Source organism: Streptomyces formicae, from assembly GCF_002556545.1.
GTDB classification, from domain to species: Bacteria; Actinomycetota; Actinomycetes; order Streptomycetales; family Streptomycetaceae; genus Streptomyces; species Streptomyces formicae_A.
The window spans coordinates 3,334,107-3,390,208 of sequence record NZ_CP022685.1 but is presented as its reverse complement, the minus strand read 5'-3'; the positions used below and the strand labels follow the sequence as shown (position 1 = coordinate 3,390,208).

General features: G+C 72.5%; 54 protein-coding genes and 1 tRNA gene (2 of these 55 cut by a window edge). 23 read left to right on the top strand and 32 right to left on the bottom strand.

The window, feature by feature from the left end:
* A protein-coding gene (locus KY5_RS14505; RefSeq protein ID WP_098242642.1) for a vWA domain-containing protein crosses the window boundary here: on the top strand, positions 1-1,406 show its 3' portion. It extends 169 nt beyond the left edge of the window; only the last 1,406 of its 1,575 coding nucleotides appear in the window; its start codon lies off the left edge, out of view; its stop codon occupies positions 1,404-1,406.
* Here KY5_RS14505 and KY5_RS14500 read toward each other — a convergent pair.
* Positions 1,403-1,732 carry a hypothetical protein gene (locus tag KY5_RS14500; RefSeq protein ID WP_159072526.1) on the bottom strand — a complete coding sequence of 110 codons (330 nt, stop codon included), beginning with the start codon at positions 1,730-1,732 and terminating at the stop codon, positions 1,403-1,405. The two genes, KY5_RS14505 and KY5_RS14500, sit on opposite strands and share 4 nt — an antisense overlap.
* A gap of 241 nt (positions 1,733-1,973) precedes the next feature.
* Between KY5_RS14500 and KY5_RS14495 the strand changes: the two genes are divergently transcribed.
* A complete protein-coding gene (locus KY5_RS14495) occupies positions 1,974-2,225 on the top strand; it encodes a hypothetical protein (RefSeq protein ID WP_098242640.1) in 252 nt (83 codons plus the stop codon).
* Positions 2,226-2,301: 76 nt separating this feature from the next.
* Here KY5_RS14495 and KY5_RS14490 read toward each other — a convergent pair whose 3' ends face one another.
* Entirely contained in the window at positions 2,302-2,724 is a 423-nt protein-coding gene (locus tag KY5_RS14490; protein ID WP_098242639.1) for a hypothetical protein, read from the bottom strand.
* A 337-nt stretch (positions 2,725-3,061) separates the two neighbouring features.
* On the opposite strand from KY5_RS14490, the gene KY5_RS14485 reads away from it, so the two are divergent.
* Positions 3,062-3,316: a hypothetical protein gene (locus KY5_RS14485; RefSeq protein WP_098242638.1), complete on the top strand. Its 255-nt coding sequence runs from the start codon at positions 3,062-3,064 to the stop codon at positions 3,314-3,316.
* A 115-nt stretch (positions 3,317-3,431) separates the two neighbouring features.
* On the opposite strand, the gene KY5_RS14480 is transcribed toward KY5_RS14485, so the two are convergent.
* The 5 genes from KY5_RS14480 to KY5_RS14455 all read right to left on the bottom strand — a co-directional run bounded on the left by KY5_RS14480 (position 3,432) and on the right by KY5_RS14455 (position 7,141).
* Positions 3,432-3,761 carry a hypothetical protein gene (locus KY5_RS14480; protein ID WP_098242637.1) on the bottom strand — a complete coding sequence of 110 codons (330 nt, stop codon included), beginning with the start codon at positions 3,759-3,761 and terminating at the stop codon, positions 3,432-3,434.
* A 67-nt stretch (positions 3,762-3,828) separates the two neighbouring features.
* Positions 3,829-4,452, bottom strand: a complete 624-nt coding sequence (locus KY5_RS41780) for a hypothetical protein (RefSeq protein ID WP_159072525.1) — start codon at positions 4,450-4,452, stop codon at positions 3,829-3,831.
* Between the two features lie 235 nt (positions 4,453-4,687).
* Positions 4,688-5,095 carry a rodlin gene (locus KY5_RS14470; protein ID WP_098242635.1) on the bottom strand — a complete coding sequence of 136 codons (408 nt, stop codon included), beginning with the start codon at positions 5,093-5,095 and terminating at the stop codon, positions 4,688-4,690.
* 108 nt (positions 5,096-5,203) lie between these two features.
* A complete protein-coding gene (locus KY5_RS14465) occupies positions 5,204-6,304 on the bottom strand; it encodes an LCP family protein (protein WP_098242634.1) in 1,101 nt (366 codons plus the stop codon).
* 426 nt (positions 6,305-6,730) lie between these two features.
* Positions 6,731-7,141, bottom strand: coding sequence for a rodlin (locus tag KY5_RS14455; protein ID WP_098242632.1), 411 nt, complete (start codon positions 7,139-7,141; stop codon positions 6,731-6,733).
* Positions 7,142-7,377: 236 nt separating this feature from the next.
* Between KY5_RS14455 and KY5_RS14450 the strand changes: the two genes are divergently transcribed.
* On the top strand, positions 7,378-7,791 hold the full coding sequence (locus KY5_RS14450; protein WP_098242631.1) for a rodlin: 414 nt from the start codon (positions 7,378-7,380) through the stop codon (positions 7,789-7,791).
* A 334-nt stretch (positions 7,792-8,125) separates the two neighbouring features.
* On the top strand, positions 8,126-8,317 hold the full coding sequence (locus tag KY5_RS14445) for a chaplin (RefSeq protein ID WP_098247253.1): 192 nt from the start codon (positions 8,126-8,128) through the stop codon (positions 8,315-8,317).
* Positions 8,318-8,684: 367 nt separating this feature from the next.
* Here KY5_RS14445 and KY5_RS14440 read toward each other — a convergent pair whose 3' ends face one another.
* Both KY5_RS14440 and KY5_RS14435 read right to left on the bottom strand, forming a co-directional pair.
* A complete protein-coding gene (locus KY5_RS14440) occupies positions 8,685-9,947 on the bottom strand; it encodes an NAD(P)-binding domain-containing protein (RefSeq protein ID WP_098242630.1) in 1,263 nt (420 codons plus the stop codon).
* Positions 9,940-11,238, bottom strand: a complete 1,299-nt coding sequence (locus tag KY5_RS14435; RefSeq protein WP_098242629.1) for an ATP-grasp domain-containing protein — start codon at positions 11,236-11,238, stop codon at positions 9,940-9,942. Before KY5_RS14435 ends, KY5_RS14440 begins: the two co-directional genes overlap by 8 nt.
* 130 nt (positions 11,239-11,368) lie before the next feature.
* Between KY5_RS14435 and KY5_RS14430 the strand changes: the two genes are divergently transcribed.
* On the top strand, positions 11,369-12,703 hold the full coding sequence (locus KY5_RS14430) for a glycoside hydrolase family 26 protein (RefSeq protein WP_098242628.1): 1,335 nt from the start codon (positions 11,369-11,371) through the stop codon (positions 12,701-12,703).
* A gap of 30 nt (positions 12,704-12,733) precedes the next feature.
* On the opposite strand, the gene KY5_RS14425 is transcribed toward KY5_RS14430, so the two are convergent.
* From KY5_RS14425 to KY5_RS14385, 9 genes are all read right to left on the bottom strand, one after another.
* Entirely contained in the window at positions 12,734-13,879 is a 1,146-nt protein-coding gene (locus KY5_RS14425) for a GNAT family N-acetyltransferase (protein WP_234362730.1), read from the bottom strand.
* A complete protein-coding gene (locus tag KY5_RS14420) occupies positions 13,876-14,529 on the bottom strand; it encodes a lipopolysaccharide biosynthesis protein (protein WP_098242627.1) in 654 nt (217 codons plus the stop codon). The genes KY5_RS14425 and KY5_RS14420 overlap by 4 nt, the downstream gene beginning before the upstream one ends.
* Positions 14,529-15,674 (bottom strand): glycosyltransferase, encoded by a 1,146-nt coding sequence (locus KY5_RS14415; protein WP_098242626.1) that lies wholly within the window; start codon positions 15,672-15,674, stop codon positions 14,529-14,531. The genes KY5_RS14420 and KY5_RS14415 overlap by 1 nt, the downstream gene beginning before the upstream one ends.
* A complete protein-coding gene (locus KY5_RS14410; RefSeq protein WP_418952776.1) occupies positions 15,671-16,459 on the bottom strand; it encodes a polysaccharide deacetylase family protein in 789 nt (262 codons plus the stop codon). The genes KY5_RS14415 and KY5_RS14410 overlap by 4 nt, the downstream gene beginning before the upstream one ends.
* Positions 16,449-18,074, bottom strand: coding sequence for a murein biosynthesis integral membrane protein MurJ (gene murJ / locus KY5_RS14405; RefSeq protein WP_098242625.1), 1,626 nt, complete (start codon positions 18,072-18,074; stop codon positions 16,449-16,451). Before murJ ends, KY5_RS14410 begins: the two co-directional genes overlap by 11 nt.
* Positions 18,071-19,384: an O-antigen ligase family protein gene (locus KY5_RS14400; protein WP_098247250.1), complete on the bottom strand. Its 1,314-nt coding sequence runs from the start codon at positions 19,382-19,384 to the stop codon at positions 18,071-18,073. Before KY5_RS14400 ends, murJ begins: the two co-directional genes overlap by 4 nt.
* An 86-nt stretch (positions 19,385-19,470) precedes the next feature.
* A complete protein-coding gene (locus KY5_RS14395) occupies positions 19,471-20,967 on the bottom strand; it encodes an exopolysaccharide biosynthesis polyprenyl glycosylphosphotransferase (RefSeq protein ID WP_098247249.1) in 1,497 nt (498 codons plus the stop codon).
* Entirely contained in the window at positions 20,964-22,139 is a 1,176-nt protein-coding gene (locus KY5_RS14390; protein ID WP_098242624.1) for a glycosyltransferase family 4 protein, read from the bottom strand. Before KY5_RS14390 ends, KY5_RS14395 begins: the two co-directional genes overlap by 4 nt.
* A 37-nt stretch (positions 22,140-22,176) precedes the next feature.
* Entirely contained in the window at positions 22,177-23,271 is a 1,095-nt protein-coding gene (locus KY5_RS14385; RefSeq protein WP_098242623.1) for a DUF3344 domain-containing protein, read from the bottom strand.
* Between the two features lie 392 nt (positions 23,272-23,663).
* Here KY5_RS14385 and KY5_RS14380 point away from each other — a divergent pair, with 392 nt between their 5' ends.
* The 9 genes from KY5_RS14380 (at position 23,664) to KY5_RS14340 (ending at position 29,313) form a co-directional block, all read left to right on the top strand.
* The gene (locus KY5_RS14380; protein ID WP_098242622.1) at positions 23,664-23,903 is read left to right on the top strand and encodes a chaplin; all 240 of its coding nucleotides are present in this window, start codon (positions 23,664-23,666) and stop codon (positions 23,901-23,903) included.
* A gap of 275 nt (positions 23,904-24,178) precedes the next feature.
* Entirely contained in the window at positions 24,179-24,907 is a 729-nt protein-coding gene (locus tag KY5_RS14375) for a hypothetical protein (RefSeq protein ID WP_098242621.1), read from the top strand.
* 288 nt (positions 24,908-25,195) lie between these two features.
* Positions 25,196-25,474, top strand: coding sequence for a hypothetical protein (locus KY5_RS14370; protein WP_098247248.1), 279 nt, complete (start codon positions 25,196-25,198; stop codon positions 25,472-25,474).
* Positions 25,475-25,606: 132 nt separating this feature from the next.
* Positions 25,607-25,858 carry a chaplin gene (locus tag KY5_RS14365; protein WP_098242620.1) on the top strand — a complete coding sequence of 84 codons (252 nt, stop codon included), beginning with the start codon at positions 25,607-25,609 and terminating at the stop codon, positions 25,856-25,858.
* A 245-nt stretch (positions 25,859-26,103) separates the two neighbouring features.
* Positions 26,104-26,607, top strand: a complete 504-nt coding sequence (locus tag KY5_RS14360; RefSeq protein WP_098242619.1) for a DUF5949 family protein — start codon at positions 26,104-26,106, stop codon at positions 26,605-26,607.
* Positions 26,607-27,293 carry a vitamin K epoxide reductase family protein gene (locus KY5_RS14355; RefSeq protein ID WP_098242618.1) on the top strand — a complete coding sequence of 229 codons (687 nt, stop codon included), beginning with the start codon at positions 26,607-26,609 and terminating at the stop codon, positions 27,291-27,293. The genes KY5_RS14360 and KY5_RS14355 overlap by 1 nt, the downstream gene beginning before the upstream one ends.
* A 136-nt stretch (positions 27,294-27,429) precedes the next feature.
* A complete protein-coding gene (locus KY5_RS14350) occupies positions 27,430-27,942 on the top strand; it encodes a hypothetical protein (RefSeq protein WP_098242617.1) in 513 nt (170 codons plus the stop codon).
* Positions 27,943-27,977: 35 nt separating this feature from the next.
* Positions 27,978-28,409, top strand: coding sequence for a tyrosinase cofactor (locus KY5_RS14345; protein ID WP_234362729.1), 432 nt, complete (start codon positions 27,978-27,980; stop codon positions 28,407-28,409).
* Between the two features lie 31 nt (positions 28,410-28,440).
* Positions 28,441-29,313 carry a tyrosinase family protein gene (locus KY5_RS14340; protein ID WP_098247247.1) on the top strand — a complete coding sequence of 291 codons (873 nt, stop codon included), beginning with the start codon at positions 28,441-28,443 and terminating at the stop codon, positions 29,311-29,313.
* 93 nt (positions 29,314-29,406) lie between these two features.
* Here the strand turns inward: KY5_RS14340 and KY5_RS14335 are convergent, their stop codons facing one another.
* Positions 29,407-29,673, bottom strand: a complete 267-nt coding sequence (locus KY5_RS14335) for a chaplin (RefSeq protein WP_098242615.1) — start codon at positions 29,671-29,673, stop codon at positions 29,407-29,409.
* Positions 29,674-29,892: 219 nt separating this feature from the next.
* Between KY5_RS14335 and KY5_RS14330 the strand changes: the two genes are divergently transcribed.
* Positions 29,893-30,174: a hypothetical protein gene (locus KY5_RS14330; protein ID WP_098242614.1), complete on the top strand. Its 282-nt coding sequence runs from the start codon at positions 29,893-29,895 to the stop codon at positions 30,172-30,174.
* A gap of 69 nt (positions 30,175-30,243) precedes the next feature.
* On the opposite strand, the gene KY5_RS41775 is transcribed toward KY5_RS14330, so the two are convergent.
* The 3 genes from KY5_RS41775 to KY5_RS14315 form a co-directional block, all read right to left on the bottom strand.
* Complete coding sequence (locus KY5_RS41775) at positions 30,244-30,462, bottom strand: hypothetical protein (RefSeq protein ID WP_098242613.1); 219 nt, start codon at positions 30,460-30,462, stop codon at positions 30,244-30,246.
* A 134-nt stretch (positions 30,463-30,596) separates the two neighbouring features.
* Positions 30,597-32,312 (bottom strand): hypothetical protein, encoded by a 1,716-nt coding sequence (locus KY5_RS14320; RefSeq protein ID WP_098242612.1) that lies wholly within the window; start codon positions 32,310-32,312, stop codon positions 30,597-30,599.
* Positions 32,313-32,358: 46 nt separating this feature from the next.
* Positions 32,359-32,856: an SCP2 sterol-binding domain-containing protein gene (locus KY5_RS14315; RefSeq protein WP_098242611.1), complete on the bottom strand. Its 498-nt coding sequence runs from the start codon at positions 32,854-32,856 to the stop codon at positions 32,359-32,361.
* 69 nt (positions 32,857-32,925) lie between these two features.
* Here KY5_RS14315 and KY5_RS14310 point away from each other — a divergent pair, with 69 nt between their 5' ends.
* Together KY5_RS14310 and KY5_RS14305 are read left to right on the top strand one after the other, a co-directional pair.
* Positions 32,926-33,561, top strand: a complete 636-nt coding sequence (locus tag KY5_RS14310; protein WP_098242610.1) for a TetR/AcrR family transcriptional regulator — start codon at positions 32,926-32,928, stop codon at positions 33,559-33,561.
* 131 nt (positions 33,562-33,692) lie between these two features.
* Positions 33,693-35,615, top strand: a complete 1,923-nt coding sequence (locus tag KY5_RS14305; RefSeq protein ID WP_098242609.1) for an AMP-dependent synthetase/ligase — start codon at positions 33,693-33,695, stop codon at positions 35,613-35,615.
* A gap of 112 nt (positions 35,616-35,727) precedes the next feature.
* On the opposite strand, the gene KY5_RS14300 is transcribed toward KY5_RS14305, so the two are convergent.
* Positions 35,728-37,155 (bottom strand): hypothetical protein, encoded by a 1,428-nt coding sequence (locus KY5_RS14300; RefSeq protein ID WP_199843073.1) that lies wholly within the window; start codon positions 37,153-37,155, stop codon positions 35,728-35,730.
* A 114-nt stretch (positions 37,156-37,269) separates the two neighbouring features.
* On the opposite strand from KY5_RS14300, the gene KY5_RS14295 reads away from it, so the two are divergent.
* Positions 37,270-38,538: a molybdopterin-dependent oxidoreductase gene (locus KY5_RS14295; RefSeq protein ID WP_098242608.1), complete on the top strand. Its 1,269-nt coding sequence runs from the start codon at positions 37,270-37,272 to the stop codon at positions 38,536-38,538.
* Positions 38,539-38,857: 319 nt separating this feature from the next.
* On the opposite strand, the gene KY5_RS14285 is transcribed toward KY5_RS14295, so the two are convergent.
* The 3 genes from KY5_RS14285 to KY5_RS14275 are packed head-to-tail and all read right to left on the bottom strand — an operon-like array spanning position 38,858 to position 41,156.
* Positions 38,858-39,739, bottom strand: coding sequence for a class I SAM-dependent methyltransferase (locus KY5_RS14285; protein ID WP_098242607.1), 882 nt, complete (start codon positions 39,737-39,739; stop codon positions 38,858-38,860).
* Positions 39,736-40,374, bottom strand: coding sequence for a TIGR04282 family arsenosugar biosynthesis glycosyltransferase (locus KY5_RS14280; protein WP_098242606.1), 639 nt, complete (start codon positions 40,372-40,374; stop codon positions 39,736-39,738). The genes KY5_RS14285 and KY5_RS14280 overlap by 4 nt, the downstream gene beginning before the upstream one ends.
* Positions 40,371-41,156, bottom strand: a complete 786-nt coding sequence (locus KY5_RS14275; protein ID WP_418952775.1) for a glycosyltransferase family 2 protein — start codon at positions 41,154-41,156, stop codon at positions 40,371-40,373. The genes KY5_RS14280 and KY5_RS14275 overlap by 4 nt, the downstream gene beginning before the upstream one ends.
* A gap of 114 nt (positions 41,157-41,270) precedes the next feature.
* Between KY5_RS14275 and KY5_RS14270 the strand changes: the two genes are divergently transcribed.
* Both KY5_RS14270 and KY5_RS14265 read left to right on the top strand, forming a co-directional pair.
* A complete protein-coding gene (locus KY5_RS14270) occupies positions 41,271-42,107 on the top strand; it encodes a response regulator transcription factor (RefSeq protein WP_098242604.1) in 837 nt (278 codons plus the stop codon).
* 4 nt (positions 42,108-42,111) lie between these two features.
* Positions 42,112-43,233 (top strand): sensor histidine kinase, encoded by a 1,122-nt coding sequence (locus KY5_RS14265; RefSeq protein WP_098242603.1) that lies wholly within the window; start codon positions 42,112-42,114, stop codon positions 43,231-43,233.
* Between the two features lie 320 nt (positions 43,234-43,553).
* Here KY5_RS14265 and KY5_RS14255 read toward each other — a convergent pair whose 3' ends face one another.
* The 6 genes from KY5_RS14255 to KY5_RS14230 all read right to left on the bottom strand — a co-directional run bounded on the left by KY5_RS14255 (position 43,554) and on the right by KY5_RS14230 (position 52,494).
* Positions 43,554-44,561 (bottom strand): NAD-dependent epimerase/dehydratase family protein, encoded by a 1,008-nt coding sequence (locus KY5_RS14255; RefSeq protein ID WP_098242602.1) that lies wholly within the window; start codon positions 44,559-44,561, stop codon positions 43,554-43,556.
* 87 nt (positions 44,562-44,648) lie between these two features.
* A complete protein-coding gene (locus tag KY5_RS14250; protein WP_098242601.1) occupies positions 44,649-47,084 on the bottom strand; it encodes a tetratricopeptide repeat protein in 2,436 nt (811 codons plus the stop codon).
* A gap of 122 nt (positions 47,085-47,206) precedes the next feature.
* Positions 47,207-48,979, bottom strand: a complete 1,773-nt coding sequence (locus KY5_RS14245; RefSeq protein ID WP_234362728.1) for a hypothetical protein — start codon at positions 48,977-48,979, stop codon at positions 47,207-47,209.
* A gap of 183 nt (positions 48,980-49,162) precedes the next feature.
* Complete coding sequence (locus tag KY5_RS14240) at positions 49,163-49,966, bottom strand: DUF4239 domain-containing protein (protein WP_098242600.1); 804 nt, start codon at positions 49,964-49,966, stop codon at positions 49,163-49,165.
* Positions 49,967-50,220: 254 nt separating this feature from the next.
* Positions 50,221-52,173, bottom strand: a complete 1,953-nt coding sequence (locus tag KY5_RS14235) for a TerD family protein (RefSeq protein ID WP_098242599.1) — start codon at positions 52,171-52,173, stop codon at positions 50,221-50,223.
* A 248-nt stretch (positions 52,174-52,421) separates the two neighbouring features.
* A tRNA-Arg gene (locus KY5_RS14230) sits at positions 52,422-52,494 on the bottom strand.
* A 271-nt stretch (positions 52,495-52,765) separates the two neighbouring features.
* On the opposite strand from KY5_RS14230, the gene KY5_RS14225 reads away from it, so the two are divergent.
* Both KY5_RS14225 and KY5_RS14220 read left to right on the top strand, forming a co-directional pair.
* Positions 52,766-54,481, top strand: a complete 1,716-nt coding sequence (locus KY5_RS14225) for a dynamin family protein (protein WP_098242598.1) — start codon at positions 52,766-52,768, stop codon at positions 54,479-54,481.
* Positions 54,482-54,485: 4 nt separating this feature from the next.
* A protein-coding gene (locus KY5_RS14220; RefSeq protein ID WP_098242597.1) for a YfjP family GTPase crosses the window boundary here: on the top strand, positions 54,486-56,102 show its 5' portion. Its footprint extends 252 nt past the window's final position; 1,617 of the gene's 1,869 nt are visible here — the first part of the coding sequence; the start codon lies at positions 54,486-54,488; its stop codon lies off the right edge, out of view.

Here is a 56,102-nt window from a genome sequence, read left to right as displayed (position 1 = left end):
GCGGCACACCAGGCGAGGGCGAGCAACAGGACCGCGACAACGGGGAGTTCGCCCCCGACTACCTCTCCACCTTCGCCCTGGACGTCGACACCGCCTCGTACGGCTTCGCGCGGCGCACGCTCGGCGAGGGGCGGCTGCCCGACCCCGCGACGGTCCGCCCCGAGGAGTTCGTCAACAGCTTCCGGCAGGACTACCGCAGGCCGGAAGGCGACGGCTTCTCGGTGAGCGTGGACGGTGCCCGCACCGGCGAGGACGGCTGGTCCCTGGTCCGCGTCGGCCTCGCCACCCGCGGCGCGGACGAGGAGTCCGAACGGCCGCCCGCCGCGCTCACGTTCGTCATCGACGTGTCCGGTTCCATGGCGGAACCGGGCCGGCTCGACCTGGTCAAGAAGTCGCTCGGCATCATGACCGACCAACTGCGCCCCGACGACTCGATCGCGCTCGTCTCCTTCAGCGACACCGCCGAAACGGTCCTGCCGATGACCCGCCTCGGCGACACGGGCGACGGCCGCGCCCGGGCGCACTCGGCGATCGCCCGCCTCGAACCCACCCGGTCCACCAACCTGGAGGCGGGCGTGGAGACCGGCTACGACACCGCCGTGCGCGGCAGGAAGGAGGGCGCGACCAACCGGGTCGTCCTGCTCTCCGACGCCCTCGCCAACACGGGCGAGACCAGCGCCGACGGCATCCTGGAGCGGATCTCCGACGCCCGCCGCGCGTACGGCATCACCCTCTTCGGGGTCGGCGTCGGCAGCGACTACGGCGACGCCCTGATGGAGCGGCTCGCCGACAAGGGCGACGGCCACACCACGTACGTCTCGGACGTCGAGGACGCCCGCGAGGTCTTCTGCGAGCAGCTCCCCGCTCACGTCGAACTGCGCGCCAGGGACGCGAAGGCGCAGGTCGCCTTCGACCCGGAGACCGTCGAGCGGTTCCGCCTCATCGGCTACGACGACCGCCGGGTCGCCGACGAGGACTTCCGCGACGACTCCGTGGACGGCGGCGAGATCGGCCCCGGACACACGGTGACGGCGCTCTACGCGGTGCGGGCCAAGCCCGGCGCCGACGGGCACCTCGCCACGGCGAGCGTGCGCTGGCTCGACCCGGAGAGCCGCGCCCCGCACGAGGAGTCGGGCCGGATCGAGGCCGCCGACCTGGAAGGTTCCCTGTGGCGGGCGGACGGCGGACTCCAAGTCAGCGCCATCGCCGCCTACTTCGCGGACGGACTGCGCTCCGGCGCGGAGAACTACCCGCGGCCGAGGGGCGTGCAGCCCCTCCCCGACACGCCCTCGCTGGAGGAACTGACCCGGCGGGCACGCGAGTTGCCCGGGAACACGGCCGACCGCAAACAGGTCCGCGCACTGACCACCGCCATCGAACGGGCCGCCCGCCTCGCGGGGCGCTAGCCCACCTCGGCCGGGTCGGGCTCGATCGCCAGGGTGGCGTCTTCGACCAGCGTGTCCTCGGCCAACGTGTCCTCGGCCAGCGGGGCCGCGTAGACGTCCAGGGCGGAAATGACGGTTCCGCCGAGCTCGCGGCACCGCTGTGCGCTGATGGGGTGCGGGATGGACGTGACCGTGATGTAGGGGCCCTGATCGGCGGTGTGTCCGGTGATCCGGCAGGACTGGGCGTCGAAGGCGTCGACGGGGACGGTATCTGCCTGAGCTGCGGCGACAGGGCTCAATGCGAGCGCGGCAAGGGTGAACACGGCTAGAGCACGACGGCGGAACATGCGATTCCTTTCACAGGGGAATTCACGGGGAAGACGCAGCCAGCGTGCAGGCGTCTCGCCGCGCCCGCCATTCGTCGGCGTGCGGGTGGCGGGGGATTGGTCTGTACGGAGTCATGAAGATGCGTGGTCCGCGCGGCGGGTGCAGGGTCAAAACAGGCGGAGGTCGGCCGACTCCGCCAGGCCCTGGTCAAACGGGGCCCTTCTGCCACGGCCGGAACACCCTCGAAAGGACCGCATCAAGATGCGCAGCATTGCCAAGTACGTCGCCGTCGGAGCCCTCGTCACCCCGCTGGTCATCGGGACCGCCGGCATGGCGTCCGCCAACGACGGCCCGGCCTACGAGAAGTCGCAGAACTCGGCCAACATGAGTGGCGGTGAGCGGACGGAGACCGTCAGCGGCTTCACCCCGGACGGCAAGGCGTACTTCCTGACCTCGACGAAGAAGGCGGGCCCGACGGGCGCGACCGGTAGCGGCACGGGTTCGCATTCCTGACGCTGACCGCGCCGAAGGCTCCCTGCCCAAGAGTGACGGGCAGGGAGCCTTCGTGTGTGCGGACGCTGCCGGTGCGTCAGGCCGGGGCGCGCAGCGTGAGGGTGGTGCGGGCGTCGGCGGTGGGGAACACCTGCGGGCCGGGACCGACGCCGAGGCTCGCGGTGACGACGGCGTCGGCACCGGCCGAGGCCACGGGGCCCGCGCTGCGGGCGGCGGAGACGACCGATCGGCGCCACGTGCCGTCACAGGAAGGCGACGCGGTGGCGGTGTAGACGCCGCCGTCGCGGGTGTCGGCGAGGGCGACCGCCAGCGTGTCGGTGCCCAGCTCCGCCTCGCACCGGTAGCGGACGGTCACTCGGACGTGGTCGCCCGCCGCGGTGGCCTCGACGACGCTGAGGCGGTCGACGGCGGCGGCGGTGCCGGGGGCGAGCGCCGACGCGGCCGCGCCGATGGCGAGGACGGACAGGGTGCGGGCGAGCCGGGTGCGGACGTGCGACATGGACTCTCCGGGAGGTCGTGGGGGCTGGGTTCACAGCCAGGGACAGATCGAGTCTGTGCCGATCCCGGCGGGCCCGCAAAGGCAGCGGAGCCGACGCCTCCCACCACCCGGATGCACCGTCAGGAGGAGAACCCGCGAACGATCTGTCGCGGCATCAGCACTGGTCAACTGCCTTGTGGCAGGCGAAGCGGCGGATGTTCCTCACTGCGGGTAATCGCCCCGGATGCGGCCTCCCCGGTGGCGGGGCAAGATCGCTCACGGCGGAAGGTGGCCGACTCCGCTGACCCCTGCAGAGGGGTTTCCCGTGGCCGGCGAACTCTGAAAGGACCGCATCAAGATGCGCAGTATTGCCAAGTACGTCGCTGTCGGTGCTCTCGTCACGCCCCTCGTCATCGGCAGCGCGGGCTTCGCGTCCGCCCACGACGGCGGCCCCGGCTACAAGAAGTCGCAGGACTCCGCGAACTCCAGCGGCGGCATGTCGTCGAGCACGGTCAGCGGCTTCACCCCGGACGGCAAGGCCTACTTCAAGACCACCACGAAGCAGGCAGGACCCTCGGGCGCCACGGGCCACTCGACGGGCTCGCACTCCTGACGAGGTCCCCCTCGCCGTCCGGCCGCTGAGCCGGATCGCACCGTGAGCCCCGAAGCGACCGCTTCGGGGCTCACGCCTGTGTGCGGCCGCGTACGGGGCCGGAGAAGGTCCACGGTCAGGAGTGGGACTCCGTGGTCGTGTAGCGGATGTGCCCGGGACCGCCCACCGTCAGGTGGCTCTGCGTGAAGTAGGCGGTTCCCGAGGCGTCGAAACCGGATGCCGTCTCCCGGTAGTCGAGGACGCCACCGGTGAAGTCCACGGTCTCCTGGTGCCAGGACGGCCCGCCCTCGCCGAGGGCGGAGACGGCAGGAACGGAGTCGGTGGCGGGATCCGTCCCCTGCGCCGCGGCGGCGACGCCGCCCGAGGCCAAGCACAGCCCCGTGGACAGTACGAGGGCGCGGACGGTGAGGCGGAACGGTCGGTGGGTGGTGAGCGCAGTCAACATGCATTGACCTTGTGCCCTCGCGGAGGCCCTTCCCGGGCGACGCACCGGCAGCCGCCCGCTTTCGACCCTAGTGGGCGTCAGGAACGGGGCTGCTCGACGGAGTCGCACTCGGGGCGGCGGCCTCGGGCGCGGCCGGGGCGGAGGGCGTCGCGGCGGCCGGGGGAGTGGCGGCCGGAGGAGTGGCAGCCGCAGGGGTGGGAACCGGCGGGGTGGCTGCCGGAGGAGTGGGGGCCGTGGGAGCCGTCGACCCGGGCGCGATGGTCGTGGTCGCCGTCCCGGGGGCGAACACCGCGTTGCCGCGGAAGGTGACGGTGGCCGACGCCGTGTCGTCGGCGGCGACGTGGAAGACACAGGTGAAGCGGCCCTCGCGGGTGGTCACGGTGTTGCACTGCTGTACGGCCCCGGAGGTACTGGTGATCTCCACGGACACGGCGAGCCGCGACAGGGGGAACACGAGCGTGTCCCCGTCCACCAGTCGGCCGCTCACGTGGAGGGTCGCCCGGTCGCCGAGGGAGACCTCCTGGGCGCTGAGTTCGGTGACGACGCTGGCGGTGCGCGTCGACACGGTCGTGCCGCCGTCGGGCAGCGCCGAGGGAGCGGGCGGCTGGGGATCGGCACCGGCCGGCAGCGCGGTCACGCCCATGGCCAGCGGCACGGCAGCCAGGAACAGTAGATGTCTGCGGGCACCCATCACACAACACTCCCAAGGTCCGACGTTCGCGGTTTCTGTCGTTGTTCCTGCCGTTTGCTCCTGCGGCGCATGGAGGGTTATGCCACCGGAGCGCCGACGGATAACAGACCCCGGGGCCAGCGGGCGGATAGCCCCGCCAGTCGGGTGACGCGGGCGGACGCGACCGGGACGCGGAACGGCCGCGAGGGCCCCCTTTCGCACCTGAAGGGGACCCTCACGGCCGTGAACGCACAGGTCAGCTGTTGTCCACGCCGTTGCCGGAGAGGACCGGGATCTGGTCCAGGATGTGCGACAGCGGCTCGTCGCCCTTGGCCTGGGTCGAGTTCTCGGTGCACTGCTGGTTCTGCGGGGCCGACAGGATCGGGATGTCCTGGACCGCGATCGGCACGAGGCCGACGAGCGAACCGACGTTGGCCTTGGCCGGCAGGCCGATGCAGGGCTTGTTCAGCGAGCCCTGGACCAGCGACATCTGCGGGCTCATGTCGCCCTTGGTGGCGGAGTTGCCGAAGCTCTGCATCGCGCCGTTGCCGCTGGACGAGGTGGTGCCCGAGTCGTCACCGATGGCCATGGCCTGGGGGGCGGCGACAGCGGACATACCGGCGACGGACGCGGCGAGCGCGGCCGTTGCGAGCAGCTTCTTCATGGTGTGGGGTTCCCTTCGAAGACCGGCTCCGTTCTGGAGCCGCATGCCTATCAACTGAGTGGCGGCGCGGGAGTTGCGGGGAGTAGCCCGTTCAGCCGAACGCGGCGCTCACCCTCCGTCACACGCGACCTTGTCGCCGTGGAAGATTTCCCTGCTGCCGAGCCGGGGCGGGTCGGAGGGGGCCGCCGCGGACTTGCGACCGTCGAACGCGCGATCCTTGCTCAGCGCGCCGAAGACCTTGGCGGCCCGCGACGTGTCCCAGTCGAGCGTGGCCCCGATCCCCTCCTGCGGTGCGCTGAACCCGCGGACGGGAACCGTCGTGAACTCGATCCTCGAGGGCGACAGCTCGCGCAGGGCCATGGCGAGCGAGGCGAGCTGATCGACGGTGAACCCCTGGTCCACGCGGGATGACCCGAGGACGGCGCGGGCCAGCCGAGCCGTGCGGAGCGGGTCGGCGAACGCGCGGTCCGCGGAGAGGGTGCGCAGGACCCCCACCAGGAAGCGCTGCTGGCGTTGGATGCGGCCGAAGTCCGCGCTGGAGTCCACGTGCCGGGACCGGACGTACTGGAGCGACTGGCCCCCCGTCAGGTGGTGCGTGCCCGGCGGGAGGTCCAGCTTGGTGGCGAAGTCCTTGAGCGGCCGAGGGGTGCACACGCGCACTCCGCCGACCTGGTTCACGCTGTCGATGAACCGCCTGAAGTCGATCTCCAGATAGCGGTCGATCCGCACCTTCGTCATCCGCTCGATCGTGCGCACCGCGAGCCGGGGACCGCCTTCGGCGTAGGCCGCGTTGAGTTTGGCGGGATGCGCCGCCCGCGTGGCGCCGGTCGCCCGGTCGCGGTGCGCGGGGATGATCGCGTGGGAGTCCCTGGGCAGACCGACGACGCTGACCCGGTCCTGCCGCGGCGATACGTGGATGAGCATGATCGTGTCGGAGCAGTTGCAGCCCACGCTGCCGGTGGAGAAGCGTTCCTTCTCGGCCTTGGTGATGCCCGCGCGACTGTCGGTCCCCAGCAGCAGGATGTTCGTGCCGGGCCCGTTCTCGGGGCGGTTCGTCATGCCGTCGAAGACCGGGAGCCGCTCGGCGGGCCGCGGCGCCGCGACGGCGGTGAGACCGGTCAGGGAAGCGGCGAGCGCGACCCCCAGAGCGATGGCGCCGAGGTACTTTCCGCCTCGTCCACGAGACGGTGCGCGGGGGGTCGTCCTCATGCTGTTCTCCGCTGGCTGAGTGAGAGGGAGGAAGTCCCGGTCACCGTAGAACGGGATGACATGTCATTCCGTCGTGGTTCTGGCGCGGCGCACAGGAACAACTCTTTCGCCACAGCGTGCTGTTTTGATGGCGGGACGGGTTGGAACAAGAGCAGCGACGCTCCCACCCAGGACGGGGAACCCATGGCCGACGGCGCAGGACGCTGGCAAAGAATCGGAGTGATCCCGGCGAGCAGGAAGCCTTCGGAAAGCCGCACGGATCCCATTTATGAATCCCTGCTCGCCATGTGGCGCGAGCAGGGAAGGACGGTTCCAGGAATTCCCGACCACGAGTGGAACAGACTGGTCGAGCAGGATCCCTGGCCCCGGAATTGAACAGCACAGCGGGCCGCCACAGGAAGTGGCGGCCCGCTGAATTGCTGAACGTCAGTTGTTGCCCGCGCCGTTGCCGGAGAGGACCGGGATGTCGTCCAGGATGTGCGACAGCGGCTCGTCGCCCTTGGCCTGGGTCGAGTTCTCGGTGCACTGCTGGTTCTGCGGGGCCGACAGGATCGGAATGTCCTGGACCGCGATCGGCACCACGCCGACCAGGGAGCCCACGTTCGCCTTGGCGGGCAGGCCGATGCAGGGCTTGTTGAGCGAGCCCTGGATGAGAGCCATCTGCGGGCTCATGTTGCCGTACGTGGCGGAGTTGCCGAACTCCTGCATGGCGCCGTTGCCGCTGGTCGTGTTGGTGCCGCCGTCGTTGCCGATGGCGAGCGCCGTGGGGGCCGCAGCGGCCGACATGCCGACGACGGAAGCCGTGACCGCAGCAGCGGCCATAACCTTCTTGAGCACAGGGTTTCCCTTCATGACTGAGCCCCGTCCGCGGAGCACCCTGAGCAACTCCCCCGGCCGCGATGAGTTGCTCACATTCACTCTGATGGCCCAAACCTCCGGTGCGGCCCGACTCGGAGTCGCGTCGATCGCACGGCGCGAAAGGCGATCCGATGGAGTGAATGGGCGGAACCAAAATCCACAGGGCGAGTTGAGCAGTCCGCAGTTACCTGTGGTCGGTCCAGAAAAGGAACACAATGCACTACAAGAAGGCAATGGCCGCGGCCGCGGTCGCCGTCTCGGTCGTCGGCATGTCGGCTGCCGCGGCGCCCACCGCGCTCGCCATCGGTGACGACGGCGGCACGACGTCGATGAGCGGCAACGACGCCAAGCAGGAGTTCGGCAACTCCGTCACCAAGGGCGACATGAGCCCGCAGCTCTCCCTGGTGCAGGGTTCGCTGAACAAGCCCTGTGTCGGCCTGCCGGTCAAGGGCAACGTCGGTTCGCTCGTCGGCCTCGTGCCGATCGCGGTCCAGGACATCCCGGTCCTGTCGGCCCCGCAGAACCAGCAGTGCACCGAGAACTCGACGCAGGCCAAGGGCGACGAGCCGCTGTCGCACATCCTGGACGACATCCCGGTCCTCTCCGGCAACGGCGAGCACAACGGCTGATCTGCCCCGTCGCAGACACCGCTCGGGCCGCCCCAGGTGAACTTCACCTGGGGCGGCCCGAGTTCTTTTCCGCGCCGCACGTCGCCACGGGGGCGCGCCGGGCAACTCCGTTTGCCCTACTGCTGCTTGAGCTCAGGTCCGCGTTCGAGTGAACTCCCGAAAAGTACCCGTATTCCGGTTTCCTCACCCGCGAACGCTCGTTGAGTAGGTCTCAGGTCACGGTGCGGGAAGGGGACCTCCCCGCCCGGTCTGCAACCGCCGTCGAGGCGTGACCCTAAAGAAGGGATTACCTGTGAAGCTCAAGAAGAGCGCGACGATCGTTGCCGGTGCCATCATGGCGCTGAGCATGGGCGCCCCGGCCTTCGCCGACGCCGGTGCCGAAGGTGCGGCCCAGAACTCTCCGGGCGTCATCTCCGGCAACGTCATTCAGGTGCCGGTCCACGTTCCCGTCAACGTGTGCGGCAACAGCGTCGACATCATCGCTCTGCTGAACCCGGCGTTCGGCAACACCTGCGTCAACGACTGACGTAGCGGCCCAGCCGTACCAGCTGCGTAGAAGCCGGCCCCAGCGCTCCCCGAGTCGCTGGGGCCGGCATCTGGAGCCACGGGAGGGGCCATCGCGGACACAACGCGCGCCGGCAGGGAAGCCAGGTGCGCGAGGCTTCCCTGCCGGCGTGGGAGGGACGGCAAACCAGACCGTAGGGGGATGTCGCTCACCCACGGCAATGGTGCCGACGGCTGGCGGGTGGCGACCCGGTCTGTCCCATGAAGCACGTCCAGTGCACCACTCGGCCACTTCGGCCGGGAACAAGGTTCACCCGTTCGCCCGATGCGTCACTCATAAGAGGGCGACGGCGCCACGCGTCGGCCGTTCGTGGCGCCCACCCACCCGCTCAGCGTGCCGGTTCCTGCGCCCGGCTCAGGAGTTGCCCGTCGGCCTGCGGGGGCAGTGAGGCGGCGGGCCGTCCGCGCAGGTGCCGTTCGACGCCGCGCACCAGCCGCGCCGCGGTGAACGAGGCCCCGTACACGAAGCGCATGGCGGGGCCGAAACTCGAAGCCGTCGTCAGCCCGGCGAGGAAGAGCCCGGGGCAGCTGGTCTCGAACGCGTTGCTGACGTAGGGGGTTTCGTCGTCGAGGGAGTCCAGCGCGAGGCGGAGCTCGGGGGCGAGCACGTGGATGCGCCGGGTCGTCGCCCTGAACCCCGTGGCGGCGATGATGTGGTCGGTCGCGAACGAGAGGCCCCCGCCGTCCGCGCCGCTGGTCGTCACCTGTACGCGGCCGCCCGCGAGTTCGACGCCCTGGACCTGTTGACCGACGAGGGTCTCGACGCCTGATTCGACCCGCTCCCTGACCCACCACGCCCCCGCGGGGCCGAGCGCCGAGGCGGCGACCTGGGCGCGCATCTGCTCGGGGAGCCGCCGGAAGAGGTGGGGGGTCCTGGCGTAGAACCAGTTGCGCCAGCCGCAGCCCAGACCGGTGTGCGGGGCGCGCATCGCCTCCCACCACGGCCGCTGCCAGGCGGGGGGCACGGTGTTCCAGTCCACCCGGGGCGACCGGGCGAGGACCCGGACGCGGGTGCCCTGTTCGGCGAGGAGCGCGGCGGTCTCCAGCGCCGCCTGCCCCGCGCCGAGCACGGTCACGTCCTGGTCGCGGAAGCGCTCCAGATCGCCGTGGTGACTGCTGTGAGAGGCATGCTCGGGGCCCAGGCCCCGGAGCGCCGGGGGCGTCTGCGTGAACGGCATGACGCCCACCGCCAGTGCCACGGCCCGCGCGCGGTGCACCTCGCCGTCCTGGGTGCGGGCCTCGAAGCCGCCGGCGCAGGCGCGGACCGAGGCGATGAGCCGTTCGTCCACGGGCGGCGCGGCCTGCTCCGCGAACCACAGGCCGTAGGCGGAGAAGTGCCCGATGGGCAGGGGGCGGCCGTGCTCGGCGGGCAGCCCTTCGCGGGCGCAGAAGGCGGCCAGGCCGTAGCGCCCCGCGGGGTCGGACAGATCGGAGGCCCAGGGTTCCGACTTCAGGAACATGCCCTGCGCCATGTGGTCCCGCCAGGAGGCCATGGGACGGCCGAAGATCCGTACGTCGAGTCCTGCCGCGGCCGCGTGCGAGGCGATCGACAGGCCGTAGGGGCCCGCTCCGACAATCAGCAGGTCATGCATCGGTGGCTGCTCGCTCTCTGTTCGGTGTGGGCAGGACGGCCGGGGCCTGCGCGGGGGCGCGCCGGGACAGGGGGGTGAGGAACAGCTGCGAGCGGCGGCCGACGCCGGCCCGCAGGCGCTGTCCCATGTGGCGGCGCCACAGGCGGCGCAGGGCGGCCCCCGGCGCGGGGTCGTCGTCGGCGTGCCAGGCGAGTTCACCGGCCGGTGAAGGGACGGCCGACCGAGGCCGGGGCAGCGAGCGCAGCGCCGTGAGCGGCGCGTAGTTCTCCACCACGAACGTGCGGCCGGGGGAGGGCTGCGGGGGCGGTACGGGCCGGTGCGTCAGGCCCAGGTGCAGGGCGCGGACGACGTCGATGCCCGCCGCGTCGGCGAAGAGCCGGAACTGTGCTCCCGGGCGGGGGTTGAAGTCGATGAGGTAGAAGTCGCCGGTCGCGGCGTCCTTGCGGAAGTCCAGGTCGAAGACCCCCCGGTAGCCCAGCGACGCGACCAGCCGCTGGGCCGTGGACCACAGCCGGGGGTTGGCGGTCCACTCGCCGCTCACCGTCAGGCCCGCAGCCCTCGGCCAGGAGCGGTGCTTGCGGCCCGTACCGCCCCCGCGCACGGTCCCGTCGGGACCCGCGCACCCGTGCACGAACCAGTCCGCGTCCCGTACGCCGGGCACGAACGCCTGGAGCAACAGACGGCAGCCCGCCTCGGCCCTGCGCGCGAAGAGCTGCTCGGCCTCGCGGGCCGAGCCGATCACGGTCGTACTGCGCAGTCCGACGCCCTGCGGCAGTGTCCAGGGGCGGCTCCACTTGGCCACGGTGGGAGCGCCCAGGAGTGCCACGGCGCCCGCGGCCTCGGCTGCCGACTCCGGCACCAGGGTCACCGGGTGGGCCACGCCCGCCCGCGCGCAGACCTGCGCCAGGGTCGCCTTGTCCGCCACCTGCTCGGCCACCCCGCCCGCCCGTCCCGGCAGCAGGTAGCGGCTGCTCAGTTCCTCGTGCAGGGCGCTGATGGCCAGGGCGCTGATGTCGTCCATGGGGATGAGGACGGCCGGGGCGCTCACGCGTGTCGCGACCGAGCGCAGCACGGCGGCCACCTCGGGGAGCGAGGCCCCTGGCGGGGGCGGTGGGTGCATCTGGTGCAGGTACCGGGACTGCTGCACGGGGCTTCCGTGGTCGTCGGCCACGAGGTGGACCTCCACGCCCGCGCGTCCCAGAGAGCGCACGGCACCCAGAGTTCCGTGGTGAAAAGGATTCCTGTCGATCCGCAGGAGGACAGCAGGAGTTCGCGTGTCCAGAGGCTGCAAAGTCACCCTTACTGTTCGATCGCCCAAGCGGGCGATATAGGGAAGCGGGGGATTAAGGACTCGATTGGCGTAATAGATATAAATATGACGGTCTATTAGCTATCGGATGACTCGGGAACGAGGAGAAGTCATGGCCCCAGAGCGTCGCCGACGCAGCAGACGACTTGCTTTCATCGCGGGCGGGATCATCTCGTCGGTGGCCCTGGCCTGTGCGCCGGGATACACGGTGGGCATCGTGCGCGACGGTGAACCACCACCTACCGCCGCCACGCCCTTGGCGCCCGAGGTACCCGCGGTGCCCACTCCGGTGGCCCCCACTCCGGCGGACCCGGCGGTCCCCGCGGTGCCCACTCCGGTGGATCCGGCGGTCCCGGCCGTCCCCGAGGTCCCCACGGTCCCCTCGGCGACACCGGAACCTTCGGCGTCCACGTCGCCGGGCATCGATCCCGCCCCGGCCAAGGCGCCCGCCATCGGCGCGTACCTGGACTTCGGTCCGCGCGGCGTCCGGCGCATCGAGCAACTCAGCGAGTGGCTCGACGGAACCGAACTGAGGGTCGGGCACACGTACCTCCCGGGCGACCGCTGGAACAACATCGAGGGGGCGCCGGGATTCCTGGAGGACTGGGCGACATGGCGCAAGGCGAAGGACGACAGGATGTTCGTCCTCAACGTGCCGATGCTGGAGAAGAACGAGGGAGGCGTCGGTGACACCGAGGTCGCCGCGCTCCTGAAACAGGGCGCGGCCGGTGACTTCGACGCCCACTTCACCAAGCTGGCCGAACGCCTCGTCGCTCTCGGCGTTCCCGACACGGTGATCGTGCTGGGCTGGGAGATGAACGGCACGACGTACACCCATCGTTGTGGCCCGGACACGGAGTCCTGGAAGACGTACTGGAAAAAGATCGTCACCGCGATGCGCGCGGTCCCGGGGCAGAAGTTCACCTTCGACTTCACCCCGAGCAGAGGCCGCGACGCCGTCCCCTGGACCGACTGCTACCCCGGTGACGACGTCGTCGACATCGTGGGCATGGACTCCTACGACCAGCCCCGCGGCATGTCCTTCGACGAACAGGTCAAGGAGCCCTACGGGTTGCAGGCGCACGTGGATTTCGCCGCGGCGCACAACAAGCCCATCTCCTACCCCGAGTGGGGTCTCTTCCGTAACGGCGACAACGAGGAGTACATGCGCCGGATGCTGGAGTGGATGGACGAGAAGAAGCCGCTGTACAACACGGTCACCGACTACTGTCCGCACGGCGTGTGGCAGTGCAAGCAGAATCCGGACGCCTCGGCGGTGTACCGGGAACTGCTCTCCGGTCGTACGGACAACCCGACTCCCCAGCCGACCGAGCCGGTGACACCGCCGACCTGTTCGCCGCTGGAACTCGGCGACTGGGTCGAGTACTGGCTGGGCGGCAAGCTGTGCGTGCGCTTCGACTGGTGGCAGGAGAAGAACCGCTCGTGAGGCGGTGGGGCACCGCGGTGGTGTGGGTCGTCATGACGAGGCCCCGCCGTCGCGGTGCTCAGCACGGCGCTGCCGCTGCTGCCGGAGCCACTGGCGGGCGGCGGCGTCGCCGGACGCGGCGCACAGCAGCGGCGCCGTTCTGCGGCGGGCGAGCAGGAACCGCTGGTTGGTGACCGGTTCAGGGCGCCAGTGCTGCTTGTAGGGCTCGGTGCCGCGCAACAGGCTCAGGGCGCGCGGGTGTTCGCCGCCGGTGTGCCGCGTGCACGCCTCCAGGAGCATCGTGGCGACGTCCACCTTCCGCTCCCTGAGCTGCGGATCGGCGCCGTACAGATAGCCGCCCGCCAGCGTGTCCGAGAGCAGGGTCAGGTCCGCCGCCACCACGTGCCCGTCGAGGCGGAACTCGGTCACGACCGCCTCACCGGCCGCCACCATCGGCCGCATCGAGCGCAGCAGATGCTCGTGGAACCGGGGTTGCAGGTGCTCGGAGGTCACCTTGCGGCCGCGCCACTGCAACTGGTGCAGACGCAGCAGGGTGCGCACCGACTCCTCGACGTCCGCGCAGGGCACGATGCGGCTCTCCACGCCCAGCGCCGCCAGCTTGCGCATCTTGGCCCGGGTGCGCTGCGCGCGCGGGGTGGGCAGCCGCTTGAGCAGATCCTCCATCGGCATGGCGGGCAGCTCCAGACAGGCCGAGTCGACCAGCGTCTTCTTGGGTCCTGGCCAGTCCCGGTAGATGTCCTCGACGCAGGCGCCCGGCCGTGCCTCGCGGAAGTCGAGCAGCGCGGTACGGGCCAGGTCGAACAGGGCCCGCCCGAGCGCCGGCGACCCTTCCTCGCGGCGGGCGTCGTCCACCAGGACGTCGGTGAAGTCGGAGATCGCGCCGCCCAGCGGCTTCAGCGCCGGGATCGGACGGTGCACCCGCATCAGCGGCGCCGCCGCGACGAGCTGGTCCTCCTCGTCGCGGACCAGGAGCACCCGCAGCGTTCCTCGCCGGCCGTAGGAGTGCCACCACGAGGACAGCCACGCGTGGCTCTGGAACGGCGTCGCCGCCCCGCACGCCCGGTACAGGCGCCCCCACGGCCGGGCGAGCGCCGCGAACGCGTCCTTGTCGACGCAGAGTTCCGCTCGCAGCGCAGCCTGTTCCGCTCGCGCAGCGGCTTCGGGAGCCGCCCTCACGCGTTGCTCCGGACCAGGCCGGAGGCCGGACCCGGAACGGCAGCCGCGCCCGCCGCCTCCTCCTCGCGCCCGCGCGGGCGGACCAGGAGCGCGAGACCGCCGAGCAGGCCGCCCGCACAGCCGCCGACCAGCACGCTCACCCCGGTGGAGAGCGAGGTGGGCTCGGTGGGCGCCACCGCACGGGAGAACGCGAGGAGCTTGACCCGGGTGCTGTCCTTGGCGTGGTTGGCGCTGCTCGCCAGCGAACGTGCCACCGCGTTGGCGGTGATCGCGGCCTCCGTCGGCCGGTCCGACGACGCCGACACGGCGATCATCGGCGCGTCGGGAGAGGTGGCCACCTGCACGCTCTTCTGGAGTTCGGCGGCCGACATGCCCGCGGCGACCTGGGCGTCGCCGAGCACCGCGAGCTGCGTCGCCACCCGTCCGTACGCCTGCGCGAATCCCAGCGCCGTGGCGGGATCCGCCCGCTCCTGCGGCACGGCGACGACGTAACTCGTGGCCGTGTACTGGGGCGTGTGCAGTACGCCGTATCCGGCACCGGCGAGTGCGCCGAGCGCCGCACCGGCGGGCAGGGCCCACCAGCGGGGCAGCCGGGCGGCGCGGGCGCGCAGGGCGCCCGTGCGGGGGCGCTCGGTTGCGGAGTCGTTCATCAAGGACTCACCTTCGGGGTCAGGCCCGAGACAACTGAGGCATAGACGTCCATCAGCTGGTCGGCGCTGCGGGTGATGCTGTAGTGCTGCACGGCGGCCGCCGCCGTACGGTGCGCGAGGTCCCGGCCGCGGAGGCGGAAGAGGACCTGCGCGAAGGCGTCCGGATCGCTCGGGCAGTGCGAGGCGTTGGTCTGTGCGTCGAGGGGCAGGCCGTCGATGGCGGGGCACGACGTGTAGAGCACGGGCAGTCCGCCGGCCAGCCCCTCGACGAGCGCCAGTCCGAAGGCCTCCTCGGGGGAGGGGGAGGCCAGCGCGTCCATCGCCGCGAGCAGCGACGGCAGATCAGGGCCGCGTCCGGCCATACGGCCGTCCTCGTGCGCGGCCTCACCGGCGAATCGCACCCGGTCGGCCAGGGCCAGCCGGTCGGCGAGCCGCCGCAGTTCCTGTTCCTGCTCACCGGCTCCCACCAGCAGGACCACGACGTCATCGGGGAGCTGGGAGACGGCGCGCAGCAGCACGTCGAAGCGCTTGCCGCGCGTCAGGCGGCCCACGCCCCCGACGACGAAGGCGTGCTCGGGCAGGTCCAGGTGCCTACGGGTACGGGCCCGGGCGTCCGGGTCGAACCGGAAGCGGTCGACGTCGATGCCGTTCGGCACCACCCGGATCCGCTGACGCGGCACGCCCCAGCGGTGCAGCCGCTGCCCGACGGCCGGGGAGACGGCGACCGTCATCCGGCCGAGCCGCTCGCCGACCAGGTAGAGCCCGCGGACGCCCGCGGTGAGGCGGCGGCCTTCCATCTGGGTGTCGCCCAGCGAGTGTTCCGTGGCCACCACCGCGCGCACCCCGGCCGTCCGCGCCGCGATGCGCCCGTACAGGCAGGCCCGGAAGAGGTGGGTGTGGACCAGGTCGTAGCGGCCGTCCTTGATGAGCCGGGAAAGGCGGGGCAGTGCCGCGACGTCCCGGTTGCCCGACATGCCGAGGTCGCTCACGCGCGCGGTCCCGTCGGCCACGATCCCGTCCGCCACCGTGCCCGCGTTGGTCAGCGTGACGACGTCGCAGTCCACGGGCTGGTGCCGCAGCAGCAGCCGCAGTTGCTGCTCCGCGCCGCCCACGCCGAGTCCGGTGATGATGTGCAGGACCCTCATCCGGTCACCGCCGCCCGGCCGACGGCACGGCCCCTGAGCCGGTTCGTCCACAGCTTCAGGGCCAGTCGCGACGGCGTGTCGCCCTGCCCGACGTGGACCCGTGGCAGCGCGAGAGGGCCGCGGAGCCGGCCCGGATCGATGGCACAGGCGTAGCGGTATCCGGCGTCGCGCACGGCGCTCACCACGCGCTCGTCCACGTGCCCGTAGGGGTAGCAGAAGCCCCGCACCTCGGCGCCGGTCAGCTCGCTCAGTCGCGTACGGCTGTCGCCGACCTCGCGCCGCAGCTCCTCGTCGTCGGCCTTGGTCAGGTCGACGTGGGTCAGGCCGTGCGAGGCGATCTCCATGCCGCTCCGCGCCACGTGCCGGATGCCGTCGGCGCCGAGGAGCGGCTTGCGCGGGCCCAGCGGGTCCCACGCGTTGTCACCGTCGAGGCGGCCCGGCAGGACGAACACGGTGGCCGTGCAGTCGTGGCGCCGCAGCACCGGCAGCGCCTGTTCGACGAAGTCCTGGTACCCGTCGTCGAAGGTGAGCCCCACCAGATCGCGCTGCTCGCCCCGGGCGCACGCCTCCATCAGGTCCCGCATGGACACGCCGCGCAGCCCCCGGCGCCGCAGCCACCGCAGCTGATCGTCGAGTCGCTGGGGCGAGACGGTGATCCGGTACGGGTCCTCGGAGACGTTGTCGACCGAGTGGTACATCGCGACCCACGCGGGGGTGTTGGGCGGGCGGCGCAGCAGGAAGGGCTCCGCGCCGTGCGGGGCGTTCGGTCTGAGGTCAACGGGCATGGCGGAGCCTTCCTGTGACGGAGCGGAGGACGGACGGCCAGGGCTGCGCCCGCAGGACCAGACCGAGGAGTACGAAGGAGACGGTGACCACCGCGCCGCTCGCCACGACGGCGAGGAGCGGTCCCGCCATCCGCTGGGCGCAGAGCGCGCCGAGGAGCGCGGCGACGGCCGCGGCGAGCGCGAGCCGGGCCAGCTGTCCCACCACCGCGCGGGTCCTGATGGGCACGGTGCGGGGGCCGAGGCCCCGCAGGAGCAGCGCCGCGGTCACGCAGATGCCGGTCGCGTTCGCCCCCGCGATGCCGTACACGCCCCACGTGCCCACGGTCAGGAAGCCGATCCCGGCCGTGGCGAGGACCCCGATGAACATCGAGAACAGCGGAATCCAGGTGGTGCGGGCGACGGAGAAGTGGGCGCGGGCGAGCGCTCCCACCAGCGTGTGCCCCAGCAGCCCGAGCGTGTAGACGCGCATGACCGCCGCCGTGGCCGCGGTGTCCTGGGCCCCGAACGCGCCCCGCTGGAAGAGCAGTTCGATGAGCGCGGGCGCGCTGGCGATGACCGCGGCCGCCCCGAGCAGCACGATGCAGCCCGCTAGGACGAGGTCGCGTTCGACCCGGTCGCGGGCCCGCTCGATCTCACCGTCGGCCAGGGCGCGGGCGACCACGGGGAAGGTGACGGTGCACAGCATCAGGGAGAGCACCATCGGCATCTGCGCCACCTTCTGGGCGTAGTTCAGATGCGAGATGGCCCCCGCGGGCAGCGACGACGCGAGGAACCGCTCGATGAGGACCTGCGACTGGCGGCAGAGCGCGAACAGCAGGACCGTCCAGATGATCGCGCTCTGCATCGTCGGCGCCGCCGTCCCCGGCGCCTTGGCGGGGCTCGGGATGAACGCCTGTGGACCGCGCCGGAGTTGCCGCCACAGGGACGGCGCCTGCGCCGCCACCATGAGCACTCCGCCCACCGCGACGCCCGCCGCGGCGGCCCGGATGCCCCAGTGCCCCGCCAGGGTGAACAGCGCCGCGATGATGGCGATGTTGTAGGCGACGTAGACCGTCGCGGGGGCCACGAACCGCCGGTGTGCCCGCAGCGCGGCGCTGCAGTACCCCGCCAGGCCGAAGCTCAGTGCGCAGGTGGCGGTCAACCGGGTGCAGTCGACGGCCAGTTGGTGGTCGGGCAGCCCGGGGGCGAGCAGGTCGACGATGTACGGCGCGGCGGCGATCAGCACGAGCGCCGTGACCGCGAAGCACAGCGCCATCCGGGGCAACGACGTCCGTACGAGCGCGCGCACCGGGTCCCCGCCCGTGGCGTCCGCGCGGCGGGCGAGCGCCAGGCTGAACGCGGGCACGAGGAAGAAGGCGAGACCGTCCTCGATGAGCAGCGTCGCCGCGAGTTCCGGCAGCGTCCAGGCGACCAGGAACGCGTCGGTGTCGGTGCTCGCGCCGAAGTAGTGCGCGAGCGCCTGGTCGCGTACGAGCCCGAGGAGCGATCCCGCCACCGAGAGCGCGGCGGTGACCAGCGCCGCCTTGGCGAGGAACGAGCCGCTGCTCGCCTTGTCCCGCGCGGGTGGCGCGGGCGGCGGCGCGAGGTCCGCCACCGCGTGCGGCTCGGCCGTCACCGCGCCTCCGCCTCTCCCCGCGGCGCGCGGACGCCCACGGCCCACCAGGCCACGAGACCGAACGCCACCGCGGTCAGCACGGTGGAGGGCCCGCCGATGTCCGCGTACACGAAGTCGACCAGCTGCCAGACGAGCAGCCCGCACGCCAGCAGCGCGCAGTCCAGTTCGGGACCGCCCGCGCCCGACCGGCGCGGCCGCTGCCGCGCCCAGCGGCGCACCGCGCACACCAGCACGGCCAGCCAGCTGCCCGCCAGCGTGACGAGACCGATCAGACCCTGCTCGCTGAGGACGAGCAGGTACATGTTGTGCGGCGAGAGCAGCGGCTGCCGTGCGAACGCGCTGCCCGCGCCCGCGGTGTCGCTGCCGGAGGACAGGGCGAGCGAGGCGTGGCCGTCGCGGTGCTCGGGGAAGCCCTTGAGCCCCACCCCGGTCATCGGCTGCGCGCGCCACATGTCGACCGAGGCCGCCCACATCGTGTACCGGTCGGTGACCGACTGGTCGGGGGTGTCCGTGACCTGCGTGATGCTGCTCAGGCGTTCCTGGAGCATCGCGGATCCCACGCCGAGTCCCGCCACCAGGACCACGGCGGCCGCGCCACCGGCGAGCAGCACCCGGCTGGCCCGCCGTACCCCGGCGAGGAAGAGGACGACGGCGCAGGCCACCGCCGTCGCGATCCAGGCGCCGCGGCTGAAGGACAGCGCGAGCGGAACGGTGAGCAGGGCCGCGCAGACCACCGCCGCGGAGCGCTGGCGCCGCGCGCCCGGCCGGAAGGCGAGGGCGAGCGAGCTGACGAGTCCGTACGAGACGACGGTCGCCATTCCCATGACGTCCGTCGAACCGAACGTGCCCACCGCGCGGATGTCCTCGCCCATGTACGAGGCGCCGGTCCCGGTGAGGTACTGGTGGACACCCAGGGCGCCCTGCCACAGCGCGAGCCCGATGAACGACCAGGCGAGCAGGCGGAAGTGGTCCGCGCTCCGGATCAGGATCAGCACCGCGGCCGGTACGAGCACGAAGATCTGCAGGTAGCGCGCGGCCCCGGGGACCCCGATCGCGGCGGACGCGGCGCCGCACGCGGCCACGGTGATGCCGACGACGGGCAGTCCGATGAGCACCGCGGCCGTGCGCGTCAGCGGACGCCGTCGGCCGCGCAGCAGGAGCACCACGCAGTAGCCGACGACCAGCGCCGACACCGCGTCGGCGACGGTTCCCGCGCCGGAGGTCTCGGCGGCGGGCGGCGGCGGCACGGCGAGCAGCGCGACCAGGAGGACGACGGGCAGGACCGAGGCGTACCGCGTGAGCGCGCGCAGGGCGGTGGCACGCGGCCCGGCCGCTCGCGTGCCACGTGCCACGTCCGCGTCGGACCAGGAGTGCAGTGCGGAATGGGTCACCGCGCTCAACTCCCCGTACGGCGTACGAGACAGCCCAGCGTGCGCAGCAGGATGGCCAGGTCCTGCCAGAAGGACCAGCTGTCGATGTAGGCGTTGTCGAAGCGGCACCGGTCCTCGATGGAGGTGTCCCCGCGAAGACCGTGGATCTGGGCCAGGCCCGTGATGCCGGTCGGCATCCGGTGCCGGTGTGCGTAGTTGGGGTAGGTCTGGCTGAACTGGGCCACGAAGAAGGGGCGTTCGGGACGCGGGCCCACCAGACTTATGTCACCGCACAGCACGTTCCACAGCTGCGGCAGCTCGTCCAGTGACGTGCTGCGCAGGAAGCGGCAGAAGGGGCCCATCCGCTGCTCGTCGGCGACGCTCCAACGCGTCGCCGCCTCCTGCGAGTTGGCGGGCCTGTGGGTGCGGAACTTCAGCAGGGTGAAGAGGCGGCCGTCCTTGCCGACCCGTTCCTGACGGAAGATCACGCCGGGTCCCTCGACCACGCGGAGCACCAGGGCGCAGCCCAGCAGGACCGGCGCGGCAAGGAGCAGCAGGACGCTCGACACCGCGATGTCCAGCGCCCGCTTGCCCGCGCTCGTCCTGCGCGCGCCGACGACCAGCGGACGGCAGGCGAAGCCCGCGACGTGGTACCGCCGCCCCCGCTCGGGCAGGGTGGCAGGGCCGGGGCAGCAGGTGTCGAGCTCCCAGAGCTCGCAGCCCAGGTCATCGAGGACCCGGCGCCCCGCGGGGGAGTCGCTGCCGTGGCCCGCGAGGATGAGGACGCTCCGGACGTCGTTCTGGATCACGGCCCGGTGCAGTTCGTCCTCGGTCGAGAGCACCGGCAGCTCGGGCAGGGCCTCCGGTGCAAGATCGCCCTTCCTGTCCCGCGCCTCCTCCTCCGGCGACGCGCTCACCACGCCGACCGGCCGCATGCCGCAGCCGGGCCGGCGGAGCAGCGCCGCGGCGACGCTCCGGGCCTGGCCGGACGGGCCGACCACCAGGACCGGGCTCGGCCTGCGCCGCACGCCCGAGCGCTGGTACCAGTGCACGAGGGCGCGCCCGCACAGGCACAGCACCGTCTGCACCGCGACGGCCGTGACCAGCGCGGTAGGGCTCAGCCACACGCGCGGCGGCAGGACCGTGGCGAGGACGGCGAGGACGCACCAGCTCAGCGCGATCCGACCGGCGAGCGCGGGCGCCTCGTCGAGCGTCGCGGGCAGTACGGCGCACTGGTACAGCCGGCCCCGTACGTTCAGGGACAGCACCCCGGCGAGCAGCAGGCACGCGAGGACGCCCTGCTGGCGGGGGTCGTCGAGGGACAGGACACCGGCGAGCGCGGCCACCGCGTCGACCGTGGCCAGGGCCGCCGTCGAACGGCGGGCACGCTCCGGCCGCCGCGTCCGTGTCCCGGTGCGGCCGCCCGTCGCCGCCCGAGGGGCGACGACGAAGGTCCCGGACGCGGTCTGGTCCTCCAGCCGCTGCTGCCCTGACGAGGCGGCAACAGTTCGTTCGGCACTCACGTTGTGGTGCACTCCCTGTCCTTGATGGGCGCCGTGCCCAGAACCTCGCGGTACACCGCCGTGACGGCTTCGGCGGTCCGCTCCGCGTCGTGACGAGTGAGGACGTGGCGACGGCCCCTGGCGCCCAGCTGCTCCCGCAGTTCGCCGTCCCGCAGCAGAGCGACCAGCGACCTGGCCAGCGCACAGGGGTTCTCCGGCGGGACGAGGCATCGATCGCGGTCCACCAGGGGGAGGCTCTCCCGCGCGCCGTTCACATCGGTGATCACGACCGGCCGCGCACAGGCCATCGCCTCCAGCGGAGCCAGGGCCATGCCCTCCCACCGGGACGGCAGGACGACCACGTCGGCCGCCTGGTACCAGGGGCCCGCGTCGGCGACCGCCCCGGCGAACGTCACGGTGCGCCCCGCCCCGGCCCGCAGCGGCGCCGAGTCGGGACCCTCGCCCACGAGCACCAGATGGGCCCCGGGAACCTCGCCCGTCACCGAAGGCCAGGCCCCGAGCAGGAGGTCCTGGCCCTTCTGGCGGCACAGCCTGCCCACGCACACCACCAGAGGAGCGCCGTTGCGCGCCGGATGGCCGGGGGGCAGCAGCCGTGCGCGGGCGGCGGCCCGGTCGCCAGGCGCGAAGCGCTCCGGGTCGACCCCGTTGGGGACCACCGAGTAGGCGCCGGTGACGCCCGCTCGGCGGCCTGTCACCCACTCGGCCTCGCTGACGCACACGATGCGGGCCGCCCAGCGGGCCGCGGCGCGTTCCCAGCGCCGGGCCAGGAGGCCGGTGACCCCGTCGGCGGCCTCGAAGGACCAGGCGTGCGGCTGGAAGACGGTGGGCACCCGGCCGCGCAGCGCGAGCCGCGCGGCGAGACCGGCCTTGGCGCTGTGGGCGTGGACCAGATCGGGCGCCACGGCCTCGACGACGCGCCGCACGCCCCGTACTTCGGACGCGAGCGTACGACCAGGTGACCGCGACGCCGCCCAGGGGTGCACCCGCACGGTGCCGGGCAGCGCGGCGAGGGACCGGGACAGCGGGCTCTCCCGCGGGCAGGCCACGTGCACCTGCGCCCCGGCCGCGGCCTGCGCGGAGGCGAGATCGACGACGACGCGTGCCACCCCGCCGTCCACCGGCTGACAGATATGCAGGACCCGCACGGGAGGGGAGGCTTGAGGTGGATACATTTGCGACTCCCTTGAGTCGATGCGGAGCGACGCGGGCTTAGCGCCTGACGTCGACGGCGGCGAAGACCACGCCGATCCAGGCCGGGTCCTGCGAGGCGAGGTGCACGGTCAGATCGCCGCGCCGCGTGCCAGGACCGCCGGTGAAGGGCAGGACGTCCGAGTCGTAGCCCAGGGTGTTGGCGTACGCCGGTTCCCTGCGGGCCGGGCTGCCGGGACCGCTGATCGTCGAGTTCAGCACGTCGCCCTCGGGGTTGGCGGCGTTCGACAGCGGCACCGGCCTGCCCCGTCCGTCGGACACGCTCACCGTGTCGCGACCGAGGCCGCGGTCGCCGTCGTAGGCCACCACGCCGACCTGGCCCTCGGCGCCCGGCGCGAGCGGCACGTCGCGCAGCCGCACCGCGTGGCGGGGGCCACCGGCGCCGATCCGGTCGAAGCCGTCCCACACGGCGAGGGAGCGGCGCGGTTCGGCCTCGTTCTCGTAGGCGACGACCAGCGTCCAGCCGCCCCACGCACCGGCCCTGGAGTGGCCCATCGCGACATTGACCTGGGCGACGGTGTACGAGCCCGCCCCTGCGCCCCGGACGAGCTCGGTGACGTCGGCCGACGCCTGGAAGGCGTCCGCGTCGCCGGTGACGCGATGGCCCACCAGGGTGTCGGCGCGGACGGCCTTGTAGTTGCCGCCCGGCTCGGCGATCAGGACGCGCCCGTTGTCCTTGGGCGGTTTCTGCTCGCCGACCCTGAGGTTGCCTCCCCAGTACAGCCGGGCGTAGGAGACGCGGGAGTGCGGGGGCAGGCGCACTTCGCCGGTGGACGAGTTGTAGGTGTTCGGATCCTTGTCGACGTCGATGTAGAACATGTCGAAGTCGCTGTTCGTCCCCGGCTTGCCCTCGCGCACGTCGGCGCAGGACGCGGCGGTGCGCACCACGGGGCGGCGGCAGGTGATGGCCGAGTTGGCGGCGCTGGTGATGCCGCCGTGCTGCAGCGCGTGGAAGCGCTGGGTGAAGTCGAGGCGGCTTCGCTCGTTGCCGGGCGGACCGGGTGGGGCCGCTGCCCCGGTGCCGTGCGTGGTGAGGCACGCGGTGAGTGCGAGCAGCGGGACGAACACACGGCGCAGGCCCAGAGAATGGCGCATGACGGCATTGGCCTTCCGGGGTGTGACGACCTGGGAACCACAGCGGAGATGAGAACTTCGCATGTAATGCGCTCTTCTGTGGGCTTATGGGTGGAATGCACCCGAGGGGAAGCGCAACTGTAGCGGTTTGAAGGAGCCACATCCGTCAACTCCGCGACGTATGTCGGAATTGTGAAGGAGGCGGCGGGGCGGTGGTGCCGCTACGGGCCGCCCACATCCCCCGGGGGCCGTGCGGCGACGCCGCTCAACGCCCGCGTGCCGGTTTCGTCAGCACGGGGGACACGCGCCACGATCACCCGTCTGGGCGCACAACTTGGCACCGGGGTCGGCCGTTCACACACAGGACGGGCAACCGCCCATCTATCGCAATACCCAGCAAGGAGCAGTACCCCATGTCGCGTACGACCAAGGCTCTCGCCCTCTCCGCCGTTGCCGCCGCCGCCATGGCGGGGACCGCCGGCGTCGCCGCCGCCGACTCCGGCGCGCAGGGCGCGTCCAGCAACTCCCCCGGCGTCATCTCGGGCAACACCGCCCAGGTGCCGGTCCACGTTCCCGTCAACGTGTGCGGCAACAGCGTCAACGTCATCGGCCTGCTGAACCCGGCCTTCGGCAACCAGTGCGCCAACGACTAAGCGCGTCGTCTCCACCGCGACGGCCGTCCCTGCTTCCGCAGGGGCGGCCGTCGTGCGTGGGGCCGAGGGCGCACCCGGTCGGGCGAGCGGCGCGTGCCCCGAATGGCGGGCGCGGCGCAGGCCGCTGACCACCCACCACATCCGGGCCTCACCTGCATGTATGCCGCACCGGTCGAGGGAAGGGCGGGATGTTCCGCAGGCGCTCGGTTGCGGCGGGCGTGGGTCGATTCCACGGTGATCACAAGATCCGACGCATCACCGAAAGGGATTTACCTATGCGCGCTCTGCCCGTACGGCGTATCGCCACCACCACCCTGTGCGCGACGCTGCTCCTCGGTACGGCGGGACCCGCCGTCGCCGCCGTCGCCGCCGTCGGCGACGCCGGCCACGACGAGACCCAGTCCGCCCCCCGCGCGCCTGCCCCCGACGCGTCCGCGCTGCTGGCCCAGACCAAGCAGCTCGCCGACGTCGGTGGCGTCATCACCCCGGTCACCGCACTGCTCGACGCCGTCCTCAAGGCCGACGGCAACAAACTCTCTCCCGACGAGGCCAAGAAGCACGTCGACGCCGTGAAGGCGGCGATCGACGCGGCGGCCAAGAAGGCCCCCGAAGCGCCGGCCGCCAAGCTGCCCGCCACGCCGGAGGCGCCCAAGCTGCCCGCCGCGCCGGCGGTTCCCAAGCTCCCGACCGGCGGCTCCGAGCGCGCCGACAAGGCGCCGCTCGACGTCAAGGCGGACGCGCTCGCCGCCCTGCAGTCGGCGGTGGACGCCCTCGTCAAGGCCGCCACCGCGGGCGACGCCAAGACGGTGCTCACGCAGGCCCCCGTGGTGCTCACCAGCCTGGTCAACGTGGCCGTCGCCACGCTCCTGAGCGGCGGCCTGCCCGCGCCGAGCCTGCCGGGCCTTCCGCCGCTGCCGAAGCTGCCCACCGGGGGGCTCCCCGAGGCGCCGAAGCTGCCCACCGGTGCCCTGCCCCAGACGCCGTCCCTGCCGGTCGCGCCCTGAGGCGAGGTGGCCGAGGCCCGTCCCCGGCCACCGGTCGCACGAGAGCCCGCCATGCCGATCTCCCGGCATGGCGGGCTCTCGCATGACCGGGGTCAACACGGATCACTTGTACGCCAGTTGATATGAGGATGGGACGCGCTCGCCATTCGGTCCCGTTGCCGGAATTCCTGCCGCCAGGAGTTTCCTTATCGGCCTGCGCTCGTTGGTAGGAGTGAACAGAGACGACAGGTAATCAACGCCTGAACGGAACCCCCATACGCGGCAATAGCCGCCAAGGAAAGGAACATGATGAAGTCCCTGAAGGCTGCTGCTGTCCTCGCAGGATCGATCGCTCTCGCCGCTTCCGCCGCGCCCGCTTTCGCCAGCGACCTGGCGCCGACCAGCCTGAACGGCGGCCTGGAGACCATCACCAGCCAGGACCTGCTCGCCTCGGAGCCGCTCAGCAGCAACTTGCTCGACACCGAGAACGGCGACTCCGTCGTCAACACGGTCAAGGACGCCGCGGGCGGCCTGAACACCGCCGGTGGGCCCGCTCAGGTTCTCGGTGGACTTCCCCTCGCCAAGTAATCGCCCCTCGATTTCCCCTCCCGTAAGGCGAATTGAATCGAACGCCGGAGAGGGAGAGTCGGCGTGTTGTTGCGATCCGGCTCACAGGCGAATCCATAGGCTAAAGCAAACCCCCAAGGGAAGGTTCAGATCATGAAGAATGCCAAGAAGGCCGCACTCGTCCTCGCCGCTGCCGGTCTCGCCGCGGGCGCGGCTTCCGGCAGCGCCTTCGCCACCGACGGTGACGGTGCCAGCGCCCAGGGCGCGGCCGTGGAGTCCCCCGGCGTCATCTCCGGCAACCTGGGCCAGGTTCCCGTCGACGTTCCGGTGAACGTCGCGGGCAACACCGGCACCCTCATCGGTGGTCTGAACCCGGCGTTCGGCAACGAGGCCGTCAACGACTGAACGACACCCCCTCGGGGACGCCTCGGGCACGCGCCGAAGGCGCAAGGGCCGGTCCACCTCTTCCACGGGGCCGGCCCTTCGGTCTGTCCGGAGCCGGACAAGGCGCCGCGACAGACCGCCAGTTCGACCGGGAGCCTCCTCGGTGGGCCCTCCGCGTTACCCCATCGTGTGATGGAGCCACGGGGCTCGCCCACACGGGTGAACAAAGGCCCGGCGCGGTGTCCGCGCCTCTATACGGTTCCCCCATGACCTCAACAACCAGCGAACAGCGTCCCTTCCACGCGGCAGACCTGGGCACCCTCGCGGTCATCGCCTGGAGCGGTGAACACCCCGAGGACCAGAAGGACATGCCCTTCCTGCTCGCCTACTCGCTCGGCGACACCGAGGGCGGTCCGGAGTCCACCGCCGAGGCGCTGACCACGATGCTCCACAACGCGGGCCTGCCCATCGGCGGCCCGCTCGTCGACGGAGCTCGCGTCCCCTCGATGCCGGTCAGCCTCCTTGTCGAGGCCGACCAGGCCGTCGTCAACATGCCCCAGGTCAACGCGCAGTGCCCGGTGCCGCCGGAGTGGCTCGCCGCCGTGCAGCAGCGCGGGCACGCCTACTTCATGGCCACCACCCGGGCCTGGCCCGAGGCCAAGCCGGGGGAGAAGGTCAGCGAGGAACTGCTCAGCGAGTTCGCCGGTGACGAGGAGACCCTGCTCAACGCCGCGCACTGCCTGCTGCCGGCGCGCAGCCTGCGTTCCTGATGCGCGCCACCTCCGCGCCCGGCCGGGTCCCGCCGCAGGCCGTCGGTGAACCCGACCCCGTCGCCCCCGGCGAGGCCGCTGCCCCCGCGCCGGGCCCGGGGTGGGCCGCGGACAGCGGGGCGAGCCGCGGACTCGGCGTGCTCCTGGTGGTCACCGGCGCGCTCGGGCTGCTGGCGGCGTGGGTCATCACGCTCGACAAGTTCACGCTCCTGGAAGACCCGGACTTCATCCCGGGGTGCAGCCTCAACCCCGTGGTGGCCTGCGGCAACATCATGAAGAGCGAGCAGGCGGCGGCGTTCGGGTTCCCCAACCCCCTGCTCGGCCTCGCCACTTACCCCGTGGTGCTCTGCGTCGGCATGAGCCTGCTCGCCGGGGCCCGCTTCCCGCGCGGCTACTGGCTCACCCTCAACGCGGGCACGGCCTTCGGCGTCGGATTCTGCACGTGGCTGCAGTTCCAGTCCCTGTACCGCATCAATTCGCTCTGTCTCTGGTGCTGTCTGGCGTGGGCCGCCACCCTTCTCATGTTCTGGTACGTGACGTCGTACAACGTCAGCCGGGGATTCCTCCCCGTACCCGCCGGAATCCGTGTCGTCCTCACCGAATTCTCGTGGGCGGCTCCCGTTCTCCACATGGGGGTCATCGGCATGCTGATCCTCACCCGCTGGTGGGACTTCTGGATCAGCTGAGGCCCGAGTCCGCTCCAACGGGATTCCCGTACAGGCGCATTGGTGCAGTCGGGGGAATTCTGCACTTCCGGCACGGCCGACTCGTTGAGCGGGTCGAGGACCGAGTGATCGGCACAGCGAAAGGACGAATCGAGCAATGAAGAAGTCAACCAGAGGTGCCCTTGCCGTAGCCCTTGCCTGCGCGGCGGCCGCGGGAGCGGGCGCGGGCACGGCGGCCCAGGCGGCGGAACAGCCCTCGGTGACCGTCCCGTTGAACGGGCTCGAGTACGCCCTGGACATGGAGGCCCCCGAACTCACCACGGGCGTCCCGGTGCCCCTGCCCGGCGAGGGCCTCGACGGACCGCGCTACGCACAGGACAGCCTGCTGCCCGAGCGCGCGGTCCCGCGCTTCCCGGTCAGCGGCGTCCTCCCCGACACGCAGCTTTCGGCCCCGCTCACGGACATGCTGGGCGAGGACACCGTGGAGTCCGTCGGCGCCGAGGCCCGGGGGTCGTCCGTCGAGGCGGTCACGCCGTCCCCCAACCTGGACCTTCCCCTGACGGCCCCGCAGCCGGAGCTGTGGGGCCTGCCCGCGCCGAAGCTGCCCAACGCGGGCATCGAGGCGCCGGAACTGCGCGCGCAGCCCGCGGCCAACCTCGGGCTCGCCTGACGATGGCGCCCCAGTCGACGTGCGAGGGCCCGGCCGTGGACCAGGCCCTCGCAGTGCTGCCCGCGGCCGCCCCGCAGGCGCCACGCAAGTCCTTCGTCAACCGGCTCACCCGCCGCCACCTGCTGGGCACCGCCTTCGCGTCGCTGCTGGGTGCCGCGGGAATCTTCCGTACGGCACAGACGCGGTCGGCGCCCGATCTCGCGGGTCCGGCGGGCGATTTGTTGTTCGACGAGATGTACCGGGGGCGCCGCATCGTGGGGCAGCCGTCGGCCGGTCTGGACGCCGACGCGGCAGGCGACTGGAACGTCACGGTCGACGGAAGGCCGCTCGGCCTCATGCGCCGCGCCGACGGCAGCTACCTCAGCATGGTGGATCACTACGAGTCGCACGCGACACCCCTGAGCGCCACCAGGGCGGCGGTCGACGCGCTCGGCAGCCACCAGACATTGAGCGGCCGTCACCACTGAGTACGGCCGCCCGCCCGTGGAACGGATGGACATGGCTCATACGCGCAAGAACCAGAGCAGCCTCAGTCGCGCGGAGCGCCGCAGATTCGTCGACGCGGTGCTCAAGCTCAAGCGCTCGGGGCAGTACGACGAGTTCGTGCGCACGCACATCGACTACTACGTGTCGGACGGGGAGCGCAGCCTGCGGGTGGCCCACATGACGCCGTCCTTCTTCCCCTGGCACCGCCGCTTCCTGCTGGAGTTCGAGCGGGCGTTACAGCGCCTCGACGCGGGCGTCACGGTGCCCTACTGGGACTGGACGAAGGACCGTACGCCCGCCGTCTCGCTGTGGGGCGACGACCTGATGGGCGGGAACGGACGGCCGTCGGACGGGCAGGTCACGACCGGGCCCTTCGCCTACGGGAGCGGTCACTGGACCGTCAAGGTAGGCGTCACGGACGCCGAGTACCTCACCCGCAACCTGGGCAGGGCCCAGGACCCCATCGACCTGCCCACCGCGCGCGACGTGGCCTGGGCCATGGAGGACTCCGCCTACGACGCCGAGCCGTGGGACTCCACGTCGGAAGGAGGGTTCCGCAACAGGCTGGAGGGCTGGACGTCCGCGAGCGGCACGGAGCGGTGGCGCAACCACAACCGCGTGCACCGCTGGGTGGGCGGACACATGCTGGGCGGGGCCTCGGTGAACGACCCGGTGTTCTGGCTGCACCACGCGTACGTGGATCTCCTGTGGGACCGCTGGCAGCGCCGCCATCCGGACTCCGCCCCCTATCTGCCCGAGCGGCCGCCCCGGCTTGGCTCGGCCCAGTACCGGCGCATCGTGGCGCGGCACGAGCCGATGCCGCCCTGGAACGTCAAGCCGGACGCCCTCCTGGAACACAAGAAGCTCTACCGGTACGGAAGCTGACCCGGCCGGGCCCCGGCCGACCTCGAAGGCCGCTCATGAGAAGCGCTCGGCCGGGAATCCCGGCCGAGCGTCTCACTGACGAGATGACGGAACTCAGCCGCCGTAGCCGGCGTCGTCGCCGCCCGTGTTGGCGCACTGGTTGCCGAAGGCCGGGTTGAGAGCGCCGATGCCGTTCACGGTGTTCCCGCAGACGTTGACCGGGATGTTGACCGGGATCTGGAGCAGGTTGCCCGAGATCACGCCGGGGGAGCCGACAGCTTCACCGTGCGCGCCGGCGTCCGCCATGGCCAGACCAGCGCCGCCGAGCACGACGGCTCCCGTGCCGAGGGTGACGGCGGCTGCCTTTGCGATGCGAGACATCACGTTCTCCTTTGACTCGAAAGAGCGGCTGCATAGCTGCAGTCGCACTTCGTGTAACGCCGATCGTCATCCCGAGGTCACGGTGTGATTTTCCCACCGAATCCAGTAACTTCAGGCTTCACGGGGAAGAAAACCCGAATAGCTGCGCAATTCTGCGCTTCTTGAATGAGAAAAATGCCGGAGCCGTGTCTTTACCCGGACTCGGCCGTTTCAGGAAACGTGACTTCTCCCCGACGACTCATCGCTGCTGTCTCGCTGGCGGCCGGAGCAGCCGCCCTGCTCGCGCCGACAGCCCACGCCTCCGACCGCGCCGACGCGACGGGTGCTCCGTCCGTGCTCAGCGCCATCGACGACCTCGGCACCACCGCCATCCCGGACGACCACAAGGACGAGCTGCCCACCGTGGCGAGCCAGCTGAGCGGCCTCCAGCGGTTGAACGACCTGCACCAGCTCACGGACCTGGTGGCGCCCGTCACCAACGCGGTGCCCGCCGTTCAGTAGTTCGCCCGACACGCGAGATGGCCGCCACGACAGTCGTGGCGGCCATCTCGCGTGTGAGGTCAGGCCAGGTCAGAGCAGGATGCCCAGACCGACACCCAGGCCCACACCGACGCCCGGGTAGTAGTGGTGGTGGTAGTGGTGCCAGTCGTCGTCCCAGTCGTGGCTCGGGGCGCTCTTGGTGGTCGTGGGCGCGGCCACCGGGGCGGTCGCGGAGGCGATCCCGACCGTGGGGACCGTCAGGGCCGCGGTGAGGGCGACGAACGTCAGGGCGCGTGCTGTGCGCTTCATCCGGGAATCCTTCGACTGGGACGTACACACGCCAACGAGGGCGTGCAGGGACATGGCCCACGCTGCCCGACCGCGTACGCCACAGCGCGCCGAGTACGGCCAGGCGAGTGAACTCAGTCGGGGGCCGCGTCGGCTTAGGAGGTGCCTCCGCAGGCCGCCCGCTCCGCCCGCACCGGATCGTCGGGGAAGCGGAAGGACGTCCGCTCCACCGCGCCCGTCAGGTTCCGCCAGAACCGGCCCGCCGTCAGCGGCTCGCGGGTGGCCGCCCGCAGTTCCGCGAAGGGGCCGCAGCGCAGCGCCCGCCGGGCCGCGTCGACCCGCGCGGGATCGAGTCCGGCGGGCGGCGCCCCCGGGCCGCCCCGGTCGGCGTAGATCCACTCGTCGGGCAGCCGTTTGTCGTGCCCCACCCGGCCGTTGATGCCCTCGGAGTGGGCGGCGAGCGGGTAGGCGAGGCCGATCGGGTCGAGGGCGGCGCCCCTCAGCGGTACGACGGTGCCGCTGAAGCCGAGCGTGTTGTAGATCCCCGTCACGCCCGGCGCCCCGGCGTCGGCGGGTGTCCTGCCGAGCAGCAGCACGGGCGCCCCGCCGTCCGCCGCGTCGTGCACGAGGCGCGCGTACGCCCTGTTGCCGGGGAAGCCCGCGAAGTCGTGGTGCAGGGGGTGGGGTGCCGCGTTCTGCCGTACGTAGACGCCTCGTTCGTCGGCGACGCCGGAGGGGCCGATCCGCCCCTCGTAGGGGATGCGCAGGACGCTCGCGCACGCGAGGGCCCAGATGCCGACGCCGAGCGCGGCGATGGTCCACGCGCGCGTGAGCGGCACCAGGAAGACGGGGAGCAGCATCAGGAAGAGACCCGGCAGGAACATCCGCCCGTGCATGAAGTCGCCGCCCACCTTGATGACGTACACCCAGCACAGCAGGCCCGCGACGACGGGGGCGAGCGCGGGGACCAGGGGGACCGAATGGCGCACCCGGCCCGAGGGCAGCGCGACGGCGGCGAGGAAGAGCAGCGGCACCCACAGCAGATAGGGGCCCGCGAAGTCCGCGAGATAGGCGAGCCCCCGCGTCCACAGGCTGCGCGACGCCTCCTTGGTGACGCCGGGCAGCGGCATCAGGTGGCCGTAGTAGCCCATCCGGAAGACCTCGTAGGCGACGGGCAGCGCGCTCGCGGCCGCCGCGCCCGCGAGCGCGCGGCGCCAGGAGGGGCGCGTCATGAGCCACTGCGCGGCCAGGAAGACGAGCGAGACCAGGGCCAGGTCGGGACGGACCAGCGGGCCGAGGCCCAGGACGACGCAGGTCGGCCAGGCGCGCGGCCCGGCGACGAGCGCGAGCCAGGCGCCCGCGAGCCAGCAGGTGGCGAGCCCGGTCTCCAGGCCCGACGTGGCGAAGTCCCAGACGGGCGGAAGGGCGAGGAGCACGAGCGCGCCGCAGGGGAGCAGCGCGCCGACCCGCCGCTCTGCGCCGTGCAGCCGCAGTGCGCCGAGGGCGGCCAGCGCGAACCCGGCGGCGGTGAGCAGCAGTCCGCCGTACATCGCGGCGGTGGCGATGTCGGCGCCGGTCGCGCCCGCGGCGACGAGCAGCCACTGCCAGAGGGTGCCGGTGGACGACTCGGCGCGTTCGCCCGCGTTGAAGACGGGGCCGTTGCCCGCGAGGATCTGCCGGACCGTGCGTACGTAGATGTGTCCGTCGTCCGACATCCAGCGCCGCTGGAACCCGGCGACGAGGATCACCAGGGCGGGCGCGAGCGCGAGGGGCAGGCGCCAGCGGTCCCACCGGCCGCCGCGCGCGGTCGGCAGGAGCCCGACGACGGCTTCCGGGGGACGGCCTCGGGCCGGGGAGTGCGTAGACGTCATGATCGTTACATCGGCCCGGCCCGGGAGCCGCTTGAACCCGGTGGGCTCAGGCCTTCGGGATGTCGAAGTAGCGCGTGAGCCCCGAGGCGAGCGCGACGTCGCCCGCGATCTTCACCTTGCGCGTCATGAACATCGTGACCGGACTCGCGTTGCCCGAGACCAGTTTGAGGAACTCGGCGTCGGCCAGGATCAGGGTGACGCGCGGGTCGGCGTCGGAGCGGCCCTTGCGGACGGTGCACGTGCCGTCGGCGATGTCCGTCTCGTACACCGCCTCCTCGTTGTCCCCGCTGCCGGTGATCTTCCAGCGGATGAGCGCCTTGAGGGAGCCCGCCGCGTCCGGCCTGAACTGCCGCTCCATGCGCGTGAACACCTCGGCGAGCACGCGGCCGCGCAGCTCGACGTCCCGGGCGAGCTCGGCGATCTCCTTGCCGGAGAGGCCCTTCACGATCTGCGCGAACTCCTCGGGGGTGACGCTCGCGAAGTCGAGCCCGGCAAGGCCCTGCACGCCGCCGAGGTCCTCGATGCCGCCGGTCCCGTCCGCCATGGCAATCTCCTGACTCTAAAGTAAACTTACTAAACAGTAAGGTAGAACGGACCGAGGAGGCTGACAAGGGTGACCGGCAGGCGGCGCGTCCCGAGGCGCGAGCGCGAGCAGCAGATCATCGACGTGGCGGTCCAGGTCTTCGCCAAGCGTGGCTATCACGCGGCTTCGGTGGACGAAATCGCCGAACTCGCGGGAATTTCCAAGCCGATGGTGTATCTCTACCTCGATTCCAAGGAGGGCCTCTTCCTCGCCTGTCTGCGCCGCGAGGCGGACCGGCTCGTCGCGGCGTTCCAGGGCGCGGCGGCGACGGGCGGGGCGGCCCCCGAACTCCGGTTGCACGCGGCGCTCCTGGCGTTCTTCGCCTTCGTGGCCGAGCACCGCGACAGCTGGGTGGTGCTGCACCGCCAGGCGTCCGAGCTCAGCGAGGCCATCGCGGCCGCCGTCGCCGAGGCGCGCCGTGCGGTGCTTGCCGAGGTGGCGGGCCTGGTCCTGGCCGGCATCGCGGAGAGCGGCTCCCCGCTGGGCGACGAGGACGCCGACTTCGTCGCCCACGCGCTGGTCGGCGCGGCGGACTCGCTGACCGACTGGATGGCGAGCCACCCGGACCAGTCGCCGGAGGGCGTGACGCTGCGCCTGATGAACATGGTGTGGGTGGGCATGGGGCGGGTCCTGGAAGGGGAGGTCTGGGGCCCGGAGCGGAAGTGAGGGGACGGCCGTCCCGGATTTCGCCGTCCGGCCCATTGAATTTTCCTTACGTGTCGGTAAGTTGACCCCCGAGTAAGTACGCGCGCCGATCGCCTGCACATCAGCTGGGAACGGGAAGCCGGGGAGCCGTCATGGGCGTACGCAAGGATCTGAAGAGAGCACGACGGCACAGCGGCCTCGCCGGGCGCGGCGAGGCCGAGCTCGTCAGGGACGAACACGGCACCGTGCGCGAGGTGCGCACCGCCCCGCTCGTGCCGCGCGCCGCCACCGGCAGCACCGCCGACATCCCCTTCACCAATGCCACCGAGGCACCCGACGCCGTGGTGCTTCGCCGCAAGGAGGGCGGGCAGTGGCGGCCGGTCACCGCCACTGCCTTCGCCCGCGAAGTCACCGACATCGCCAAGGGGTTGATCGCGGCGGGGCTCGAACCGGGCGGCCGGGTCGCGCTGATGTCCCGTACCCGCTACGAGTGGACCGTCCTCGACTTCGCGATCTGGGCGGCGGGCGGCCAGTCTGTCCCCGTCTACGCGACGTCGTCGGCCCAGCAGATCGAGTGGATCGTCCGGGACTCCGGCACCCGCCTCCTGATCACCGAGACGGCCGAGAACGTCGCGACGGTCCAGGAGGCCCTGCGGGACCTCGCCGAGCCGCCGACGGTGCGGCACATCGACGGCGGCGCGCTGGCCGAACTCACGGCGCTGGGCGCCGACTTGTCCGACGAGGAGGTCACCAAGCGTCGCGCCGCGCTCGGCCCCGACTCCATCGCCACCCTCTGCTACACCTCAGGCACCACGGGCAGGCCCAAGGGCTGCGTCCTCACCCACGGCAATCTGCACGCCGAGGCCGCCAACACCGTGGACCTGCTGCACCCGATCTTCAAGGAGATCACCGGGCAGGTCGCCGCCACCCTGCTCTTCCTGCCGCTCGCCCACATCCTGGGCCGCACCATCCAGCTCTCCTGCATGCTCGCCCGCATCGAGCTCGGCCACTGCCCGAGCATCAAGCCCGACGAACTCCGCCCGGAACTGCGCTCGTTCAAGCCCACCTTCGTCATCGGCGTCCCGTACCTCTTCGAGAAGATCCACGAAACCGGACGGGCGACCGCCGAGAAGATCGGCCGCGGCGCCTCCTTCGACCGTGCGGAGCGCGTCGCGGTGCGCTTCGGCGAGGCGTACCTCGCCAAGTTCCTCGGCAGGGGAGGTCCGGGACCCTCGCTCGGCCTCTACCTGGGCTGGGCCCTGTACGAACTCCTCGTCTACCGCCGCATCCGCAAGGAGGTCGGCGGGCGCCTGCGCTACGCCATCAGCGGCGGGTCGCCCCTGGACCGCGACCTCAACCTCTTCTTCTACGCCGCGGGAATCATCATCTACGAGGGGTACGGCCTCACCGAGACCACGGCGGCCGCCACCATCATCCCGCCGCTCGCGCCCCGGCCCGGCACAGTGGGGCTGCCCGTCCCCGGCACGGCCGTGCGCATCGCGGACGACGGGGAGGTGCTGATCAAGGGCGGCATCGTCTTCGGCTCGTACTGGAACAACCCGGCCGCGACCGACGCCGTACTGACCAACGACTGGTTCGCCACCGGGGACCTCGGCGCACTCGACGACGACGGCTACCTCACCATCACCGGGCGCAAGAAGGACATCCTCGTCACCTCCGGCGGCAAGAACGTGTCGCCCGCCGTCCTGGAGGACCGGTTGCGCAGCCGCGCGCCCGTCGGGCAGTGCATCGTCGTCGGCGACAACCGCTCCTACATCGCCGCGCTGATCACCCTGGACCCCGAGGCCGTCGGGCACTGGCTCGCCGTGCGCAAGCGCCCCAAGGACACGCCGCTCGCCGACCTCGCCCGGGACCCGCAGCTGCTCGCCGACGTCCAGAAGGCCGTGGACCACGCCAACGCGGCGGTCTCCAGGGCCGAGTCGATCCGTAAGTTCGCCGTCGTCGAGGGCGAGTTCACCGAGGACAACGGGCTGCTCACTCCCTCGCTGAAGATCAAACGGCATGCGGTGACGGCGGCGTACGCGGGGGAGATCGAGGCGCTCTACGGGGAGTGAGGGCCTGCCTGCGTGTTGGTGAGGCCAGGGGCGCCGCTGGCTTCACCGGTTCAACGGCCGGGTGGGGCCCCGAAGTTCCCGGTTCGCGCGTCGGCGTTCCGGGGCCGCCTCGTCACCAGCCGGTCAGCAGCAGGTGGTTGAGGAGCAGGGCGACGGTCGCCTGCGCGGCCAGCCACGGCCGGGGGCGGTCGAGGAACGCGCAGGCAGGCAGGAGCCACAGCGCGAACGGCAGCCAGATGCGTTCCGTCTCCGCCTTGCTCATCCCGGACAGGTCGGCGGCGAGCAGCATGAGCAGCGCGGCGAGCACGAGCAGCGCGAGCCGTGACCGGCCCGTGGCGGGGGAGCCCACGGCGCTCGCCGCGCGGCGCAGGCCCGCCGCCGTCGCCAGGCCCACCACGAGCACGGTGCACGCGAGGTTGGCCCAGACCCAGTAGCCGTACGGCCGGATGCCGCCCGCGCCTTGGTAGTAGCGCTCGACGAGCAGGTGGTACGCCTCCCACCAGTCGAAGCCCGCGAGGGTGAACAGGAGCGGGACGACGGCGAGCCCGGCGAGGAGGAAGGGGAGGGCGGGGAGCAGGGCTCGGGTGCGGAGGGCGCGGAGGGTGCGGGTCCAGGACTCTTCGGGGCGGGGCTGTTCGGTCCGGGGCTGTTCGGTCCGGACCCGTGCGGTTCCCAAGATCACCACCGCCGCCGCGAGGAGCGCGAACAGCGTGAGCCCGTACGACAGGTAGCAGGTGAGCCCGAAGAGCAGCCCCGAGCCGAGCGCGGCGGTCCATGGCCTGTGGCCCGTCACCGCGAGCGCGAGCAGCGCGACGGCCCAGGCGGCGACCGCCGCGAAGTACCCGTCGGCCGACGTGCCCATCCACACCGCCGCGGGCGCGAGGACCAGGAAGGGCGCGGCCCGCCTGGCGAGCTCCTCACCGGCCAGCGCCCGCACCGTCACCAGGACGCCTAGGCAGGCCGTGGCGCCGACGGTGACGCACCAGACCCCGGCCCAGGCGCCGCCCCCGAGGCCGATCCGGTCGAGCAGCACGAAGGTGAGGGGCGCGGCGGGCGGGTGGCCCGCGGTGTGTGCGGGCCAGGGGTCGGGGGAGTCGATCAGGATGTGCCGTGTGAAGGTCCGCAGGGTGCCGGGGATGTCCTGGAAACGGTCGATGACCTGGAGATACTCGTACTTCGTGGTCAGTCGGTCCGCGACGCCCCGCTGCCAGCCGTCGATCAGCGCCAGCGAGAACGTCCACGCCGTCGCGGTGCCCCAGGCCGCGCCGAGCAGCGCGCGCCACGGCAGCCGGGCGGCGATGCGGGGCCCGTAGGCGACGACGGCCACCGCGACGGCGAGCGCCGCCGGGGTGCCGGGGCCGATGTGCGGGTCCCAGCGGGCGTACAGCGGAGGCCAGTTGACGTGCAGGGTGCCGTCCGAGCGCTCGATGGCGGTGCCGACGAGCACGGCCGTCACGACGAGCAGGGCGGCGGCGCAGGCGGCGCCCACGTCGCGCAGGTCTCGCAGGTCGCGCGGGTCGCGCGGGAGATCGCGGTTCACATCGGGAACGCTAGGCGTGAAGAGGGCGTACGAGGTCGATCACCGCCCGGACGTCAGCGTTTCGTCATGAGTCGTAACCCCCGTTTCGGGACGGTCCCGGCCTACCTTCAGGGCATGAGCGACCCACGGCTCCCCTCATCGCCCGGCTTCTGGCGCAGCCCCGTGCGCGGCCCCTGGTTCACGTCCGTGCTCGGCATCGTCCTGCTGGTCGGGATCACCGTGCTGTTCGTGACGGGCCTGCTGTCGTACGCCGCGTACAACCCGAACCTCGCCGCGGTGAACGACAAGACCCCGGACAAGGGGCTGCTCGGCTTCTACCTGTTCTCCTGGCCGACCGATCCCCCGTGGCTCTACCGGCTCACCCAGGGCGTCCACGTGACGCTGGGCATCACCCTGATCCCCGTACTCCTCGCGAAGCTGTGGTCGGTCGTGCCGAAGCTGTTCGCGCTGCCGCCCGCCCGGTCCCTCGCCCACGCGCTGGAGCGGATCTCGCTGCTCCTGCTGGTCGGCGGCGCGCTCTTCGAGTTCGTGACGGGCGTGCTCAACGTGCAGCTCGACTACCTCTTCCCCGGCTCGTTCTATCCGCTGCACTTCTACGGGGCCTGGGTGTTCTTCGCCGCGTTCGTGACGCACGCGGTGCTGCGGGTGCCCGTGGCGCTGCGCAATCTTCGGGAGATGCGGGGGAGGGGTGAGACGTGTGGTTCTGGTGAGTCGCAGGGGGCGGACGGAGGGGAGGGGCTGGTCTCGCCGCGGCCCGCCGCGCCCACCGTGTCCCGGCGCGGCGCCCTCGGTCTGGTCGGCGGCGGCTCGCTGCTCCTGTTCGGTACGACGTTCGGGCGCGGGTTCGACGGGCCGCTGCGGCGGACGGCCGTGCTCGCCCCGCACGGCGGGCCCGAACCGGGCGACGGGCCCGGCGGCTTCCAGATCAACAAGACGGCCGCGTACGCCGGGATCACGGAGCGCGAGACGCGCGACGACGCCTGGCGCCTGGTCGTCGTCGGCCGCGCGGGAACCGTCCGGCTCAGCCGCGCCGACCTGAACGAACTCCCCTTCCACAGCGCCTCGTTGCCCATCGCCTGCGTGGAGGGCTGGTCGACGTCCGACCAGGAGTGGCGCGGCGTGCGCCTCCGGGACCTCGCGGCGCTCGTCGGACACGACGCCCCGACGGACGTCCTGGTGGAGTCGCTCCAACGGCACGGCGCGTTCCGCAGGGCCGCCCTGCGCGCCAACCAGGTCGGCGACGCGCGCTCCCTGCTCGCCCTGCGCGTCAACGGCGCGGACCTGACCCCCGACCACGGCTACCCGGCGCGGATCATCGTGCCCGCCGCACCCGGCGTGCTCAACACCAAGTGGGTGGCCCGGATGACCTTCGGAGAACTGTGATGGCCCCTCGCTCCCGCCTTCGCCCCGCAGGGGGAAGCCCCCTCCAACTCCTCCTGCTCGCCTGCACGTTCGCGCTCGCCGGATACGCGGGGGTGCGGCTGCTCGCGGGGGACTGGTTCGGGGTGGCCCTGTGGTTCGTGGGGGCGGCGCTGGTGCACGACCTGGTGCTGCTGCCGCTGTACGCGGGGCTCGATCGCGTGGTCGTACGGGCGGCGGGGCGGCGCAGGGACCTGGTCATGTACGTCCGTGTGCCCGCCGCGCTCTCCTGCCTGCTCCTGCTCGTGTGGTTCCCGCTGATCAGCGGGCAGGTCTCCGGGCGCTACGCGTCCGCCACCGGGCTCTCGGGGGACGGGTTCGCGGCGCGCTGGCTGCTGATCACGGCCGTGCTGTTCGGCGGCTCCGCGCTGCTCCTCGTGGTGCGGTCCAAGCCGTGGTCCCGATCGTGGTCCCGGCCGTGGTCGCGGCTGCGCAGCGCGACGAAGGAACGGCCGCCCGCCGTCCACTGACCTGCGGCACGCCAGCCGGCGCGCGCGGCGTGCCGGAGCAGGGCGGGGGTGCCGAGACGGGCCCAGGGGAAGGGGCCTTCGTCGGCCCCGCTGTCGCTCTCCCCCGCCCTGCCGCTGCCGTTGTCGGCGGCGTGCACGAGGTGCACCTGGACGCGTTCGTCGATGTCCACCGGCGCGGTCTCGGCCAGCAACAGGCCGCCGGGGACGAGTAGTTGGGCGACCCTCTCCAGGAGGGTGTACGGGTCGCCGCCGATGCCGAGATTGCCGTCCATCAGCAGGGCGGTGCCCCAGCGGCCCTCGCCGGGCAGCGGCTCGAAGACGGACCGGTGCAGCGCCTGGCCGCCGAGCCCCACCGTGTGCGCGACGGCGGCCTCGCTGACGTCGATGCCCAGGGCGCGCCCGCCGCGCGCGCAGAGGGCGGCGACGAGCCGCCCGGGACCGCACCCGATGTCGAGCACGGCACCCTCGCAGTGCTCCACCACGCCCAGGTCGGTCTCGTCTGCCCGCGCGCACCAGCGCTCCACGTCGAGCGGGAGCAGCCAGCCGTCGGCGCGCCGCAGGAAGAGCGGCCCCCGGCCCGTGCGCAGGGCGTCGGCGTAGGGGTCGGCGCACCAGGAGGGCGGCGTCGGGCCGGTCACCGCGGGAGCGGTGCGGGCTGGCGCGGTACGGGGTACGGCGCGGTGTGCGGTGCTCATCGGCCGGTGACCGCCCCGAGTCGGGCGAGCTCCGCCGCGAACCTGCCGTGCGGCGCCGACGCGGCGACCGACGCGGCGTCGGCGGCGGTGTCCACGTCCCGCAGGCGCGGCAGATCGCGGACGCGCAGTCCCGCGTCGACGAGACGGGCGCGCTGCACGGCGCCCGTCGTGGGCGTCGACATCGGTACGCCGCGCAGCAGTTCGGGGTCGGGGCTCGCGAGGCCGAGCGCCCAGAAGCCGCCGTCTTCGGCGGGCCCGAAACACGCGTCGTAGCTGTCGTAGCCGTCGCCGAGGTCCGCGAGGCATGCGCCGAGCAGTTCCGGCGTCACCTGTGGGGTGTCCATGCCGATGAGCAGGGCGGGCCCCGTACAGGCCGCGAAGGCCGCGGCGAGACGTTCGTCCAGGCCGCCCGCGACCTGCGGTACGACGTCGAAGCCGGTCGGCAGCCAGGGCCCCGGCGTGCCGTCGACGACCAGCACGCGGCGCCGTACCGCAGTCGCCGCCACCGCGCGCAGCGTGTCGACGAGCGCGGCCTCGGCGAGCCGCGCGGCCTCGACGGGCGTGAAGGGCGGGGTGAGCCGCGTCTTCACCCGCCCCGGCAGCGGTTCCTTGGCGATGACGAGGAGCGTGGTCACGGGGTGTTTCCTCCTGGGGGAGCGGTGAGGGGGCGGGCGCGGGGACCGTCGTGCGCGGGCGGCTCGGCCAGGACGTGGCTCATGTCGCGCACCGCCTGCCAGGTGCCGCGCCAGGTGCCGGTCACCTTGGACGCGCCGGTGCGCGGGAGGTAGGGCACGTCGTGCTCGGTGACCCGCCAGCCCGCGTCGGCGGCGCGGACCACCATTTGCAGGGGGTAGCCGCTGCGACGGTCGGTGAGGCCGAGGCCGATGAGCGGCGCGCGGCGTGCGGCGCGCAGGGGGCCGAGGTCGTGCAGGCGCAGGCCGGTGCGGCGGCGCAGCATGCGGGCGAGGGCGAGGTTCCCGGCCCGCGCGTGCGCTGGCCAGGCGCCCCGGCCCTGTGGCCTGCGCCGTCCGAGCACCAGGTCGGCGCCGCCCTCCCGCACTTCTCGTACGAAGGGCAGGAGCAGGGACGGATCGAGCGAGGCGTCGCAGTCGCAGAAGCAGACGATGTCGGCGGTGGCGGCGAGGAGCCCCGCGTGGCAGGCGGCGCCGAAGCCGCGGCGCTCCTCCCGGACGACGGTCGCGCCGAGCGCGCGGGCGACGTCGGCGGAACCGTCCGTGGACCCGTTGTCCACGACGATGGCGCGCCACCCCCGCGGCACGTGGTCGAGCACCCAGGGCAGGGCGTCGGCCTCGTCGAGGCAGGGGAGGACCACGTCGACTTCCGGTCGTGCGGTGTGCGGCGGGCTAGGGGGAGTGGGGTCCGTGGGATCCGGTGGAGGGGTCGTCACGGCTTTCACCCTACGAGCGCGAAAGGTGCATATCGGACTTCAGGTCCTTACGAAACACGGACGTCGGGGCGGGTGCGCCCTTCGGGTGCGGCGCCGAGCGCGCCACGGTGCGAGGCTGGCGTCATGGAGCACAAGCCGCAGGAGGCGACGGGAGCGGAGAAGGCGTCCGTCGCGGCCCCGCCCGCCGGAGCCGACCGGATCCTCGTCGTCGACGACGACCCGACCGTCGCCGAGGTCGTCGCCGGGTACCTCGAACGGGCCGGGTATGTGGTGGACCGCGCGGCGGACGGGCCCGCCGCGCTCGCACGGGCCGCCGCGCACCGGCCCGACCTGGTCGTCCTCGATCTCATGCTGCCCGGCATCGACGGTCTCGAGGTGTGCGCGCGGCTGCGCGAGCGCGGCCCCGTACCCGTCATCATGCTCACCGCGCGCGGCGACGAGGACGACCGCATCCTCGGGCTCGAAGTGGGCGCGGACGACTACGTCACCAAACCCTTCAGCCCCAGGGAGCTGATCCTGCGGGTCGGTTCCGTGCTGCGCCGCACCCGGCCCGGCGGCGCGCAGGGACGCCCCCTCGCCGCGGCCGGTCTGACCGCGGACCCCGCGTCCCGCCGCGCCACCAAGGACGGCGCCGAACTCGCCCTCACCCTCCGCGAGTTCGACCTGCTCGCCTTCTTCCTGGCCCACCCCGGTCACGCGTACGGCCGCGAGGACCTGATGCGCGAGGTCTGGGGCTGGGACTTCGGCGACCTGTCGACCGTCACGGTCCACGTGCGCCGCCTGCGCGGCAAGATCGAAAAGGATCCGGCCCGCCCACAGTTGATCCAGACGGTCTGGGGCGTGGGCTACCGCTTCGATCCGGCCGGCTCCGATCCGGTGGGCCCGCCCGCACCCGCACCCGGCGCCGACCGGGCCGTTGCCGATACGGGCGACCGGGCCGCCGCCCGTAAGGACGGCTGAGGCCGTGCGCGACATACTCCTCATCGCCCTGTTCGCCTTCCTCGGTGCGGTCGGCGCCGGACTGCTCGGCGCCGTCGCGCTGCGCCTGCTGCGCCGCCGCTCGCTCACCGCGTCGATCGCGGTCGTGGCGTCCGTGGCCGTGGGCGCGATGCTCGCCGGGACGCTGGCCGTGGCCTGGGCGATGTTCCTGTCCCCGCACGACCTGACCGTGGTCACCACCGTGGTCGCGATGGCCGCCGCCGTCTCGCTGGCCACCGCGCTGCTGCTCGGCCGCTGGGTCGTCGCCCGGAGCCGTGAACTCGCCGTCGCCGCACGCTCCTTCGGCGACGGCGGCGACTTCGCCGCCCCCGGCGTACCGGCGACCGCCGAACTGGAGGCCCTCGGCAGGGAACTCGCCGCCACCAGCGCCAAGCTCGCCGAGTCGAGGGACCGCGAGCGCGCCCTGGAGACCTCCCGGCGGGAACTCGTCGCCTGGATCTCCCACGACCTGCGTACGCCGCTCGCGGGCCTGCGCGCGATGTCCGAAGCCCTCGAGGACGGGGTCGCCGCCGACCCCGACCGCTATCTGCGCCAGATCCGCACCGAGGTCGAACGCCTCAACGGCATGGTGGGCGACCTCTTCGAACTCTCCCGCATCCACGTGGGCGCCCTCGCGCTCTCCCCGTCCCGGATGTCGCTGTACGACCTGGTCGGCGACGCCCTGGCCGGAGCGGACCCGCTCGCCCGTGAACACGGCGTACGCCTGGTCGGCGACCAGGTCGAGCCGGTGCCGGTGGAGGTGGACGGCAAGGAGATGAGCAGGGTCCTCGGCAATCTGCTGGTCAACGCGATCCGCAGGACACCGGCCGACGGCACGGTCGCCGTGGCGGCCGAACGCTCGCCCGAAGGCGTGGTCCTGTCCGTCACGGACGGCTGCGGCGGCATCCCCGAGGAGGACCTGCCGCGCGTCTTCGACACGGGCTGGCGCGGCACGCACGCGCGTACGCCCCCTGCGGGGGCGGGCCTCGGCCTGGCGATCGTCCGGGGCATCGTCGAGGCGCACAAGGGGCACGCGGCCGTACGGAACATCCCGGGCGGCTGCCGCTTCGAGGTGACGCTGCCGGCGCTACCGGCGGTCGAGGGATAGGGCCCCGCCGCCCGGCTCCGGCCCGCACCTTCAGCGTCACCCGCCTCTCGCCTCGCGCCCTCACGTCACCCGCTTCCCGCCTCGCGCCCTCACGTCACCCGCTTCCCGCTTCCCGCTTCCCGCCTCGCGACTCCCGCCTCGCGCTTCCCGCTTCCCGCCTCGCGACTCCCGCCTCGCGCTTCCCGCTTCCCGCTTCCCGCCTCGCGCTTCCCGCTTCCCGCTTCCCGCTTCCCGCCTCACGACTCCCGCCTCGCGCTTCCCGCCTCCCGCCTCGCGCTTCCCGCCTCGCGCTTCCCGCTTCCCACCTCTCGTCTCCCGCCTCACTCCCCGCGCAGCGGCGCTTCCGCGAACTCCTTCATCCCCTCCTGGAAGCCGACTTCGGCCCGCCACCCCAGCTCGGACCGCAGCCGTGACGAGTCCGCCGTGATGTGGCGTACGTCGCCGAGCCGGTACTCCCCGGTGACGACGGGATCGGGGCCGCCGTACGCGTCGGCCAGGGCCCGCGCCATCTCGCCGACGGTGTGCGGCTCACCGCTGCCGGTGTTGTAGACCGCGAGCGCGCCCTCCGCCGGGGCGGACCCCGCCTCCAGTGCCGCGACGTTGGCGGCGGCCACGTCCCGTACGTGGACGAAGTCCCTGCGCTGCGCCCCGTCCTCGAAGACGCGGGGCGCCTCGCCCCGGGCGAGCGAGGAGCGGAAGAAGGAGGCGACGCCCGCGTACGGGGTGTCGCGGGGCATCCGGGGCCCGTACACGTTGTGGTAGCGCAGCGACACCGCCGCTGCGCCCGTCGACCGGGCCCAGGCCGCCGCCAGGTGCTCCTGCGCGAGCTTGGTCGTCGCGTAGACGTTCCGGGGGTCGACGGGGGCGTCCTCGCCGACGAGGCCCGGCCGCAGCGCCGCGCCGCAGGAGGGGCAGGTGGGCTCGAAGCGCCCGGCCGCCAGATCCTCGGAGGACCGCGGCCCAGGACGCACCACACCGTGCCGCTCGCAGGCGTAACGGCCCTCTCCGTAGACGACCATCGACCCGGCGAGCACGAGCCGTCGTACGTCCGCGTCGGCCATGGCGCCGAGCAGGACGGCGGTGCCGAGGTCGTTGCGCGACACGTACTCCGCCGCGTCGGCGAAGCCGTTGCCAAGCCCCACCATCGCCGCCTGGTGGCACACGGCGTCCACGCCGGACAGCGCGCGGGATACCGCGTGGCGGTCCCGGACGTCGGCACCCGCTCCTTCCCGCACATCGAACACGACGGGCTCGTGCCCCCGCGCCGCGAGCGCCTCGACGACATGGGACCCGATGAACCCGGCTCCGCCGGTGACCAGTACACGCATGACTCGCACGCTAGGCGCCGCACCGGCAGGACCCCAGCGCCACGCCCCGCACGTCACCGCTCCGTAAGACCTTCTCGGAGCCCAGCGTCAGTCTCGGTCGGCCGAGCGGCGCAGACGCTCGCGCAGGCCCTCCGCCAGCGGGCTCCCCATCTTCGTGTGGAGGGAGATGGCCCTGGTCAGGTCGTCCCGCAGCGTGGAGCGGTCGGCGCCGGGGCGTTCGGCGATGGAGACGAGGTCGAGCAGGGCCTCGGCCTCGTAGGCGTGGCCCTCGACCAGCTCCAGCGTGTGCGCCGCTTCGCGCAGGATCGGCACGGCTTCGCCGGTCCTGCCCAGGTTGTCGAGGGCGCGTCCGAGCGCGGCGGTGGCCCGGGCGGCCATGCGGCGGTCGGGCGTCGGCAGGGCGAGCAGGTCCGTGCGGGCGCGGCTGAGCGTGTCGACGGCCTCGTCGTGGTCGCCGCGCGCGTCCTGGGCGCGGCCGAGGAAGAACGCGGCGATGGCCGCTCCGCGCGGCTCCCCGCCCTGTGCGTTGAGCTCCATGGAGCGCCGGTACGCCGCCACGGCCCGGTCCGGGTCGAAGCGGTCCCAGTACCGGCCGGAGAACTCCAGGACCGAGGCGTACAGCACCGGGTCGTCGGCGATCTCCGCGCAGGAGCGCGCCGTCGCCAACTCGCGCTGCGCTCGCTCGTGTTCACCGGTGTCCATCAGGGGGCGGGAGAGCAGACTCCGTAGCCGCGCCTCGGCGGCAGGGGCCACCGCGGCGGCCGCGTAGCGCGCGCCGAGTTCCAGGGATTCCCGCCAGTCGCCGAGGTGGCGGTGGTGCAGGAACAGGACGGTGAAGCACTCGGCCAACTGCCAGCCGGGCGTGTGCAGGGCGGGTTCGTCCGCCGCGCGCAGGACCGCCATGATGTTCGCGCGCTCGGCCGCCAGCCAGTCCAGCGGGCGCGGCCCGTTCGGCGCGGCGAACGGATCGGGTTGCTCGGCCAGCAGGGTGCGCAGATCGGCGACGCGCAGGCGGTCCGCACGCTCCGAGCGGTCGGCGAGCGCTGTCAGGAGCAGATAGTGCGTCAGCACGCGCTCCGTCACCGCGAGCCCGGTGCCGAACGGCTCCTCCACGCCCGCGCGCTCGCGCGCGTGGAGACGGACGAGGCCGTGGAACCGGTACCGGCGTTCCTCCGTGAGCTCCACCAGGCTCATGTCCTCGAGGACGTCGAGGAGTACCTGGGCCGATTCCAGGTCCTGGCCGGTGGCCGCCGCCGCTGTCGCCGCGTCGAAGGTCGGGCCGGGGATCCAGCCGAGGAGCCGGTAGCCGTGGGCCAGGTCGGCGGAGAGCTGCCGGTAGGCGGAGTCGAGGACGGCGGACACCGGGGACTCGCCGCCCACGCTCAGCGCGGACAGCCGCCGTCCGTCGTCGGTGAGTTCGGCGGCGAGGGCGTCCAGCGTGAGGCGCGGCTCGTTCACCAGCCGGGCCGCGGCCACGTGCAGCGCGACCGGCAGGCCCGAACAGAGGCCGACCACGCGCTCGGCGGCCTCGGGATCGGCGGCCACCCGCTCCTGACCGCACCGGTCGGCGAGGAGCAGGAGCCCGGCGGCCCCGGTGAGCGGCTCGAGGGGCAGCGGGCGGGCGCCGTCGAGGGTGAGTTCGCCCAGCTTGGCCGTGCTCGTCGCGAGCACGGCGCTGCCCGGACCGTTCGGGATCAGGGCCCGCACCTGCGCGGGGGAGGACACGTCGTCGAGTACGAGCAGGACGCGCAGGTCGGCCGTCCGGTCACGGAAGAGCGCGGTGCGTTCGCCGAGGGACGGGGGCAGGTGGGCGTCGGCCACTCCGAGGGAGCGCAGACAGTGGCCGACGGCTTCGGTGACGTCCGCGCCCGCGTGATTGCGCAGCGCCGCGAAGTCCACGTAGAGCCGACCGTCGGAGAAGTGCTCGCGGGTCCGGCGCGCGTGCGCCCAGTAGTGGGCGAGCGCCGACTTCCCGACTCCGGGCGGACCGGCGAGGACGCGGACGTCCACGTGCGAGGGATCGGCGCCCCAGTCGAACTGCCCGTTCAGAACGGCCAGCTCGTCCGAGCGATTGATGAAGTGATGGCGCAGGGCCGGTACTTGTGAGGGTGGGCCAGGGCGGCGGAGGGCTTCGGGTACGTGGTACGAGATCGGGGGGTCCGACGGGGGTTCTCCCGCCGAGCCGCGCATGTCGCTTAAGAGATCGACCAGTTCCTGAGCAGTCTCGGAACCTTGCCGCAAGGCGTGCCGGATCCGTCGCCGCAGCTGATCGGCGCAATCGCCCACGGCATGCGGGCTGTCCGACTGCAACGAGTCGGCCAACTGCGCCACGGCGGAGCGAAGTTGCTCGACATCGTCGGTGTCGGTGTCGGTGTCGGTCTGGGGATCGCCGCCTTGACGCTGGCGTCGGCTGAACAGGCGGGTGAGGCGGGTACGCGCCTGGGTCCATGCCTCCGTGACGGCGAGCCCGACCACCGTGCTCGTCGCACCCGACGCGGCGAGCGCCGCCACCTCGATCGCCACAGGGTCCCCTTCGCGTACCGCCGTGCTGCCGCATCAGCCGTGCTTCTCGTACCGATGACCACCGTAGAGGGATCGCCATCGCGTGGGTAGCAGGTCCATGAAGAACGTCGAGGTCGGGGGCTTCAGGGCATGCGGGGGCGCAGCCGCAGCCGCGTCTCACGGTCGCCGTCCGCCGCGCCGTCGAGGCGCAGGTTCACGTCGATCCCGTACGGGGGGATGCCGGCCCGCAGGCAGGCGTAGACGACGGAGGCGGCAAGCGCTGGATCGACGAAGGCGCCGGGGGTGACGGGGGTGTCGGGGGTGTCGGGGGCGTCGGCGGCGGCCACTTCCACGGCGCTCCCGTCGCGCAGGCTCACCAGACACACCCCGGAGCTCACCCCGTTCGCGGCGAGGAGGCTTCCGGGCCAGCGCGCCAAGGTGGCGCGGGCCCAGTGCAGCGCGGCGGCGGGGTCCGGCGCGGGTGTGGAGCCGAGCAGGACGGAGGCGCTCTCGGTGAGGTGTCGGTCGCGTTCCTCGGCGGGCTCGACCGCGAGGTGCCAGAAGGACCGCTCGGTCTCGGGCCGCTCCCGGCCGACAGAGGAGGGAAAGCGGCTGACGCCGATGGTGAGGCGGCCGGGGGCAGTGGCCTCGGCGCCGCCCAGGCGGGTGCCCACGACCCACGAGGTGACCGGGGCCGAGGGATCGGCCGGGGCGGCGAGGGCGCGGGGGCGCGGCGCGTCGGTCGGCGGAAGAGGGAGGCGGAGCAGTTCGTACACGGCCTCACGCAGGCGGGCGAGCGCGGTCCCTGGCAGCTCGAACGCGCGGGCGACCACATCGGCGTACGGATCGTGGCGGTGGTCCGCGTGGTCCTGCATGACGCCGTCGACCTGCGTCAGGAGCCCGCCCTCGGGATCGAGCCGGGGCGCGATCCTGGCCAGGTCGGCGCTCGCGGTGCCGGGCACGGCCTCGCTGCCGTGCGTGGCCAGAGCGGTCGGTCGGCCGAGCGCGGCCCCGTAGAGGGTGACGGATCCGTGGTCGCCGATCACCGCGTCGGCGGCGACGAGCGCGGGCCGCCAGTCGTGCACGGGCGGCATGAGCAGGAGCCCGGCGTCGAGGGCGGCGGCCTGGAGCGTCCGGATGTGCCACGCTCCGTGCGCCGACCATACGTTGGGGTGCAGGATCAGGCCGACTCGGTGGGTGTCCCAGGGCAGTTGGCCGAGGAGCCGTGCGGGCAGCTCGGGGTTCCGGGCGATGAGCGACGTCGGCCCCCAGGTCGAACTGACCATCACCAGGCGCTGGTTGTCCTGAACGCCCAGAGCGGCCCGGTAACCCTCCCGCCGGTCTTCGCTCACGAGCAGTTCGTCGAGGCAGGGATCGCCGACGAGCAGGGTGCGTCCGGCGGTCTTCGGGTGGGCGGTGGCCAACTGCCGTTCCTGCTCGGGGTGCGAGACCGCGAGCCAGGCCCGCCCCGCCTCCAGCAGCTCGTCCGGCACGACGCCCGAGAGGCGCTCGCGCGGGGCACGGGAGTCCGGAACGTACTTCTGGAAGCCGACCCCGTGAGGGAGGACCAGCACCGGGCAGCGTCCGGTCGGCAGGTCGATGTGCTCGCTGGCGCTGATGATCAAGTCGGGTTCGACGTGCGGGAGTTGCTCCCACGGCATGACGCGGCAGCCCGCGTCGTGGAGCAGGTCGATCGCGCCGTCGCTGAAGGCGGACCCGGGGTCGTGCGCGAAGACCGCGGTGACCCGGGCATCGCCGCGCAGCAGCGCGGGCAGGACCTCCAGGACGCGGATGGTGGAGGTGAGGGTGCGGGCTGCGACGACGAGCGTGCGCTCGCCGGGGAAGGTGTGCCAGCGATGGGCATCGTCACCTACGGGGACCCGCAGGAACGGGATGTCAGCGAAGCGCGCGGCCACCCCGACCCCCCGAGCGTCCGGCGCTGCCTACGCGGCTCGCGGCTCGCGGCTCGCGGCTCGCGGGGCATGGTCGCTAGCGTAGTTCAAGCTGTCTCGCAACCCTTCAGATGTGCGGCGGGGGACCCGGGCGTCCGTGACAACCGTAAGGGTCGGGCCTGTCGCACCGTCAGTCACACCTGTGCTCTACCTGTTGCCGCGGCGCTCGCCCTCGCGGGTGCAGGGCAGTTCCGCGGCCGTGTTGTGCACGTGGAAGTCGCGGGTGGCCTGCCGTTCGACTTCGGTGAGGGCGGTCGGCCGGACGTCGACGATGCCGCCGAAGGGCCGGTCGACGTCCCGGATGACGCACAGCGTGGTGGTGAGCAGCGCGGTGATCACGGCGAGGGTGATCATCTGCCCGCGGTTGTTCTTGCGGGGCAGGCAGATGCCGAGGGCCACCACGGTGATGGTGAGGGTGGCGAGCAGGAACCAGAAGATGACGCTGGGGATGCTGGCGGTCGCCTGGGTGAGCCGCTCCTCGCGTTCGTCGGAGCGCTTGTTGTCGGCGGCGATCAGCATGCCGAAGACCGGCTTGCCCTGCAACGGACGGAAGGTGTGACGGAAGTCGGTGGACCACACGTTGGGCGCCGCGGACCCGTTGCCGTCGGCCATGGCGGGCCATTCCCGCATCCTCACGGCGCGCGCGTAGCAGACGGCGTCGGCCTGGATCCGCTCCCGCTGGTCCGAGGGCGCGTACTCGGCGGTCTCCACGAGCTGGTCCAGAGCGCGTGCCTCACCCCGCGACGCGACTTCGGCCTTGCCGTAGGAGCCGTTGGCGGTGACCAGGACGAAGGCCAGCAGAAGGATGGTCAGGGTCAGCAGAGGCCCGACGAGGTCTTTGACGGCCATGCCACTGCCGTCGTCCTCACTGAGCAGCCGGGGCCGAAGGAAACGGTTGGCGGCCAGCCCCGCGAGCAGGGCGAGAACGGCGACGACGATGACGAGGACCATGGATGGGCATCTCCGGGGCGGTGGGGCGGCGCGGCAGGGACAGCGGGGCGCGGAAGGCGCTGCGCGATCTTGCCCGGAGGGCCACCGTCCCGAACTGGCGAAACGATTGCTCGCCCTCGCACGAGGGACATGCTTTGGGCCAGTGGGCGGCCACGACGGTGTCCTCCGGAGAGCGTTGATTCCCGCGAGCGTGAGCGAGAGCCCGCCCGACTGCCGACTGATACCCGGTGATCCCCGTGCCTGGCACGCCACGTTCAGTCGCTGATGTCGACTCCGTAGGCGCGTGCGAGGCCGGCGAGTCCGTGGTCGTACCCCTGCCCGACGGCACGGAAGCGCCAGACGGACCCACGGCGGTAGATCTCGGCGAGGAGGAGGGTGCGTTCGCTGGTGGCCGCGTCCAGGGTGGCCTGTGCAAGTGCCGCGGCACTGTCGTCCGGCGCGGCGGCCACCTGGATCGCACCGATGTCGCCGAAGGTCGCGCCCCCGTCGATGGCGGCCGCGATGACGACTGTGCGTGAGGCGGGCGGGAGCGAGGCGAGGTCGATGGTGACGGTCTGTTCGGCGGGGCCGTCGGTGAGGAGGCGGACCGTGCCGCCGGGGTTCTCCGGTGCGCCGTAGAAGACGAAGTCTTCGTCGAAGGTGACCTGTTCGTCCTCGTCGAGCACGAATGCGACGACGTCGATCTCGGCGAGGTCCTGTGGGACCCAGCTCGCGGTGACGTGCCAGGGGAGTGCGGGAGTTCCGGACGGCGGTGCGGGCAGGTCGACGACACCGCCGCGCGGCAGTACGCGCGGAGCGGAGGGCCGGGCCGCGGTCGGTGCCGTGCCGTCAGCGGCCCCGTCCGCCCGCCCGGCGGCGGCTGTCGGCGAGCTGAGCCAGTGCTCGTCGTGCAGCGGAAGCCCCAGATCCGCGATTCGGCGCCTGCGGCGGTCGTATTCGCCTCCGGCCAGTACGACGACGTCGGTGACGCTGCACGAGAGGTTGACGGCAGCGGAGCCGCCCAGCGCGACGATGCGCGTACGGGCCGCGACCGCGTCGGCGTGCGTACCGCCCAGGACGAGCACCCGCTGCCCGGCCAGCGGCTTGCCCGCCGACGGAGTCGTTTCGGGCTCCGGCGGGCGCGGCGCCGGAACGACCGCTTCCAGTGCCTGGTCGGCGGTCTCCGGCACCGGAACAACGGTCTCCGGCATCGGAACAACGGCCTCCGGCACCGGAACAACGGTCTCCGGCATCGGAACAACTACCTCCGGCACCGGGGCGGCGGCCTTCGGCGCAGACGCCTGGTGGAGCGTGCCGGTCTGTACGTCGCCGAGCAACCGGAGGAAGGCGGGCTCGTCGATGATCGGCACGCCCTCGGCGACGGCTCGCCGGGCCTTGGCCGACCCGGACGCGGAGTCGTTGGTGACCAGCGCACTGGTGTGCCGACTGACCGACGACACCATGTTCAGCCCGGCAGCGACCGACCGCGCCACCAGCTCCGCGCGCGAGGTCGCGGTCTCCCCGGTGATGGCTATCTTCATGCCTTGGAGGAGCGGGCCGCCGGGCTGCAGTCGCCCAGGATTGCGGTACGCGCAGGGTGTCTTCGGCGGCTTGGGAGTGAATTGCGAGTCCTGCCGGGGCGGGCAGGCCACCAGCGGCAGCGGCAGGTCGAGCAGGGCCGCCTCCCGCAGCGTGGCGCGGAAGATCCCTGCGAGGACTCTGGTGTCGTCCAGCGCGTCGTGCGCCTGGGTCTGCGGTACTCCGTAGTGCGCGGCCAGCGTGCCCAGTTTCATGTCCTGGAGCGGCAGATCCACCTGCCGGTTGAGTGCGAGAGTGCACAGACGCTGGGAGACCGGCAGATAGGCGCGGGCCCGCGCGAACTCGTGGGCGAGGAAGTCGTAGTCGAACTGCGCGTTGTGCGCCACCAGGACCCGGTCCCGCAGCAACGCCCCGATCTCCCCTGCCACCTGCTCGAAGGTCGGGGCCCCGCGCAGCCGCTCGGCGGTCAGGCCGTGTACGTGCACGGGCCCGGGATCGCACCCGGGATTAAGCAGCGTCGAGAACTCCCCGGTCTGCGCACCGTCCCGCCCGATGGTCACCACCGCGATCGACAGCACGCGGTCCCGCCGGGCGATGAGCCCCGAGGTCTCCACGTCCACGAGCGCCCAGTCGAAGGCGTAGCTCCGTAGCCCGGAGAGGTCGAGGGAGGGGGAGGGGACAGCAGCCATGCCGGAAAGGATGCTGCGGAATCAACCGTTCCATCAACCTGAATGTCTATTTGTGCCGATACGTGGTGACTAGGTGCCGTCGATGGGGGGGCTCGGCGGCAAGAGGTCATCCCCGGTCGGACTGCCGACCACCTCGCCGTTCAGTGGCCTGTGGTCCTTACCGCGTCACTACGGAGTACTCGCTAACGTGCCCCGAGCCAGCAAAAACGCCCTCCCCAGGGGAGGGCGGAACACCGCACGGACATGAGCGCCCCCGGCAGGACTCGAACCTGCGGCCAAGCGCTTAGAAGGCGCCTGCTCTATCCACTGAGCTACGGGGGCCGGGTGTGGCCGGGTGGCATGGAGTCCGGATGTGGGGGAGATCCGTGACCTTGCCGGGGACAAGGATAGGGCTCCCGGGGCCCTGTCCCTGATGCTTCACCTCCGCGCCGTGATGTGGAGGTTCAGTGAAGCGGTCCTGATAATCGCAGGCAGGTGCGAATCTCGCATCGCTTTTGGCGTCTCACGCCCCGGGTGTTGTGCACTCGTTATGCCTGCGCCCCCAGTCGCCCCTTCCATCCCCTGTGTCCGATCGGCGCGCAGAGGCTTCCATATGCTTCAGAAAGCCGCCAAAATTGGGCATTCTTCGCATGTGGTGACCTTGGACGTACGGCCTCAATTGCTTGACGCACTCTCCGCCCTGCGCGAGCGTGTCGCCGCCGCACGCTTTCCGCTCCCCCTGCCGGGGGCGCCACGCGCGCGTGCCAACCGGGACGAGCTTCTCGCGCAGCTCGACGACTATCTCGTGCCCCGGCTGAGGGCGCCCGAAGCGCCCCTTCTCGCCGTCGTCGGCGGGTCCACCGGAGCGGGTAAGTCCACTCTTGTGAACTCCCTGGTGGGGCGGCAGGTCAGCGAGGCGGGGGTGCTGCGGCCCACGACGCGTACGCCGGTGCTCGTCTGCCATCCGGATGATCACCACTGGTTCGCGGGGATGCGCGTCCTGCCGGACCTCACGCGCGTGTGGATGCCCCAGGAACAGCCCTCGGAGGGCGAGGACGACGAGGACGGTGGCGACGGCGACGACGACCTGCCGGGGCTCTACGGAGGCGCGGACGGGGCCGACGGGGCCGACGGGGAGCGGGCGCTGCGGATCGAGACCGCGGAGAGCCTGCCCCGGGGGCTCGCCCTCCTCGACGCCCCTGACGTCGACTCGCTCGTCGCCGACAACCGGGTGCTGGCCGCCGAGCTGATCTCCGCGGCCGACGTATGGGTGATGGTCACCACCGCGTCCCGGTACGCCGACGCGGTGCCCTGGCACCTGCTGCGCACGGCCAAGGAGCACGACGCCACCCTCGTCACGGTCCTCGACCGCGTCCCCCACCAGGTGGTGACCGAGGTGTCGCGGCAGTACGGGGCGCTGCTCTCCAAGGCGGGCCTCGGCGACGTCCCGCGCTTCACCGTCCCCGAGCTGCCCGAGTCCGCGGGCGGTGGCGGGCTGCTTCCCGCCACCGCCGTCGCGCCGCTGCGCGCCTGGCTCACGCACCGCGTTCAGGAGCCCGCGGCACGCGCCCAGGCCGTCGCCCGTACCGCGCACGGCGTCATCGACTCGCTCAGCGCCCGGATGCCGGAGCTCGCGAGCGCCGTCGCCGCGCAGTACGCGGCCGCGCTGCGGCTCACGGCCGCCGTCGACGAGGCGTACGAGAACGAGCACGCGCGCGTGCGGGGCCGTCTCCAGGCGGGCGGCGTGCTCGCCGGGGGAGCCCTGAAGCGCTGGCGCAGCTACCCGCTCGACTGCGGCGCGGGCGAACTGCTCGACGCCATCGCCGAGAGCCTGGAGGCGCTGCTCCTGTGCGCCGTCACCGCCGCCGACGAACGCATCGACGAGGCGTGGCGCCGCGAACCCGCGGCGGGCGCCCAGGGGCTCGCCGACCGCGACCCGGAGGCGGAGAGCGCCGAGCACCGCATCGGGATGGCCGTCCGCAGGTGGCGGCGCGTCCTGGAGGAGTACGCCGAGGACGAGGTGCGCGGCATCGAGCGGATCGACAAGAGCCCCCTGCCGGACCCCGAATCCGTCGCCGCCCTGCTCGCCACCGCCCTGCTCGGCGGGCGCAGGGCCCGCGCGGCGGGCGAGATCCTCGCCGAACGGATCGGCGCCACGGGCGCGGTCCGGCTGCGCGACAGGGGCGGGCGCCTGCTGACCGACTACCTGGAGAAGGTCCTCGGCGCCGAACGGGAGCGCAGGCTCGCCCCCCTGGACGCCCTCGACGTCCACCCGGAACCCCAGGCCGAGCTGATCGCCGCCCTGTCCGTACTGCAGAAGGAGAGGTGACCGCATGACCGCCGTCACTGATCACGCCGATCACGCCGATCATGCCGATCGCGCGGATGACACCGAGTACGACGAGAGGCCGGAGAGGTCCGGGAGGCCCGGGCGGCCTGACGGTGGTTCCGAAGGCGCCTGGGACGACGGCCTCATCGCGCGGCGCATGGCAGGCGGGCCACGGGACATCGGCATCGGCACCGGCACTGGCACCAACACGGGCAACGGCACCGGCACCGGCACGCACGCGTACGCGCCGACCGCGCCCCCCACGTCGTACGAAGGACCGCTCCGCGCCCGGCTCGACGCGCTGCGCGAGCTCGTCGGGCTCTCCCGCACCCGACTCGACGGGGGCACCCTCGCCGAGGCGGGCCGCGTCCTGGACGAGGCCGCCGCCCGGCGCAGGCTCTCCGAACGGCACACCGTCGTCGCCATCGCGGGCGCCACGGGCAGCGGGAAATCGACCCTCTTCAACGTGCTCGCCGGGGTGATGATCTCCGAGACCGGCGTGCGCAGGCCGACCACCGCCGCGCCCATCGGGTGCAGCTGGACGGACGGCGCGGCGGGACTCCTCGACCGGCTCGGCATCCCCGGACGGCTGCGGCGTCGCCCTCTCCAGGGGCCCGGCGCCGACGACCTCCAGGGGCTCGTCCTCGTCGATCTGCCCGACCACGACTCGGCGGTCGGCGAACACCGCGAGCAGGTCGACCGGATCCTGGCCCTCGTGGACGCGGTCATCTGGGTCGTCGACCCCGAGAAGTACGCCGACGCGATGCTCCACGAGCGGTATCTGCGGCCCATGGCGGGCCACGCGGAGATCACGTTCGTCGTGCTCAATCAGATCGACAGGCTCCCCGGGGACGCCGCCGACCAGGTGCTCGACGATCTGCGGCGGCTCCTGGACGAGGACGGCATCGCGCTCGGCGAGCACGGCGAGCCGGGCGCCACCGTGCTCGCGCTCTCCGCGCTGACCGGCGACGGGCTGGGTGAACTGCGCGAAGCGCTCGGCCAGTTCACCCAGGAGCGCGGCGCGGCGGCCCGCCGGATCTCGGCCGACCTGGACGCGGCCGCCGCCCGGCTGCGTCCCGTGTACGTCGAAGGGGCGACGTCGGGCCGGGGGCGCGGGCGGGTCGGGCTCAGCGAGGAGGCGCGCGAGGAGTTCGCCGACCGGCTCGCGGACGCCGTGGGGGCGACCGCGGCCGGTGACGCGGCGGAGCGGTCCTGGCGCAGGAACGCGGGCAAGGCGTGCGGTGACCCCTGGTTCCGGCTGTGGCGGTGGTACGAGGCGCAGCGCACGCCGCAGATCGGCACGGGACCGGTCGTGGAGCCGCCCGCGGACGAGGAGGCGACGGCCCGTCAGCGCGTCGAGCACGCCGTGCGCACGGTGGCCGACGAGGCGGCGACCGGGCTGCCCGCGCCCTGGGGACAGGCGGTGCGGGAGGCGGCGGTACGCGGCGCCGAGGGGCTGCCGGAGGCGCTCGACGAACTGGCGGTGACCGCGGGCGTGCCGGCGGGACGGCCGCCGCGGCCCGGCTGGTGGCCGGTTGCGGTCCTCGCGCAGGCGGCCATGACGATGCTTCAGATCGTCGGGGGGCTCTGGCTGGTCGGGCAGATCATCGGGGTCGCGCAG

Bases quoted from the DNA above. Each gene is read 5' to 3' on its own strand.
- KY5_RS14490 (WP_098242639.1), bottom strand. From the start codon at position 2,724: ATGTCGCACGTCCGCACCCGGCTCGCCCGCACCCTGTCCGTCCTCGCC.
- KY5_RS14440 (WP_098242630.1), bottom strand. From the start codon at position 9,947: ATGCATGACCTGCTGATTGTCGGAGCGGGCCCCTACGGCCTGTCGATC.
- KY5_RS14240 (WP_098242600.1), bottom strand. From the start codon at position 49,966: ATGGTCCTCGTCATCGTCGTCGCCGTTCTCGCCCTGCTCGCGGGGCTG.
- KY5_RS14255 (WP_098242602.1), bottom strand. From the start codon at position 44,561: ATGCGTGTACTGGTCACCGGCGGAGCCGGGTTCATCGGGTCCCATGTC.
- KY5_RS14295 (WP_098242608.1), top strand. From the start codon at position 37,270: ATGAGCGACCCACGGCTCCCCTCATCGCCCGGCTTCTGGCGCAGCCCC.
- KY5_RS14365 (WP_098242620.1), top strand. From the start codon at position 25,607: ATGAAGAATGCCAAGAAGGCCGCACTCGTCCTCGCCGCTGCCGGTCTC.
- KY5_RS14315 (WP_098242611.1), bottom strand. From the start codon at position 32,856: ATGGCGGACGGGACCGGCGGCATCGAGGACCTCGGCGGCGTGCAGGGC.
- KY5_RS14285 (WP_098242607.1), bottom strand. From the start codon at position 39,739: ATGAGCACCGCACACCGCGCCGTACCCCGTACCGCGCCAGCCCGCACC.
- KY5_RS14480 (WP_098242637.1), bottom strand. From the start codon at position 3,761: ATGTTGACTGCGCTCACCACCCACCGACCGTTCCGCCTCACCGTCCGC.
- KY5_RS14370 (WP_098247248.1), top strand. From the start codon at position 25,196: ATGAAGTCCCTGAAGGCTGCTGCTGTCCTCGCAGGATCGATCGCTCTC.
- KY5_RS14380 (WP_098242622.1), top strand. From the start codon at position 23,664: ATGTCGCGTACGACCAAGGCTCTCGCCCTCTCCGCCGTTGCCGCCGCC.
- KY5_RS14225 (WP_098242598.1), top strand. From the start codon at position 52,766: ATGCTTCAGAAAGCCGCCAAAATTGGGCATTCTTCGCATGTGGTGACC.
- KY5_RS14340 (WP_098247247.1), top strand. From the start codon at position 28,441: ATGGCTCATACGCGCAAGAACCAGAGCAGCCTCAGTCGCGCGGAGCGC.
- KY5_RS14390 (WP_098242624.1), bottom strand. From the start codon at position 22,139: ATGTATCCACCTCAAGCCTCCCCTCCCGTGCGGGTCCTGCATATCTGT.
- KY5_RS14500 (WP_159072526.1), bottom strand. From the start codon at position 1,732: ATGTTCCGCCGTCGTGCTCTAGCCGTGTTCACCCTTGCCGCGCTCGCA.
- KY5_RS14485 (WP_098242638.1), top strand. From the start codon at position 3,062: ATGCGCAGTATTGCCAAGTACGTCGCTGTCGGTGCTCTCGTCACGCCC.
- KY5_RS14305 (WP_098242609.1), top strand. From the start codon at position 33,693: ATGGGCGTACGCAAGGATCTGAAGAGAGCACGACGGCACAGCGGCCTC.
- KY5_RS14355 (WP_098242618.1), top strand. From the start codon at position 26,607: ATGCGCGCCACCTCCGCGCCCGGCCGGGTCCCGCCGCAGGCCGTCGGT.
- KY5_RS14235 (WP_098242599.1), bottom strand. From the start codon at position 52,173: ATGGCTGCTGTCCCCTCCCCCTCCCTCGACCTCTCCGGGCTACGGAGC.
- KY5_RS14410 (WP_418952776.1), bottom strand. From the start codon at position 16,459: ATGCCCGTTGACCTCAGACCGAACGCCCCGCACGGCGCGGAGCCCTTC.
- KY5_RS14350 (WP_098242617.1), top strand. From the start codon at position 27,430: ATGAAGAAGTCAACCAGAGGTGCCCTTGCCGTAGCCCTTGCCTGCGCG.
- KY5_RS41775 (WP_098242613.1), bottom strand. From the start codon at position 30,462: ATGAAGCGCACAGCACGCGCCCTGACGTTCGTCGCCCTCACCGCGGCC.
- KY5_RS14465 (WP_098242634.1), bottom strand. From the start codon at position 6,304: ATGAGGACGACCCCCCGCGCACCGTCTCGTGGACGAGGCGGAAAGTAC.
- KY5_RS14445 (WP_098247253.1), top strand. From the start codon at position 8,126: ATGGCGCTGAGCATGGGCGCCCCGGCCTTCGCCGACGCCGGTGCCGAA.
- KY5_RS14375 (WP_098242621.1), top strand. From the start codon at position 24,179: ATGCGCGCTCTGCCCGTACGGCGTATCGCCACCACCACCCTGTGCGCG.
- KY5_RS14360 (WP_098242619.1), top strand. From the start codon at position 26,104: ATGACCTCAACAACCAGCGAACAGCGTCCCTTCCACGCGGCAGACCTG.
- KY5_RS41780 (WP_159072525.1), bottom strand. From the start codon at position 4,452: ATGGGTGCCCGCAGACATCTACTGTTCCTGGCTGCCGTGCCGCTGGCC.
- KY5_RS14430 (WP_098242628.1), top strand. From the start codon at position 11,369: ATGGCCCCAGAGCGTCGCCGACGCAGCAGACGACTTGCTTTCATCGCG.
- KY5_RS14420 (WP_098242627.1), bottom strand. From the start codon at position 14,529: ATGAACGACTCCGCAACCGAGCGCCCCCGCACGGGCGCCCTGCGCGCC.
- KY5_RS14415 (WP_098242626.1), bottom strand. From the start codon at position 15,674: ATGAGGGTCCTGCACATCATCACCGGACTCGGCGTGGGCGGCGCGGAG.
- KY5_RS14470 (WP_098242635.1), bottom strand. From the start codon at position 5,095: ATGAAGAAGCTGCTCGCAACGGCCGCGCTCGCCGCGTCCGTCGCCGGT.
- KY5_RS14495 (WP_098242640.1), top strand. From the start codon at position 1,974: ATGCGCAGCATTGCCAAGTACGTCGCCGTCGGAGCCCTCGTCACCCCG.
- KY5_RS14450 (WP_098242631.1), top strand. From the start codon at position 7,378: ATGCACTACAAGAAGGCAATGGCCGCGGCCGCGGTCGCCGTCTCGGTC.
- KY5_RS14270 (WP_098242604.1), top strand. From the start codon at position 41,271: ATGGAGCACAAGCCGCAGGAGGCGACGGGAGCGGAGAAGGCGTCCGTC.
- KY5_RS14335 (WP_098242615.1), bottom strand. From the start codon at position 29,673: ATGTCTCGCATCGCAAAGGCAGCCGCCGTCACCCTCGGCACGGGAGCC.
- KY5_RS14320 (WP_098242612.1), bottom strand. From the start codon at position 32,312: ATGACGTCTACGCACTCCCCGGCCCGAGGCCGTCCCCCGGAAGCCGTC.
- KY5_RS14385 (WP_098242623.1), bottom strand. From the start codon at position 23,271: ATGCGCCATTCTCTGGGCCTGCGCCGTGTGTTCGTCCCGCTGCTCGCA.